A 57671-nucleotide genomic window follows, 5' to 3' on the forward strand; every position below is an offset into this window, starting at 1 on the left:
CTTCACCAATTGTTTTTCTTTCTCTATATCTGCTACATCTGTACAAAGCACCCACGTTTGTGCCTCGCTCGTATCTACCAATGGTGAATCAAGTGGCAAGCGTAGTTGACTGTCTGTGATGATCCGAACTGGATTTCTCCGATTTCTATCGGGCAAGCGAGTTGTCAATTGTGGCCGATCTTTTATAGCTGTATCCACGCCGATCATAATTCCATCGTAGATGTTCCGTAATTCATGAACATGATTCCTCGATGCCTCCCCTGTTACCCATTTGCTATCTCCTGTTGAGGTAGCGATTTTTCCATCTAGTGTCATCGCCGACTTCATTACGATAAAGGGTAGCCCTGTCTGTTTATAGTAGGAATCGGCTTCTTCTTTGAGCTTTTTTAGGTGTTTCACGATCACGATCCATCCCCCTGTTTCTGTGCGATACTATTGGTTGTATTACCCAAATGTGAGTGAAAGTCAACTTTATACAGGTATTCAAATTGCTTGCGGTTCACGGATTTAGGTATTCGTTTTACTAGCGTATTTCGTAATAAAGAAAGAAATGGATTATTCACTTGGGCTATTTTTCCTACTAATCGTGAATATCGTGAGATTGTTTCCGTTCTTAATAATCGCTTGGCTTCAAACTCAGCAAATGCTTCATGAACAGATGGATTATTTTTCAAACAATGAGCAAGGACAACCGAATCTTCGATAGCTTGACATGCACCTTGTCCTAAATTTGGGGTTATGGCATGTGCAGCATCTCCCATCAAAAGGATGCGATGAAAGGCAAATCGTTGAAGGGGTGGAATATCGATAATATCATTATGAATCATCTTGTTGTTCGCATTACCGTTCAAAATACTAGGAATCGGTTCATGATAATCTTTAAAATGTTCGAATAGATCTTTTACTTGATAGGCAGAGTGTCGCACGCTTTGATAAGGTGCATTGATTAATGCATACCAGTAGATTTGTTGATTAGGTAATGGAACTATACCGAATCTCCCTTTGAGTCCCCAGGTTTCAGTAGTATCTTCTGGAATACAATTGCCATTACTTTGAGTAATAATACCTCTCCAGCAAGTGTAACCTGCATAACGAAGTTGCGTAGAAGGTAGTAAATTTTTTCGGATAACAGAGTGTATACCATCAGTAGCAAGTAAAAAATCTCCGGTAGTCTTACTATGATCTTGAAAAAATACAGTTACCCCAGTTTCATTCTGTTCAAAGTGAACACACTTCTTTCCCATATATATTGTATTCGGTTGTATAGCCGAACTTAGTAGGAGATGTAAATCGGCTCTGTGGATGGATACTTGTTCAAATGGAGATGGAATGGTTTGCTTAGATAATTGTTTTCCTTTCTCTGTTAAAACTGTAAGTCCATGAATGGATCTGCCATGATTCTTAACTTGTTGATAAATGCCTAGATGATCTAATCCTTTTAAAGCATTGGATGCGAGCACTATCCCAGCACCAGCAGGCTTGCGCTCGGGATATTCCTCATAAATATTCACTTCTAATCCAAGCTTCTGCAAAGCAATGGCAGCGCTGAGACCCGCTATTCCACCGCCTATTATAATGACTTTTTTTTTCATGAATGAACCCCCTTCCAAATGATTTCTAGTTGATTGCGAATCATACTCTTTAGCCCTTTTTTATCAGAATTGGCTATACTCCAATTCACTAAAGAATAAAAATATATAGCCATTAACACAGAGGTAACATGCTCAGAGGATGGATTTCCTACTATTTGATTAGATTGTTTAGCTTCATCAATCAGCTTCATTAACACCGATCTAAAGTGATCAATCGTTTTCTGCTCTTCTTTCATTAGTCCAGAGGACCGGATCATCTCTGATAGGAAAACTCTTATCAGCTCTGGATGTTCCAGATAACGACTAGTGAGGTCATCAAAGAGTTTGAAGATCCTTTCTTTTATTTCTAGATGAGCATATTTGGAAATATTTTGTTGTATGAATTCCATCTGAGATGAGCCTAAATAAAGCAAAATCGACTCTTTTTGAGGAAAATAATTATAGAAAGTTCCTTTGGCAATCCCGCACGATCGGGTAATCTCCTCTATAGTTACATAATCAAATCCCTTTTCAACAAATAAGCGCATAGACTGCAAGAAAATTTTTTCTTTTAGAGCTTTTTTCTTGGCTTCTCTTAACATAGATGAATCACCACCCAAAATAATGACTATGGTCATATATGACCGCAGTCATTATTTTACTCTATTTCGGAATAAACATCAAGTTACCAAATTATCTTTACTTGTCTAAGGGAGATACAATATAATAACAATATAAATAAATACGACTGAATTTGGAGGAGCCTGTCATGCAGGGATTTTTCTGCCTATTTTTGGGTGGAAAGTTCCCTGCATGACAGGCTCTTTTTGTATATTGAGAAGAGGAGGGATGATTTGCTATGTTTATTGCCATTTTAAAAGATGATGATGTTGGATATGATGCTGTTTTTCATCGGTACTACTAAGGAGATTGTGAGGAAGGAGGTATTACATGTTATTTGTAGAGATTTTAATTATTTTGCTTGCGACGAAAATAGCGGGTGAGATTAGTATAAGGCTTGGGCAACCAGCAGTTCTTGGGAAGTTGCTGATTGGCATTATCATTGGCCCAGCGGTGTTTGGATGGATTCAAGGGTCAGATATGATTCGTCAGCTCAGTGAAATTGGAGTAATCCTGTTAATGTTTATCGCAGGATTGGAGACGGATGTTAAATCGTTACGTCAGAATCGAAATTCTTCGATTGCAGTGGCGGTGGGGGGCATTATATTTCCCCTTTTGGGAGGATATCTGGTTGGCTTAGGGATGGAATTAAGTCAGTCCCATGCTCTTTTTCTAGGCTTATTGCTATCTGCTACTTCGGTTAGTATCTCTGCGCAGACGCTTAAAGAGCTGGGACATTTAAAAAGCCGAGAGAGTGCTACTATCTTGGGTGCGGCGGTATTGGATGATATCTTAGTAGTGATCGGCTTGGCTGTCATGATGAGTTTCCTTACTACGGAAGATGTTAGCTTAGGGATGGTACTGCTTAAGAAATTGGCCTTTTTTGTCACGATCGGATTGCTTGGATGGAAAGTTGTTCCGTGGGTGATGAAGAAGTTTAGTTCTTGGAGGGTATCGGAGTCTGTGGTGAGTACAGCACTTGTTCTTTGCTTCTTTTTTGCTTATTTGGCAGAGTCTCTAGGGGTTGCTGCCATAATCGGTGCATTTGCCGCAGGAGTTTCTATTTCTCAAACTCCGTATCGACATTCGGTTGAGCAGAAGATCGAGCCGATTGCATATGCCTTTTTTGTGCCTATCTTTTTTGTAAGTATTGGCTTATCTGTTTCGTTTGCTGGTATGGGGAGCCAACTTTGGCTTATCGTGGGCCTTACTATTATTGCGGTCTTGACGAAATTAATCGGTTCGGGCCTTGGAGCTAGGCTTACCGGTTTTCGTCGTCGCTCTGCTCTGGGAATTGGTGCAGGGATGGTCTCAAGAGGGGAAGTGGCTCTTATTATTGCTGCGATAGGTTTGGAGTCCCATTTATTAAAGCAAGAGTATTTCACAGCTGTTATTACCGTAGTGATCCTGACAACTCTCATTACACCCCCTTTGTTAAAGAGAGTATTTGCGAAATTAGAAGTAGATCATGAACTGTAAAAACAGAGCTACCAACCTCCTATTATATCAGGAGTGGTAGCTCCGTTTCGTTTTCTACGATCATTTCCTACACACGTATAATGGCCTTACGCTTTAATCGTTCTTTTACCTCTTCTTTACTAACTTGATGGCGTATCGGGAATGGAGAGTAAGAACTTTGTGTGCGAAGATACAAGTCCTCCACATCTCGAATGGAGATGGCTTTTAGATTACATAACTGTTCCGCCATTCGCTTGGCATCGACCCGATTCATCCCAAATGTTGTAAAGTTGTAAAACGTATCTGATTTAGGTTTATATTCAATTCGAACTCGCGTACTCGTTTCAGACTCTGCCTGTAGTTGAATGTGTTCGCTGATCGAGTAGCGTTCGTATTGAAATTGAGAGAGGATGGATTGGTTTTTTATCTTTTCTTGAAAGTGAAGGACTTCTCGAACGATAGCAAGGCTTAGATCGACTTGATAGGAGAGGATGAGATGTCCTCCAGCTTCTGCCGTATCGTAGGCTGCATCAATGATTTTTCCTTGATTATTTGCGATTTCGCGCTCGACATCACAGAGATAATCATAAATATATTCAACAGGAGCTTGAAGGGTTGTTTCCACTACAAAAGGTTTCAACGAAAAATCCTCATTTCTTATTTTGAAAGTCTACGGGTACAACTGGGCGCATGATGACACGCCCAACAATCATATTGGCAGGTGCTGTGATAATCTGATAAACAGATTCAGCAACATCAGATGCCTGCAGGGAATAACTCTTTGGATTCGAACTAAAATCGGTCTGGATAGAGCCGGGACAGAGTGTACTTACTTTTACATAGTGTGGTTTTAATTCTTGGGTTAGGGCATCCGATAATGCCATCATCCCAAATTTAGATGCGCAATAACCGCCACCACGGGCAAATGCTTCTGTTCCTGCCACACTCGAAATGTTGACGATGTGGCCTTGTGTTTTCGTAAGATAGGGGATAGCGTATTTACAAGTTAGAAATGCTGCTTTGAGATTGACATTCATCATTTCGTCCCATTGACTTTCCGTTAGATCTTCAATGGGTGCAAAATGGGCCAAGCCTGCATTATTAATGACGAAATCAAGTCGTCCAAAGGAATCTATCACTTGTTCAACCATGTTTTTCACATGATTGCTATCTGAGATATCACCAGGGAAGCTTATAACATGATCTGGGAATTCTTCTTCGAGCTGTTCAAGCTTATCAACACTTCGAGCAGTTGCTAGGACATAAATCCCAGCGGAAGCAAAGCGTCGCACGATCTCCTTACCAAGACCTTTACTAGCCCCTGTCACAAGAGCAGCTTTAATGGGCGAATGTGTAGTCATAAGGTTCGTTCACCCTTTCTTTTCGATTTTTCTCCATTTTAGACTACAATTCTAAGATCGTCACCTTCTGAATAGAATCAACTTTTTGTAATTCTTCTTGTATGGTTTGATCGATCGCTTTATCAATATGGAGAAGCATAATCGCTTGCCCACCGATGGTTTCGCGTCCTACTTGCATGGTAGCGATATTGACTTCATAGACACCTAGCAAAGTTCCCACTTTACCGATTACCCCCGGTTGGTCTTGATGCTCGATAAAAAGAAGGTGGCCGGTAGGAGATAGATCAACCGAATAACCGTTTACTTTCGTGATACGGGCTCCGAATCCATGTAAGAGCGTTCCCCCTGCACTATAAGAGTATTGTTCAGTCTCTACATGTACACTGATTAGTTGTGTAAATCCGTGGTTGTGAGTAGATTTTTGCTCCACGATCTGAATCCCACGTTGTTTGGCGATCTCAGGAGCATTTATATAATTGACACCGGATAAATGATGTGAAAGAACCCCTTTTAGCATGGTACGCGTGAGTGGTGCTACTTCCATATTGGCCACATCACCCGCATAGGTAACCGTGATTTTTTTTAGTGCACCCTTTGAAATTTGGGCCACAAACTCACCCAATTTTTCTACCAATTTTTGATAAGGGGCAATTTTTTGTTGTAGATCAGCTGGGATTGAAGGTAGGTTTACTGCATTTTTAAATGCTTCTTCGCGTAATACTTTCAACACTTCTTCAGATACGTCGATGGCTACATTTTCTTGAGCTTCCACTGTAGATGCTCCTAAATGGGGAGTTACGATTACTTGCTCTAGGTCAAATAGAGCAGGTTGGACGGGAGGCTCAACCTCAAATACATCTAGCGCGGCTCCTGCTACTTTGCCTGATAATAGCGCTTTATATAGAGCATCTTCGTCAATAATGCCCCCGCGAGCACAGTTTAAGATGCGGGCACCGTCTTTCATCATGGAAAACTCATGATCACTTATGAGATGACGAGTTTGCTTTGTTAGAGGGGTATGGACGGAAATAAAGTCTCCTTGTGCAATCGCTTCATGAAGCGTCGCTTTTTGCACACCTAATTTCTCTGCCCGCTCTTCAGTCAGATAGGGATCAAAGGCAACTACCTGCATGCGAAATGCTTTTGCTTTCTTAGCTAATTCAGCTCCGATTCGTCCTAATCCGATGATGGACAGAGTCTTTTTATTTAGCTCTATCCCGACAAACTTTTTCCGTTTCCATTCCCCTTGGATCGTAGAGCGATAGGCTTGCGGAATGTTGCGGGCGAGGGAGATCATCATCGCAAAGGTGTGTTCAGCCGTAGAGATGGTATTCCCATCTGGTGCATTCAGAACAATAACACCATGCTTTGTAGCGGCCAAGACATCAATGTTATCTACACCGACTCCTGCCCGGCCAATCACTTTTAGCTTTTTCCCTTTCGCTATGACATCTGCTGTCACTTTTGTTTGGCTACGTACGAGTAAGGCATCAGCATCTTCGATCTCGATAAGGAGTTGTTCGGGAGTTAGATTGGTTTGGCGAATCACGTGAACATCGGTTGCTTGTAATAATTTTTCGATTCCTAGATCGCTTAATGGATCCGTAATAAGTACTTTATACATGGTTAAGGTACACCTCCTGAGCTGCTTTTACGCCAGAGCCAAGTGAAATAGGGACTCCTGCTTGGATAAGGGCGATTTCGAGTGCGCTTAAAGTGGTTAGCATATCTAGCGAATCACAATAGCCCATATGGCCGATTCGGAAAATCTGTCCCTTTAGATGTTGCTGTCCACCTGCTACTAGGACACGCAATTGTTTTAAGTGCTTTCGTACTCCCTCTGAACTCCATGCCTCAGCCCCACCGTAGATCGAAGTAACCGTAGGAGATGCGTCTTGATTGCTTGCCATGAGAGTAAGACCCATGCTTTGGACTCCTGCTCGGCACATGCTCATCAGTAGTTCGTGCCGCTGGAAGACTTGTTCTAAGCCTTCTTCTTCTAACATGCATAGTGCCTCTCTTAGACCCAAGAGAAGGGAGACGGCTGGGGTATAAGGGGTGGTGCTTTGCGATAAGCTGTTCCGATATTGAAGTAAATTCAAATAGAAGCTAGGTGTTTGATTTTGTTCGATTTGTCTCCATGCCCGGCTACTGACAGCAATAAATGCTAGTCCTGGTGGGAGCATAAGGGCCTTTTGTGAACCTGTTACGACGATATCAAGTTCCCAATCATCCATTTGACAAGGTACGGCACCTATGCAGCTAACGCCATCTACAATGAAAAGTGCTTCTGAGTGAGTGTGTACCACTTGCGATAGTTCTTGAACTGGATTTAAAACACCTGTAGACGTTTCACAATATGTGACAAAGACGGCTTTCGTTTTAGGGTGTTGCTGAAGAGCCACTTGTAACTGTTTAGGACTACACGATTTTCCCCATTCGATATCGAGACGATGTAACGTGAATCCGTAACGCTCTACGATTTTAGCAAAGCGGTCCCCAAATGATCCTGTGACGATTACTAGTGCTTCGTCCCCAGGCGATAATGTGTTGATAACAGCTGCTTCTAAGGTAGATGTACCGCTACTGGTGAACATAAGAGGATCTTGTTGTGTGCCAAAAATAGGCTTTAGCAGTTGACTACATTCGCGAATGAGTTGGGTTGCTTCTTGACTGCGATGACCAAAGATCGGTTGATTCATCGCTTGTTGAACTCGTGATGGGATAGGCGTAGGCCCAGGAATGCGCAAGTGAAACTTTTCTGAAAATGTCATGATTATCAGCCTCCTGTAAGGTAAATAAAAAAAAGACCTTCCATCCCATACTCATCCTATTATGGATGAGGGACGAAAGGTCGTGGTGCCACCCTCAGTTTGTCATATGTTCACACATATGACCTTGCTGGTCGAAATAAACGAAATCGACACATGGGATAACGGTTTCCACCGTACTAACCTACTATCTATCGAGTTCAGCTAGTCTACTCCGGAGTGCTCGATGAATGATTTCCTACCGGTTTCCACCTACCACCGGCTCTCTGAGAGTGAACGCATTCACTTGGCTCCATCAAAGTAATGTCATATTTGAAGTTTCATCTACATTAACACGAATAATATGACTAGTCAACGGGGTAAAATTCGTGTTTTTTAAGCAAATTTCATAAAAAAGAGCCGATTTGGCTCTTTTAGACGTTTTTTGTATCCTTTTATTTATTGCTTTGATAACGATCTAAGCATTCTTGATATAGATTAGCAGCGAAATCTGCATCTTTCCAACCTTCAATGACGGTGGTTTTGTTTTCAAGATCTTTGTAGACGCGGAAGAAATGTTCGATTTCTTTCTTCACATGATCGTTTACGTCATCTAGGGATTTGATATGGTTAAAACGTGGATCTTCTGTTGGTACAGCAAGTACTTTTTCATCTTGGCCTTTGTCATCTGACATGACCAATACGCCAACTACACGGCTAGAGATGACGCAACCAGGGAAGGTTGGAAAGCTTGTAAGGACTAAGATATCAAGTGGGTCGCCATCTTCAGCGAGGGTTGCATCTAAGTAGCCGTATTCGGTTGGATAATGCATAGGGGAAAATAGAACACGATCCAGACGGAACACACCATTTTCTTTGTCAAATTCATATTTGTTTTGACTTCCTGTAGGAATTTCAATAAAAGCATCTACTACTAGTTCTTTCGACATAAGGGTTCCTCCTATGTAATGCGGTATGTAATGGACGATCGTGTGGAGCTTCCTGCTACCAGTTTCGTCTATTCCCATTGTATTCAGTTTCTGGAGAGGAAGCAAATAAAAAACAATACCTAGTAAACTCCAATAGAAGTTCATTAGGTATTGTTATTGCAATCATATATCATGAATGATTGCAGTTCCAAAAAATACTAGTCTTCAACTTTGATAGAATCAGTTGGACAACCTTCTTGAGCGTCGCGAACATCATCATGTAAATTTTCAGGTACATCAGCAGTACCAGTATTGTCGTCGAGGATTACGAATGCGATACCATCTTCATCGTAATCATACACGTCTGGTGCGGTTGCTCCACATGCGCCACAAGCAATACATGTGTCTTTATCAACCCAAGTACGCATAGGTTTCAAACCCCTCTCGTTTATCAAGCAAATTATGAACAAAGTCCACTTCCAAACCTCATTTTAGAACGATTTCCTATAGATTGCAAGGGAAAACAGAAGGCACATTGTGAAAAGATCAAGATTTTTTTGTTATTTCGTAAATGGTGAAGGATGTTTGCTTGGGTTAGCTCATAGACTAGTTCCAAACATTAAAGGAGAAACATATTATGATTGTGCGAAAGATTTCGTTGTTTCTGTTTACCGCTTTTCTTGTATTTGTGACCGTAAGCTTAGATTATACTGTCACAAATAGTTGGTGGCAGTATCTAAACTATCGTTTTCTAATGGTTATGTTATTTTATATAGGTAGTGTTTTTTTGTGTATTACTAACTTTTTACGTTTCTTTGGTATATTATGGGAATTATCTCGAGAGTGTTCGCAGAATGGGTTAAATAGCGAGCTTTTTATCTGTTTAGGATACATAGTACTACTCGTATTATTAATTTGGTCCTCTCCGTGGATGACTCTTCTTTTTTGTTTGTTAATAGGTTTACAAGAGGGAAAAAGATGGGTAAAGAAACAGAAAACCACCACGTGGCTTTGAGTGACTAATGCAAAGGCTTAGTAAATCGTGTAAAATAAAAGAAGAAAGAAATGGAGACCCGAGGACGGAACGGTTCACTCTTTCTCCACATATTATATATTGTGTATTATGTGGAGGTCTCCAGTGAGGGAGGGTTAATCATGCGTGTCGAGCGTCTAGGGGGAGACAAGGTCCGTTTCTTCTTGACCTTAGACGATCTCATGGATCGCGGGATCAAGAAAGAAGACATGTGGCGTGATATCCCTAAGGTACATGAATTGTTCAACGATATGATGGAACATGCATACCAAGAGTTGGGCTTTGAGATTGCTGGACCTGTTGCAGTAGAGGTGTTTGCGATGCCTGCACAAGGTATGGTTGTGGTGGTAACTCGTGGTCGTACACCACAGGCAAGCGATGATGACTTTGATACGGATGATATGTATGAGTTAGAAGTCACTATGGAAGAGACGGATCGAGTCATTTTCCGGTTCTCTGACCTCGAATATCTGATTCAGGCAGCGATACGCATGAAGTCAATTATTCCTCAAGGTGGAAGAGTATACACTTACCAGGATGTTTACTATCTAGTGCTAGATGAAGGCCTGGAAGCGCCTAATCTGGATACACTGGTCGCAATGTTATCTGAGTATGGAGAAGCTTCTACAGTTACGGATGCAGTTCTTACTGAGTATGGCAAAGTAATTTGGGGGAATAATGCGATCCGCGAGATTAATAAATGTTTTGGTACAAGTGATCAAGGCACGTCCGGTTAGGACGTGCTTTTTGTCATCGATGAAAATTCATTTTGCACCCTATATAATTGATTCTGGAATCATAATGTAGTAGAGTGTGATAGTGATAGGGGTTCTCTTACCTAATATAATTGGTGTATACTTGGTTTGCTATTACATTTCTACAGTGTTTGGATCTTTTTCTTTTATTTGTAATTACTCTTCGAGGTGGTAATGATGGGACAACATACGATGGCCGCAGGTCAGGAGTCTCGCGAACAGGAAAATCTAGATGTACTTGTATCAACACAAACTGTTATTAAAGAAGCACTTGATAAGCTTGGGTATTCAGAAGCGATGTATGAATTGTTAAAAGAACCACAACGCGTATTAACTGTACGTATTCCAATTAAAATGGATGATGGTTCTGTACAGGTATTTACTGGATATCGTGCGCAACATAATGATGCAGTGGGTCCAACTAAAGGTGGAGTGCGTTTCCATCCAGATGTGACCGAATCAGAAGTGAAAGCGCTTTCAATTTGGATGAGTTTAAAATCGGGAATTGTCGATTTGCCATACGGCGGAGGTAAAGGTGGAATCATCTGTGATCCGCGTAAGATGTCATTTGGTGAGTTAGAGCGCATCTCCCGCGGATATGTGCGAGCCATTAGTCAGTTAGTTGGCCCTACAAAGGATATCCCCGCACCAGACGTCTTTACAAACTCGCAAGTAATGGCATGGATGATGGATGAATATAGTCGCATTCGTGAATTTGATTCTCCTGGCTTTATTACAGGTAAGCCTTTAGTACTTGGAGGATCACGAGGGCGTGAAACTGCTACAGCTAAAGGTGTTACGATCATGATTGGGGAAGCTGCTAAAAAACGTGGCCTAGAGTTAAAGGGTGCAAGAGTAGTCGTTCAAGGTTTTGGTAATGCAGGTAGCTTCCTAGCGAAGTTTATGCATGAAGCAGGCGCAAAAGTAATCGGAATTTCCGATGCACATGCGGCTTTGCATGATCCAAACGGCTTAGATATAGAATATTTGATTGAGCGTCGTGATTCTTTTGGGACCGTAACGAACCTGTTTAAAGAGACGATTACAAACCAAGAACTACTAGAGCTTGATTGTGATATTTTGGTTCCGGCTGCTGTCGAAAACCAGATTACGGCGAAAAATGCTCATAAGATCAAGGCTGGTATCGTTGTGGAAGCAGCGAATGGTCCAACAACATTAGAAGCAACGCAAATTCTTCATGAACGTGGTGTTTTGATTGTTCCAGACGTACTGGCGAGCGCGGGTGGAGTAACGGTTTCTTATTTCGAGTGGGTTCAGAACAACCAAGGGTATTACTGGACAGAGGAAGAAGTGGAAGAGAAGCTCGAAAGAGTGATGGTTAAGGGCTTTGAAAATGTTTATAACGCCGCTGAATCTCGGGGTGTGGACATGCGTTTGGCTGCCTACATGGTAGGAGTAAGAAAAATGGCCGAGGCATCACGCTTTAGAGGTTGGGTATAATAAAAATAACGATTTTGAATATGAAAACGCCCTATCAAACGGGTGTTTTTCTTTTGAAAAGGGAATGAAGTTTTTATGAAGGAAGCCATTATTATTGGTGCAGGCCCTTGTGGATTGTCCACGGCTATTGAATTAAAAAAGGTAGGGATCGAGCCACTCATCCTAGAAAAAGGATGTGCTGTTAATTCTGTCTATCACTATCCATCATCTATGACTTTTTTTAGCACTCCTGATAAGATCGAAATAGGTGGAGTTCCTTTTATCTCATCTAAAGAGAGGCCGAGTAGGGAAGAGGCACTCAAATATTTTCGTACACTAGCTCATCTGTTTCAAATTCCGATCCATACACATGAAGAAGTAATCGATGTACAGCGAATACCAGAGGGGTTTCGCATAACGAGTGAAAATAGGCAGGGGAAGCAAGTTTATGAGACTGAGAATGTCATCCTGGCTACTGGTTATTATGATAATCCTAATTTACTAAAGGTACCTGGAGAGGATTTACCCCATGTCCATCACTACTTTAAAGATGCACATCCGTACGCGCATCAAAAAGCAGTCGTGATAGGGGGGCGTAACTCTGCTATTGATACGGCGCTAGAGTTATCGTTAGCGGGAACGGATGTCACAATGGTATATCGTAAAGATGCTTTTCCATCTAGCGTGAAGGCATGGGTGCTACCTCAAATTGAGGCGGCGATTGAACATGGGCGTGTGAAGATGGTTTGGGAGGCGCAAATCCAAGAAATCACACCATATGAGGTGATAGTGGATGCAAAGGGAAAACAGATATCACTTCCTGCTGATGTGGTATTTGCCATGATTGGCTATCATCCCAATTTATCTCTTTTAGAGAAAATGGGTGTGAAGATCGATGTAGAGCGACATGTTCCCATTTTAAGCGACTCGATGGAAACAAGTATCCCAGGTGCCTATTTAGCAGGCGTAGTTGCTACAGGATTTGATTCAACTAAGATTTTTATCGAAAATGGACGTCATCATGGGAAGAAGATAACAGAAGATTTAATGCGTAAGCGGACGCTCAAATAATAAGATAAATAAATAATATAACCCCCTTTCCATTTTGATGGCGAAGGGGGTTATATATCTATTTTTACTTACTTTAAAAACAATGATATGAGAAATAGCCCTGCAATGATGAATAACACCATATTATCCTTGCGGAAATCTTTTTTGATGATCCGGACGATGGCGTAACTGATAAAGCCAAATGCCATTCCGTCTGGGATGCTTTGTGTAAAGCCGATGAAGATGATGAGCAAAAAGGCGGGGATGGCTTCGCTGAGATTATGGAACGGAATCTCTTTAACGGATTGAAACATGAGTGCTCCCACGATGACTAGAATAGGAGAGGTAGCACTGTTGGGAATCATGTTAATAAATGGCAAGAACAATAGGGTTAACGCAAATGCAAGCCCAGTTGTAATCGCGGTTAGTCCCGTTCGTCCACCTACTGCGGTTCCGGCTGCGCTTTCGGCTGCGCTAATAGTCGGGCTGGTGCCAAATAATCCGGATACCATGGCTGTAACGGAACCCGCTTTTAGAGAACGAGCAAAACGGTCTTTGTTAGGAAGTAGTCCTTGAAGTAAGCCAACATGTTCAAATACAGAAAGAAGGGTTAACGAGAAAACAGCTAACCAAAAATCTACTTTTCCCATGTCTTTGAGCGAAAATGAGCCAAAGAACGATGTATATTCACTAATTTGAAGGGACTGGGAAGTGGATAGGTTGGTAATCCCGATATAAGCAGCCAAGCTGGTGATGGAAAGAATGGTTAGTAAAAACGCTGCTTTTAGATCTAGTATAAATAGTGTGAGGGCAATCAAAAGGCCGATTAAGGTTAGGATCACTTGTGGGTCACTCAGATTTCCTAATTGAAGCCCTGTTTGCGGGTGAACCAAGACGACGCCGCCTTTTTGTAAACCGATAAAGGTGATGAGGACACCAATACCAACAGAGATGGCATGTTTAAGGGATGAAGGGATGGCCTGAGTCATTTTGACTCCTAGGCTGGTAAAAGCGACGATCATGAAGATAAGGCCAGAGATGACCACGATTCCAAGAGCCGACTGCCACGATAAACCTTGGTTTTGTACGATGGTATAGGTGAAATATGTGTTAATGCCCATGCCGGGTACGAGGACGATGGGAGCATTTGCGTATAGACCGATTAATAGGCATCCGAAGATGGAGACAAAAACAGTCGCCAAAACTGCCATCTGAAGATTAATCCCACTATCGTGGAGGATGGAACTATTTACCACAATGATATAGGCTACTGTAAAAAATGCGGTTAAGCCTGCGGTTATTTCTCGTTGAAAAGTAGTATTATTTTTTTCAAACTCAAAGAGTGTACGAAGTGGTTTCACGATTCATTCCCTCTATTTCTGGCTAAAGTAGGCTTTGACTTTGGTTACGTTAGTAGTTTGTTCTAGGATCATACTTAGGAAGATTCTTATTTTTTGACCGTTCCCTTGGGCAAGGATACAGCCGAGTTCTTCTAAATGTTTCCCTCCTCCTTCATATGCATACGTGGTACCTGTCGCGCTATAGGCACATCGTGAAGTGATGATGACAGGGATCCCTGATTGAATCGCCTCTATAATGGAAGGGAGGACAGCAGGTGGTAGATGTCCGAAGCCTAATGCCTGAATGACGATACCATCCTTTTTATTCGAAATGGCCCAATCGATATAAGAACGATCCATGCCTGCATAAGCAGTGAAGAGGACGACCTCTTTGGTTAAGTATTGAATAGGGAATTGTGGGTGGTCGAGTACTGGGACAATCCACTCGAATTCATCAGCTTTTAATCGCTTTGCTATCGGACCGACTACTAAGGATTCGAAGAAAGGCAGGCGGTCTGGGTATGTTTTTGTCATATGGATCGGACTATGCACTTCATTTTGAAACACAACCAAGACCCCGTGGGGGGCAGATTCGGGCAACGTTGCAATATGTACAGAGTGTACGAGATTTTGTAGCCCATCAAAACTAGCCTCACTTTGATTGGACATCGACCCTGTTATGATAACCGGTTTCCCTTTTGGTAAGACATGTTGTAAATAATAAGCTGTTTCCTCCATGGTATCAGTCCCGTGGGTGATGACGACTCCATCAATATCGGGTTGCTTTAGATAATGTGTTACTTTTTGTGCAAGATTTACCATATGATCTAATGTCATATGAGGGCTTGGAATATTAAGGTAGGAATCAACTTGTACGTGGGCATAAGGTGAGAATAGAGAGATGTTATCCCTGATAAATGAGAAACCAGTAGGTTTAGCTCCTTGTGCTTTGGGATCTATAGCCATCCCAATCGTGCCACCAGTTGTAATGATTTGAATTGTTTTCATCAGTATACCTGCCTTTCCGTGATGACTAACCCTAGTATTATACGATAAAGGTGTAAGAAATCAAAGAGATCGGTATTCAAAGGTCATTTCTACAGGAATAGGACCTTTGAATACCGATCGGTTAGGACGTCTTGTTATTTCCAACAAAACGTAGAGCACGACTTAACGTTGCGGCTACAACAGATAGATGATTTTCACATTCTGCGTTGTGAAAGCTCATTTGAAAGGTGTCGTGAGTCAGAGTTTGGAGCCTTTCAGACAACTTAGTAGCATCATTCACCATATGATCCAGTTCTAAGGAGCCTACTGTAAGAAATAGCCGGATTTCGGAAGAGATGGAGGAGACAAGAGAAGGGAATTGGGCCTCTCTGGTTAAAACACTACATTGATTCCACCAGATCGAAGGACTGCTGGCGATGTATCCTTGGAAAGCTTGCGGCTTGGTAAAGAGTACTTCGAGTACAAACAAACCCCCTAGAGAATGGCCGAAAAGAGTTTGTTTATTTTCATCTACTTTGTAGTTTTGAAAAATAAACGGTTTTAGTTCTGTTTCGATAAAGTGAAGAAATTGATGAGCCCCACCTGATTCAGGCCATTTCTCCCCATTTGGTTTCGGAGAAATCTCTGATTCAGATGGTGCTGTAAAATCATAAAACCTTCGCGGTAGATTAAAATCAGTGTCGCCTGGATAACCGATACCGATGACAATGGAAGGATGAACCCCTGTTTTGTCAGATCGTTTTGATTGTAAGCGGACTTGTTCCTGTATCGTCTGGAAAAAGGCATTTCCGTCTAATACATAGATTACTGGGTACCCCGTAGGTGGAGCTGGCTGTGTGGGCACAGAAATATTTAGATGGTAGGGAAGGTTTAATTCTTTGCTATGCATGATCCAACGGTCAATTTGAGGAGAAGATGATTCGATTTTTACAGTGCTATTGTTCATGTGGCGATGTTCTCCTTTTCCATCATAGGTGAGGTTTCTTCTTCTAACAGGACACTTTCATAGCCGAAACAGACAGGTGCACCATTAAACGGATCAATCATAATTCGGGCATCGATATGAAAGATCTGCTTTAAGATATCCACTGTAACCAGTTCATGAGGACTCCCAGTAGCCATAATTCTTCCGTCGCGCATTCCCACCATTTCATGCGAAAATCGGGCAGCATGGTTAATATCATGAAGTACCATGACAATGGTACATTGATGATTTTGGTTTAGATTCTCGATGATTTGTAAGACATCTAATTGATGGGCTAGATCTAGGTAAGTTGTGGGTTCATCTAGTAGTAAGACTGTTGTATCTTGCGCGAGCGCCATGGCTAACCAGACTTTTTGCCGTTGTCCCCCAGACAAGCTACCTAGCGGGCGATTACGATAAGGGAGGGTGTGAGTAATCCCTAGTGCCCATTCAATCTTTTCTTTGTCTTCTGTGGTTAGTTTGCTAATGTTTTTCCGATGCGGATATCTACCATATGAAATCAGTTCCTCTACCGCTAGTTCTCCGGGGGCTACAGGGTTTTGGGGAAGCAAAGTAAGGCGCTTTGCGATTTCCTGTGTTGGCAGGGTGTTGATATCTTGTTCTTGTAAATACACTTTTCCGATCTTCGGTTTGAGAATTCGCCCCATGGTTTTCAGTAGCGTAGACTTTCCACAGCCATTTGGGCCAATAATGGTTGTAATTTTCCCCTCTATTACATCTAGGCACAGATCTTTAAAGATTACATGCCCATCATATCTCGCTTCTGCATTTTCTACACGTAGGATACTCATAGCCATCTCTCCTAAAATCTAACTTCTAGCTTTTAATAATAAATAAAGAAAATACGGTACGCCGATGATGGAAATGACGATCCCAACTGATATTTCTGCTGGAGCAAATAGATTCTTAGCGATAAAATCGGATCCGACCACTAAGGTCATGCCGATTAAGCCACAGATGGGTATAATGTAGCGATGCTTGAGTCCAATGAGCTGTTTGGCTATATGCGGAGCCATCAGGCCAATAAAGCCGATACCGCCTGATACAGAGACACAGGCACTTACGAGCCCAATGCTACTTAATAGCAGGATTGCTTTCTCTTTCTCTAACGAGACGCCTAAACTTTTTAAGCTCGATTCTTCTAATTGAAACAAATCAAGCAAGTAGGATTTTCGATAGATCGGGATGATAAGGAGGAACCATGGTAGCATAGCGAGAATGGATTGCCAGTTTGCATTGTAAACACTCCCCGTAGTCCAGACGGTTGCCATTTCAAAGTCGGTTGCCTTCATTTTCAGCGATAGATACATTGCCAGCGCGCCAAAGCCAGAGCTGATGGCAATCCCAGTTAGAATCAGCCGTTGTGTATCGATCCGTCCATTCTTCCAAGCTAACAGATAAATGATAACGGCGGCTCCTAATCCACCCACCAATCCAAACAAAGGTTGTATGAGAACCGAAAAAGAGCCAAGCTGCTCATGAAAAAAGAATAACAATAGGACGATCGCTGCACCTGCACCCGCATTAATCCCTAAAATTCCAGGATCAGCTAATCCATTTTTTGTGATACCTTGGATGACCGCCCCAGCAATCCCGAGTCCTAGACCTACTAAACTAGCAATGACGATTCTTGGGAGTCGGAGGTCGAATAAGACAAAATCATGAGCTGAAACTGGGTTGATCCGTAAGAGAGTGCGCACGACATCGTTTATGGTAAGATCAAAAGTTCCATTGGTGAGACTAATATAAAAGAGTGTGAAGAATAGCGTGATAAGTATCAATAAGCTTATTGTGTATCGAGAGTTTGCTAATTTAGACAACATTCTTCCCCCCTTTGCTGCGAATGAGATAGAGGAAGAAGGGGACACCGATCATGGCAGTCAAAACACCAATCGGGGTTTCAAACGGATAATTAATAAATCGGCTTAGAATATCGCATATAGCGAGGAATAGCCCACCTATGATCCCTGCGCAGGGAATAACCCATCTATAGTCGATCCCTACTAGAAGTCGAGTCATATGTGGGATGATAAGTCCAACGAATCCAATTTTTCCAACTAAAGCAACTGCTGTTCCTGTTAGGAATATAACGGCTAACATGGACATTACTTTTATGTACTTGGTACGTTGCCCGAGGGTAATGGAAATTTCTTCTCCCAGTGAGAGAATCGTGATGGATTTAGATACATATAAGGAAAGGATAATGCCGAACACACCGCAAGGAATCGCTAGTTTCAGCATACTCGGATCAATTTGATGTAGTCTGGCATTGTACCAGAAGCTAACATTTTGTGATACTTGAAAGTAGGAAGCAACCGCAGCGGAAAGACTGCTTAAAAAAGTACCAATTACGGTGCCGATGATAGCGAGTCGAATGGGAGAAAGTCCATTTCGAACGAGCGAACCAAAGCCAAATACGATGATTGCACCGAGCGCGGACCCGATCATAGAGGCAAGTATCATCTGATAAGAAGAGAGGCTTGGGATGAAAACCATGCATAGTGTAATCACAAAAACAGATCCATCCGTAACACCCATAATAGAAGGGGATGCAAGATAATTTCTTGTCATCCCCTGCATGAGTGCGCCCGATATGGCTAGATATGCACCTATGAGTAATGCGCCTAGTATTCTAGGGACTCGCGAACTTTGAATAATCGCATGATCCTTATTGTCTGCTTGATAGTGAAAGATTGCATCCCAAACGGTCATGAGATCAAACGATTTTGACCCATAGAGAATGGATAGGAAAATAACCAGAATAATCAATAGTGGAGCAGTTAAAATAATGATTTTAGGTACTTGATGTTTATTTACCATATCAGTGACACACCTAACTTTGCACTAGCTTACTTGCTGTTTAATTGTTCTCCTGCTGCTTTTAAGAAAGCTATTTTACTCCAAGCAGTTCCGCCTTGGGCCATCGGATCTACAGCGTTTACAAATACTTTATTATTTTTAACAGCTTGGATGGTGTTCCAGATTGGGTTCTTTTTCAGGTCTTCTAAAGCCTGTTTCTTGTCAGCATTTTCACCTTCGGCAAATTGAACAAAAAGATAGTCTGGATTGATTTCTGCAAATTTTTCTAATGTGACCACTTCTTGAGCCTTAGCTGCTTGTATTTCTTTCGGAATGGTTAGTCCTAGATCGTTATATAAAACGGGATTGAAATAAACATTGCTTGGATAAAGATTAATGTTTCCGCCACGAATTCGGATGATAACGACCTTTTTATCTTTAAGAGGTTGAAGGGACTGCTTTAATTTAGCAGCGTCCTCTTTATATTTGCTGATAATCTGATCTGCTTTTTCTTTGTTTTTCGTTAGGGCCGCCATCATCTTGAGATTTGTTTCCCAGTTCGTAGAGATGTGGGAGACAGGGATCATCGGAGCGATTTTGTTTAATTTTTCTACTACGTCTGGCTGAAACTTCGACGTGCCCAAAATGACATCAGGCTTTAAAGTGAGGAGCGCTTCGAAATTAGGTTGTTGCTTTTCTCCAATTGACTTGGCGCCATCTAAATCTTTAGCAAGGTAGCTAGGAAGTTTTCCTCCTATAGTAATGGCACCTACTGGTTTTACGCCTAATACAGCGGCATCTTCCATCGCTTCAAGGCTAGCGGTTGCTATGTTTTTCACTTGAGCAGGGACTTTGTACTCTTTATCGAGATAAGAAAGAGTTTCTGTTTTGTTTCCGTTTTCACTGGAAACGGTTTCGGTTTTGTTGTTACAAGCTACGAGTACGAATAACAATATAAAAACGGCTACTAGATTAAGTTTGACCAAATTCTTTTTCACTATATTTTCCCCTTTTATGTAAACAAATAAGTTACAATAGTATTGATAATCATTATCAATATAGCCTTGATTCTAACTTGAGTCAATACTAAAAACACAAAAAAGATAAGGTATATAACAATTCCACTACAAAATTCATCCTTTTATATATAAAAAATAATGTTAAAACTAGATTGAAATTTATTGACTATTAAAGTGATAATGGTTATCATTTACTTGCACGAATGATACTGAGAATCATTTTCGTTTGCTATTCATTTTATAGATATGTTTTGTGCGGAAGGAATGAGGTTGGATAGTGGAGGAGCTAAATCGTCGGGTGGCGATCGTAACAGGTGCTGCTGGAGGAATTGGCAGGACAGTTGCTCGGGAGCTAGCTAAGAGTGGGATGTTTGTAGCGGCTTTTGATTGTGATGAACAGGGAATTTATCAGTTGGAGTCTGAGCTGAAAGAGGATGGATCGGATGGTGCTGTATTTCAAGTGGATATCCGAAATCGGACAAAAGTTGAGAGTGTAATTGATCAGATTGAAGCGGGGATTGGTCCGATTGAAGTTTTGGTGAATGTAGCAGGCGTATTGCGAATGGGGAATGTCAATAATCTGACAGACGAAGATTGGGAGCAAACTTTTGCTGTTAATTCGACAGGTGTTTTTTATCTTTCACGTAGTGTGAGTCGGCGGATGATTTCACGCAGAAGGGGTTCGATTGTAACGGTTGGATCGAATGCAGCAAGTACACCGAGAATGTCGTTTTCTGCTTATGCATCTTCGAAAGCAGCAGCGGTGATGTTTACAAAGTGTCTTGGCCTTGAGCTAGCGCAATATAACATTCGTTGCAATATCGTATCTCCGGGATCAACAGAGACGGACATGCTTAAATTGCTGTGGGAAGATGATGAACGTAGCAAAGACCGATGCATTAACGGGGTAAGCGAAGACTATCGACTCGGAATTCCGCTTAGGAAGATAGCCAGACCGATTGATATAGCGGAAACGGTACTATTCTTGGTTTCGGATCGATCGTCCCACATTACGATGCAAAATATTTGTATCGATGGTGGAGCCACGTTAGGTGTTTAGCTGAGGAGGAGATGGAATAGTGAATCGAATGGTTCAGGAGGAAGTGAAGGAGGAGTCTTTGCTCGATGACTACGTTGCAGGGGATTTTTATTTTGCTTCCCCGAGGAATGTTGTACACGGAACAGGTGTTTTTGAGCGAATAGTAAATGGCGGTGAAGTGGCGCATTTGGTGAAGCAAGCGTTGTCAAATGCGCGTGGGCAAGGACATGAACATCCAGTAGTAGTCGGAGCCATTCCGTTTGATCGTCAAAATGAGCTGCAATTGGTTATTCCTGAGAAATGTGTGTTTTCAGATCCGTACCAATATGAGAAGGGATTAGGCGAAGAATTCTCCCCATTGCTCCAATATGAAACTGAGCCGGTTCCAGCGCCAGAAATGTATCTAGCTGGTGTAGATAAGGGACTCTCTGGGATTGCGAAAGGGGATTTCGATAAGGTCGTTCTGTCTCGATCGGTACGAGTTCATACGACGGAACCCATTGATCCAAAAGGGATTATGCAAAAGTTAGCACATTATAATCCACAAGGATTTACCTTTGCCGTCGATGTAAAAAGCAAAGAGACAGCGGAAGGGAAGCAGAAAACCTTTTTGGGAGCCAGCCCTGAACTTTTAGTCTCCAAGTTACGTCATACGGTGATCGCGAATCCACTGGCAGGATCTAGGCCACGAAGTGAAGATCCTATAGAAGATGAGAGACGGGCACAGGAATTACTTCGATCGGAAAAAGATCTTCATGAGCATCGAATTGTGGTCGAAGCTGTGAAGGTAGCATTGCAACCTTTGTGCCGTAATCTAGAGGTTCCGGGTAGACCGACGCTGATTCAGACAGAAACCATGTGGCATCTTTCAACGGTTGTAAAAGGAGAGGTATTAGATGATTCGATCTCTTCCTTGGATCTAGCACTTGCACTTCATCCGACACCAGCTGTTTGTGGTTATCCGACAGAGCGAGCTTTTCAGGCGATTCAAGAAATCGAGCCGTTTGATCGAGGGTATTTTACGGGTATGGTGGGATGGTGTGATGAGAGTGGTGACGGAGAGTGGGCTGTTGCGATTCGGTGTGCTGAATTAGAAGGATCTTCGATGTCTTTATATGCAGGGGCGGGAGTCGTAGCGGGTTCGAAACCGGAGGATGAATTAGCGGAGACATCGGCTAAGATGCGGACGATGCTTTATGCGATGGGGATCGGAACAAAAGCCTTATAATTCAGAATGATTGGAGGGGCATGATGTTATCGGGTTGTTCAACTTGGCCAAGTGATTTTGTTAAAAAATACAAGGATTCCCAGTGTTGGCGGGGAGAAACGTTTGGCGAGATTTTGCGAGAGCGTGCTAGCTTGTACGGGGAACGCATTGCTGTTACGGCAGGGGATCTGCAGATTAGCTACTTGGAGCTAGATCATAGAGTGGATCAACTGGCGTCAGGATTGCAAAAGATGGGGATTCAAAAAGGAGATCGGGTGGTGGTTCAGCTTCCTAATACGATCGAATTCTTTGAAGTTTGTTTTGCGTTGTTTCGCTTGGGAGCGGTTCCAGTATTAGCCCTTCCGACTCATCGATATAGTGAGATTTCCTACTTCTGCGGGTTTACAGAAGCAGTTGCTTACATCATCTCGGGGAACCATGCTGGATTTGATTATGTTTCTCTGGCTACAAAAGTTCAAGAAGAAACGGCTTCTTTGAAACATGTATTTGTGACGGGAGAAGAAAACGGGAGCAGATTCGCCTCATTAGCTGATTTGTATGACCCGTCTCCGATGATAAGTGTACAAATAAAAGGTGAAGATGTCGCTCTTTTCCAATTATCGGGAGGGAGCACAGGGCTGCCTAAGTTTATCCCGCGCACTCATAATGATTATATTTATAGCCTTCGTATGAGTAATGAGGTATGTCAGATGGATGTGGATAGTGTCTATCTAGCGGTATTGCCCGTTGCTCATAACTTTCCGCTTAGTTCGCCTGGCGTACTCGGTACTTTGTATGCTGGGGGAAGAGTGGTCTTATCTCCTGGATCAAGTCCAGATGAGGCTTTTCCACTCATTGAGAAAGAACAAGTAACGATTACCGCGATGGTTCCGCCGATTGCGCTGATCTGGCTCGAGGGAGTTAAAACACGTACGTTGGATTTTTCTAGTTTGAAAGTGATGCAAGTTGGAGGAGCTAAGTTTAGTGCGGAGATGGCGAAGCGAGTAAAGCCTGCATTCGGATGTACGCTTCAACAAGTGTTTGGAATGGCAGAAGGCTTGGTTAATTATACGAGACTGGATGATCCAGATGATTTGATTCATGAAACACAAGGAAGGCCAATGTCGCTGTATGATGAGCTTCGAATTGTGGATGAAGATGATCAGGCAGTGCCACAGGGAGAAGCAGGAGAGTTGTTAACCCGCGGACCGTATACGATAAGAGGTTATTACAAAGCGGGGGAACATAACGCTCGTTCGTTTACCGCGGATGGATTTTATCGGACAGGGGACATTGTGCGACTAAATAAGGAAGGCTATATCATCGTTGAGGGAAGAAACAAAGATCAAATTAATCGCGGTGGGGAGAAGATCGCCGCTGAGGAAGTAGAGAATCATTTGTTGGCTCATCCGGACCTACTAGATGTATCCATCGTGTCGATGCCAGATTCGTTTCTCGGAGAGAGATCGTGTGCGTTTATGATTCCAAGAGAGAATTGCCCTACTCCATCAGAGATTAGACGCTTTCTGCAAGACAGGGGACTTGCTGCATATAAAATTCCCGATCGGATTGAGTTTGTAGATCAATTTCCGAAGACTCCACTAGGAAAAGTGAGTAAAAAAATGTTGCGCCAGATGATTGCGGAGAAGATGACTCTTAAAAAAGTGTAAAAAGGAAGTGAACTTGTGGGGATTCCATTGATTACGCCCTATGCGATGCCAACAGCGATCGATTTACCTAAAAATAAAGTTGCTTGGGAGGCGGATCCAGAGCGTGCTGTATTGTTGATTCACGACATGCAAAAGTACTTTATGCAACCGTATCAAGTGGGTCAGTCGCCTATTGTGGAACTGATGAAGCACATCGGATCTCTGAAAGAAGCATGTAAGGAATTCGGAATTCCCGTTGTATATTCAGCTCAACCAGGGGATCAAAGTCCAGAAGATCGCGCTTTACTAATTGATTTTTGGGGGCCAGGGATGGCTGAGGATCCTTTGCAGACGCGGATCGTGGACGAGCTCTCGCCTGAAATGAATGACCGGATCCTAACAAAATGGCGTTATAGTGCTTTTCAGAGAACAGATCTACTAGAGTACATGAAAGAGCAGGGGCGTGACCAGCTCATTATTTGCGGAGTGTATGCTCATATTGGGTGCCTACTTACAGCTTGTGATGCATTTATGAAAGATATTCAATCGTTTTTCGTGGCAGATGCAGTCGCTGATTTCTCCCTTCCGGATCATCAAATGGCCGTGCATTATGCAGCTTCCCGTTGTGCTTACACCATTACGACAGATCAGATCGTTGAGCAATTGAAAAAGGAGCAGTATTCCTATGACGTTTGAGACACTTTGTAAACATGTAGCTTATTTATTAGATGAGCCAGAAGGTACGATTTCGGAAACAGAGAATTTACTTGATAGAGGACTTGATTCGATTCGGATAATGAGTTTGGTAGAGAGCTGGAGGCAAGATGGCGTGGAGATTGACTTTATTACTCTAGCAGAGAACCCAACCCTTTCTCATTGGTGGGAACTATTATCTTCTGCGAAACGACACGTTTAATTCTTCACACCAACTTGTTTAGAGGTGGAAAAATACATGTTGCATACAAAAACGAATCGGAGACCCCTCACTCGAGCTCAATCTGGGATCTGGTATGCTCAGAAGTTAGATCCAGAAAATCCGATTTATAATACGGGTGAATATGTTGAAATAGAAGGAAATGTTGAATTTGAATTATTGATCCAAGCTATTAAAATGGTGATGGTAGAAGCAGAATCGCTACATGTTCAGTTTCATGAGGATGAGGGTGAGCTATGGCAGGAGATTCGTAGTGATCAGAAATGCAGCGTTCTGGTCATCGATATGAGTAAAGAAAGCAACCCCTATGATTCCGCGATGAAGTGGATGAAAGAGGATTTGGCTAAACCCATCGACTTGCTTCATGAGGCACTTTATAAGCAAGTCTTGTTAAAGCTTGGGGATTATCGTACGCTTTGGTATCAGAAGATACACCATATCGCGATTGACGGTTTTGGATTTTCCCTCTTGTCGAATCAGGTTGCGAAAGTGTATACCGATTTGGTAGAAGGCACTTCTTGTGAAGGAGGCTTTTTCGGCTCATTTGGGCGGGTGATCGAAGAGGATATCACATACAAGAACTCAGAGAAATATCAGACTGACCGTCAATTCTGGATCGAGCGATATCAGAATCAAACCGATATTGTAAGCTTAGCGGATCGTGCCGTTTTGTTATCAGGGAATACGAATGTATCTACTTGTTTTTTACATTCTGATGACTTTGATATGCTAAAAAAATGGGCTCGAGATTGTGGGACGAGCTGGCAAGAGTGCATGATTGCCGCTATGGCTATCTATCTACATGGTTTGACGGGATCAAAGGAGATTGTGTTAAGTTTACCAATGATGGGGCGCATGGGCTCTGCTTCGTTAAAGGTGCCAGCCATGGTAATGAATGTCGTGCCGCTTTGGTTAGACATGCATCCAAGTCTTTCATTACAAGAGCTGTTGAAACAAATTCGCCAGTCGATGAACCAGACACGGAATCACCAGCGCTATCGTCATGAAGAAATACGTCGTGATTGTAAATTATTAGGTGATAATAATCGCCTATTTGGGCCGCAGATCAATATTATGCCATTTGAATATGGACTTCGTTTTGCCGAGGCTTGTGGCATTGTTCACAAACTAGCTACGGGACCTGTTGAAGATCTCTCCCTCCAGCTCTATGAGCAAAAAGAGGGTCGAGGATTACGCATGGATCTTGCGGCAAACTCGGATCTGTATCATGCAGAGGAAGTATATCGCCATCTTCGCCGCGTCCAGTCTATCATCAAACAGATGATCCAAACTGAGGGTTCTTATTCTTTCAGTTCCTTCGACCTTTTGTTGTCTGACGAGAGAAGGAATGTTGTAGAGGTTTGGAATCAAACAGAGCACCGGCTTGCCGCAAGCAGTATGTTGGAGCTGTTCGAACAACAAGTAGCGGTATGTAAAGAAGCCCCTGCTGTGATCTGTGCAGATACGATCCTTTCCTATCAGGGATTAAATGAACGAAGTAATCGTCTAGCGAATTTACTTGCTTCGCGTGGTGTGGGTCCAGAGCAATTTGTTGCGATTCTGTTGCCTCGTGGTGTGGATATGGTCATCACGATGTTAGCCGTTCTAAAGACGGGGGCTGGCTATCTTCCGATTGACCCAGAATATCCGCTGGGCCGTATTTCGTACATGTTAGAGGATGCCAATCCTGCTTACATCATTACGTCAAGGGGGTTAGAAGGTCACCTATCGGAAGCAGCTCAGGTTGCCAAGTTACTTTTAGATGATACGCAGTTAAGTAGGGATCTGGATACATGTAGTCCTGACGAGTTTGTACCTAATAGCTCGATCTCACCGCTACATCCAGCGTATATGATCTATACTTCAGGTTCTACAGGGAAACCAAAAGGGGTGGTCATACATCGGCAAAGTCTCGTAAACTTTCTATTGGCGATGCAAGATCCATTTCCGATGGGGAATGAAGATCGTCTACTAGCTGTTACCACGATTGCTTTCGATATCTCCGTTCTGGAGATCTTTCTTTCTTTGATTAGTGGGGCAGTTTGCCTGATAGCTCAGAAAGAAGCGATTCAAACACCATCTGTTTTGGTCAAGATGATTCAAGAAAATGGTATTACACATATGCAGGCAACACCGACACTTTGGCAAACGATTGTTTCTTATGATGGAGCTTCACTTGAGGGGCTACACGTGCTGGTAGGAGGAGAGGCGCTCCCGAGTCATTTGGCATCTGCGCTGGTTGATCTGGGATGTGAGGTAACCAATCTCTACGGACCAACAGAAACCACAATTTGGTCCACATCATGTACTCTTTCGAAGTCGCAGTTGTTATCCCCCCCGATTGGTCGGCCGCTGTGGAATACACAAGTATATATCCTTGATGCTAGCTTAAGGCTACTGCCCCCAGGTGTCCCGGGAGATTTATATATAGCGGGAATGGGATTATCGAGAGGATACTTTGGCCGTCCAGATCTTACAGCAGAACGATTTATTGCAAATCCATATGGGCCTGCGGGTTCACGCATGTATCGAACAGGCGATATTGCCCGTTGGCGCTTAGATGGAACATTAGAGTATGTAAGTCGAGCAGATCATCAGTTCAAAATCAGAGGGTATCGGATTGAATTAGGTGAAGTGGAAGCAGTGATTGCCAGTCATTCACTAGTTCATCAAGTTGCTGTCATCGTGAGAGAGGATAGGCCGGGAGACAAACGATTGGTCGCTTATATCGTTCCGCAGGCGGGTGTTTCCTTAAACCTGACAGAGCTCCGGCAGTTTGTAAGTGAGAGTGTACCTGCTTATATGATCCCATCTTCTTTTGTCATATTAGAAGAACTACCTCTCACCCCAAATGGAAAACTAGATCGGAAGCGACTCCCTGCGCCTGATTTCGAGTCGATTACTTCCAAGCGAGTGCCAAGAACGCCACAAGAGGAAATCTTATGTGATCTGTTCGCTGAGGTATTAGGCTTATCCCGAGTGGGGATAGATGATAACTTTTTCCATTTAGGAGGGCACTCACTACTAGCAGGGAATTTGATGAATCGGATTCGCGCCGTTTTTGATGTGGAACTAGGTATTGGAAAAATATTTGAAACGCCTACTGTAGCTGGATTAGTAAGTCAACTGGATCATGGAAAGCCTGTTCGCCCGCCGATCGTGAGGGTGGAGGGAACCGCAGAGGCTCCATTGTCATTTTCCCAGAAGCGGTTATGGTTTCTTCATCAGTTAGAGGGACCAAGTCCTACTTATAATATTCCTCTTATGATCCAGTTTCAGGGGGATATGAACAAAGTGGCGCTTGCGGAAGCGCTTGCCGATGTAGTGAAGCGTCATGAAGTTCTTCGTACGATTTTCCCAGATCAAAAAGGTAGTACCTGCCAGTTGATTTTAAGAGCGGACCAGGCTGTGCCAAGGCTGCATGTTACCCCGTGCAGGGCAGAAGAACTTTCAAAGCTTCAACATCAGGCAGTACGATATAGCTTTAATTTATCAAAAGAACCTGCCATTCGTGCCGAGCTATTTGAGTTTTCAGCCGATACGGGTGTGCTAGTACTATTGTTACATCATATCGTGGGAGATGGTTGGTCGCTTGCGCCTCTTATCAAAGATCTGGAGTTTGCGTACCGAGAAAGAGTAAGAGGAGAAACATCTTCTTTTGCTGAGTTACCTGTTCAATATGCGGATTATGCGATTTGGCAGGAGGGTTTGCTTGATCAAGTCAGTAATCAAAACGGCTTCATTGCTCAGCAAATCGACTACTGGAAGGGAGTTCTCTCTCACCTCCCAGATCAATTAGAGTTACAAACAGACTACCCGCGCCCAATCGAATCGAGCTATCAAGGAGAAAGCCTCACCTTTGAGATACCTTCTGAGCTTCATAGCCGACTAACGGAGATCGCCCGCGAAAGTGGGGCCAGCCTCTTTATGGTACTACAAGCTGGGTTTGCCGCTTTATTAACTCGGATGGGAGCTGGGACGGATATTCCGCTCGGCAGCCCGATCGCAGGCCGAAATGATGATCAGATTAGCGATCTTGTAGGTCTGTTTGTGAACACGCTAGTACTACGGGTAGATACATCCGGTGAACCCAGCTTTCGTGAACTAATTGAACGAGTGAAGAAAGTAAATATCGGTGCATATGAACATCAGGATGTTCCGTTTGAAAAACTGGTAGAGGTGCTAAATCCAACTCGTTCCCGTTCCAAACATCCGCTATTTCAGATTATGATTGCCATGCAAAACACACCTGATCTGAAGTGGAATGTGCCTGAACTACAAGCTCATTTTCATCTCAGTAATACGGGTACGGCTAAATTTGACCTTACGCTAGAGTTCCGAGAGTCTTTTGATGCAGAGGGAAATGGAAACGGATTACACGGCTTCCTAGAGTATAGTACTGATTTATTTGAACGGAATACGATTGAGCTTTTGATTGAGAGATTGCTCAGGTTATTGGAGGGTGTATCACACGACTCCAATCAACTCATTGGCCGTTTTGAAATCTTGAGCGAAGAGGAACGGACAAAATTAGTCCGGGATGTGGAAGAGAACCTCGAAGTGAAGGATACGATTGTTTCTATTTTTGAACGACAAGCTACTCTTTATCCGGATAAGGCAGCTCTCGTTTACGAGAATACAAGAGTAAGCTATGAGGAGCTAAATGCAAAAGCGAATCGGATTGCGTACTCATTAATGGAACGAGGAGTTGGCCCTGAGCAGTTTGTTGCCCTTGCTCTGCCGAGGTCTGCTCAGATGATGGTAGCATTGCTGGGGATTCTGAAGACGGGTGCAGGGTACTTACCTCTTGACCCAGCTTATCCAGCAGGGCGAATTTCATTTATGCTGGGTGATGCGCAGCCTTCGTACATGATTACAGATGAAAAGACGGTTCTGTCGTTACCGCAAGATCACTCGATTCCAATTATGTTGCTTGAGGACGTGAACCAAGGTGAAGATTCTCTACCCAATCCGGTAGATGCAGATCGAAACCAGTCATTAAACCCACAGCATCCTGCCTATATTATTTATACTTCTGGGTCGACTGGGCTTCCGAAAGGTGTCGTCACCCCGCATCAAAATGTGATTCGCCTCTTTCAATCAACGGATTCATGGTTCCAGTTTCGGTCAGATGACACGTGGACCTTATTTCATTCCTATGCATTTGACTTTTCGGTATGGGAGATGTGGGGGGCACTACTGTATGGTGGCCGTCTAGTGATTGTTCCTTATGATACGAGCCGCTCTCCGGTCGATTTCTTAACGTTATTGGTAGAGGAAAAGGTAACAGTATTAAACCAGACTCCTTCTGCATTCTACCAATTGGTTCAATCGGATCAGGAGCACTCTGACATAGGGAGTAAGCTCTCTTTGCGTTATATCGTATTTGGTGGAGAGGCTTTAGAGCTTAGTAGATTACGAGATTGGTATACCCGACATTCAGATCAAAAACCAAAATTGATTAATATGTACGGGACTACAGAGACAACCGTGCATGTAAGTTATTGTCCACTCAATCAAGCAAGTGTAGAGGTCTCGGCCAGTAGTTTGATTGGGAGAGGAATACCCGATTTAGGAGTCTACATTCTTGACCAATGGTTACAACCAGTTCCACCCGGAGTTAGAGGAGAGCTTTATATTTCCGGTGATGGATTAGCCAGAGGGTACTTAAATCGCCCGGGATTGACAGCTGAACGATTTATCGCCAATCCATTTGGTAAGCCGGGTTCAAGGATGTATCGTACAGGTGATTTGGCTTGCTTTAGAAAAGATGGAACGTTAGATTATTTAGGACGAGCAGATCAGCAGATTAAGATTCGTGGTTTTCGAATTGAATTAGGTGAGGTCGAAGCAGTTTTAAACGAACATCCAGATGTGAAACAGGTAGCGGTTGTCGTGCGAGAGGATCAGCCTGGGAATCAGAGACTGGTTGCCTATGTCGTTATGATCTCTGGATCTCAGGACGAGCTTTCCTCTCTCCGCCTACATGCGGCAAGTCAATTACCAGATTATATGGTTCCATCTGCAATGGTACGAATGGATCTGCTACCCCTCACACCAAATGGCAAATTAGATCAGAAATCGTTGCCAGCACCAGACTTTTCGACTCAGGCATCAGGGAGATTACCGCGTACGCCTCAAGAAGAGATTTTATGTGATCTCTTTATGGAAGTCTTAGATTTACCACGTGTAGGAATGGATGATAGCTTTTTTGAACTTGGAGGACATTCATTACTTGCAGTTCGCTTGATGACCCGGATTCGTGAATCACTAGGCATCGAAATCAATATTGGTCATCTGTTTACAGCTCCGACGGTAGCTGGGCTTGCTGAAAGCCTCGCGATGGGGAGTAGTCATAATCCATTGGAAGTGCTTCTACCACTTCGAGAAAATGGAACTCGTCATCCTCTATTCTGTGTTCATCCTGCTGGAGGTCTCAGCTGGTGTTATGCGGGTCTCATGACGACATTGGGTATGGATTATCCAATCTATGGCTTGCAGGCACGGGGAATTGCTAGGAAAGATGTGATGCCGAGATCGATTGAGGAGATGGCGGCGGATTACATCCAGCATATGAAAGAAATTCAACCAGAAGGTCCGTACTATTTACTAGGTTGGTCACTAGGCGGAAATGTGATTCATGCCATGGCTACGCAACTCCAACGACAAGGAGATGAGGTTGCTCTTGTAGCGATGCTAGATGCGTATCCAAGCCATTTTCTTCCGATCAAAAATACGCCAAGTGATGATGAGGCACTCATTGCCCTACTAGCACTAGGTGGATATGATCCTGAGGGATTAGGTGATAAGCCGCTTGATTTAGAGGGAGCGATCGAGATTTTGAGTAGGGATGGTAGTGCTCTAGCAAGCTTAGAGAAAGAAACGATCTTGAATTTGCGAAGTGCCTATGTAAATTCAGTAGACATTTTACGAAAATATGTACCTGCTCCTTTTAAAGGGAATCTTCTTTTCTTCCGCTCAACGTTAATTCCAGATTGGTTCACTCCTCTGTTCGCTGATTCATGGGAAGCGTATGTGGATGGAGAGATTGAGGTGCATGAGATTGCATGCCGACACAAAGATATGTGTCAACCAGAACCATTGAAGGAGATTGGTCAAATCCTAGGGGAGAAATTAAAAGAACTAGCAGAGATAGTTTATTTGTAGGGGGAGGATAGAACATGATCAACCCATTTGATGATCAAACAGGTACCTTTTTCGTTCTATTAAATGAAGAAGGGCAATATTCATTGTGGCCAAGCTGGATCGAAGTACCTGCGGGATGGAGAGTAGCTTTCGGCAAAGATCAGAAAGAAAGCTGTCTTGCTTATATTAATGCAGAATGGAAGAGTTTAGTCCCAACACAGCTTACCAAAGCAGTAGAAATCAATCCTGTTACGTGACGAGGCGATTCGAGTGAGTAAAAGAAAAGTCGTTGTATTGGTATATGTGTTAGCCATGTTTATGGCGGCGATGGATGCGACGATTACCAATGTAGCTTTACCTGCGATAGGAGCAGCGTTTCAAATTCCACTTTCGGCAACCAGCGCAATCAATGTAGGGTATTTGGTAGGGGTGGCGATGCTCCTACCAATTGCCGGCTGGTTAGGAGATCGCTTTGGAACGAAACGAGTGTTTTTGCTATCACTTAGTATTTTTACAGTATCCTCGCTTTTTTGTGGAATGGCTGAGAGCTTGATCACGCTGAATATGGCTCGAATCATTCAAGGTGCGGCAGGCGGACTGTTGACACCAGTAGGAATGGCGATCCTCTTTCGAACCTTTTCACCCGAAGAGCGGCCTAGATTGTCACGTATGATTGTATTTCCGATTGCCGTCGCACCTGCTCTAGGTCCGATTATCGGTGGGTTTTTAGTAGATCATCTTTCATGGCGGTGGATTTTCTATATTAATATCCCATTTGGGATTTTAGCAGTTATCGTAGGGATGTTGTTTCTGGAAGAATATCGAAAAGAGACCCGAGAACGTTTTGATGGGAAAGGATTTTTGCTCTCCGTTTTTGGATTCTCGATGTTCATGTATGCCTTGACTCAAGGGCCATCTCAAGGGTGGACTTCACCTGAGATATGGACCACAGGTGTTTTAGGACTTTCGTTTATGTTGGCTCTTATTTTCGTAGAGTGTAGAGCAAAAGATCCTTTATTAGATCTAAAGTTGTTGAACGAGCCATTATTTCGAATCATGAGCATCATCTCAGCATGTTCGGCTGCGGCCTTGTTCGGAATGCTGTATATTTTCCCGCTCATGTATCAAAATGCGCTCCATGTCTCTGCGCTCCATACAGGACTTACTGTATTTCCTGAAGCGATCGGGTTGATGATTTCATCTCAACTTCTACCGACATCCTTAAAAAAACTAGGCGTAAAGCGATTAATGATTCTTTCGTTAACAGGTTCAGTCGTAGTCTTTGCGTTAATTGCGTTCTTGTCGGCATCGGTTACCCCTTGGACGGTGAGAGTACTTATGTTTAGTGTAGGGATTTTCCTTGGTCATTCGGTAGGAGTCTTACGAGCCACTGCTTTTAACCACATCTCACATGGCTCTATGGCGAGGGCAACGACCTTATTTCAAGTTCAATATCGCCTTGGCTCTGTCTTAGGCGTTGCGATCTTAGCTAGTGTGATTGGATTCGCAGACGTAATCGGTGGTAGTCAGACGAGCCCGATTATCTACCAATGTGCATTATTTGGTTCTGCTATCTTTTTAATCTTATCCCTTATCTTTGCTATTCAACTAAAAAACACAGAAAAAATAAGCGAGGCACCACCGCAAAAAGCTCGTGCTTCGTAATTTCGATATAACGTTATCTATCATCCAAGGAGATGATTTCATTGTCAACCGTAACCGATTTGCGCGGGACGATTCAGGATCTCGATGAGGAGATTTTGAATCTAATGAGTCGAAGGCAGGAGCTTGTACAGGATGCAAAAGAAAATCATGGCTTTATGATGAATTTTCCTTTTCAACAAGCGATTCGATACATGGATCAACAGGAAGTAGAAATGGTAGCAACCCTGCTTCAAGAACGTATCCAAACCCGGGCAAAAGACACAGCTAAAAAAGTGATGTATTATTCAAGGGAATATCAGCAAGAAGATACCATTATCATGATCAACGGAGAAAGAATCGGAGATGGGAATCCGCACTTTATCATGGGACCGTGTGCTGTAGAGAGTTATGATCAAACCAGTATCGTAGCAGAGAGAATGGTACAAAAAGGGGTTCGTTTGTTACGAGGAGGTGCTTTTAAACCACGCACTTCCCCCTATGACTTCCAAGGTCTTGGTGTAGAAGGATTACAGATTTTATCACGAGTGGCACGAGAGTTAGGGATGGCAGTCATTACCGAGATCTTGTCCGTGGACCAACTAGATGAAGCACTTCCCTTCGTGGATGTGGTGCAAGTAGGTTCGCGTAATATGCATCATTCCCCCCTTCTAAAAGCATTAGGGAAAACCAACAAGCCTATTTTGCTAAAAAGAGGTTTGTCAGCTACGATCGAAGAGTTCAAATTGGCAGCAGAATACATCTTGGCAGAGGGGAATAAAAACGTGATCCTCTGCGAAAGAGGAATTCGAACCTACGAGACAGCGACTCGAAATACGCTTGATATCTCAGCGGTTCCGATCCTCAAACAGGAGACACACCTACCTGTCATCGTAGACGTTACCCACTCAGCGGGAAGAAAAGATATCTTAACGGCGATGGCGAAAGCGGTCCTAGCAGTTGGCGCCGACGGTGTTATGGCAGAAGTACATCCAAATCCAGCCAAGGCACTATCTGATTCAAAACAACAGATGGATTTATATGAATTTGATTGCTTTATGGATGCGATTCGTAAGGTAGTTAGATAGCAAAACCCTCTCTTGTCACATGGGATAAGAGAGGGTTTTGCTGATCTTTGTAGGCTCTATAAGGAATGGGAGGGAAACAGTCAATTGGATGAAGGGCTTCCTTTCGTGGATGTGGTCGTGTTTTGAACGCATTACTTATGAATTTGATTGCTTTATGATGCGATTCGTAAGGTAGTTAGATAGCAAAAATCCCCTCTTGTCACACAGGACGATAGGGGATTTTTGTGATGTTCTCTTGATCTTCAAAACTACTTTTTGTATGTCTGTATCGAATTGGTTTTTCAATAAATTCCCAAGAAAAGGTTGCTATGATGATAATGATAGAGACTTGGATCACTGCACGAACGATGGCGAATTCCTCACCTCCCAGTATAGTAGGGAGAGGAAGGGCTAGTATTGGAAAATGCCACAAATAAATCCCGTAGGAGCGAATTCCTAGCCATCTTAACGGAGCCCATTCCCAAATCCGATGAAACCACTTTGCTGAGGGATAAACGATTGCCATCATGAGAGCCACAGTTGCTAAGCATTGAAGGACCATGCCTCCTTTATAAAGAAAAGGGTCAACTTCGTTTGTAAACAAAATCATCCATAATAAAGTGATGAATCCTGCTACTCCTAGTAAGGTGACGATTACTCTTACGCGACGGAAAGTAGCGATTTTCTCTGGAATCGTTTGTAGGGGGCAGTAAAAAGCGAGTGCTGCACCCATAAGTAGAGCGAATGCGCGAGTATCGGTTCCGTAATAGATTCTGCTTTGATCAAGCAATCCGGGTTGATATAGAAGTGCCATAGCAAGCGCCGAGATAAATGCCCCTAAGAGGATGAACATAACCATCCATTTCCGTTTCCTAATCACACCAAGCCCTAATGCTAGTAGAAACGGCCAAATGAGATAAAATTGCTCTTCTACTGCTAGAGACCATAGGTGTAGTAGAGGAGAGGGGGTACTGAAATGGGAAAAGTAGGATGCATCGCTGACAATGAACCACCAATTTGTTATATATAACAGGGATGCAAGGAGGTCACCCCATAAATTTACTAATCGGGAAGGGTTGGATATGGTTATCCCGATCACAACAACGATTAATAAGAAGAGTAGTCCGGGTAGCAATCGTCTAGCTCGTTTTATCCAGAAATCATGTAGGTTCATTTTTCCATGATTTCTCCATTGTGTAAGGAGTATATCGGTGATGAGATACCCTGATAGAACGAAGAAAATTCCTACTCCAATAAGTCCCCCTGGTGCAAAATGATTTAGTTTTAAATGATACATAACAACTGCTAGAACAGCAAATGCTCTTAATCCATCTAATCCAGGAACATATCTATTACGTAACGGAAGAGATTGTGTCTCCTTCGTCTTGATGCTATGCATGTAGGTCTGTCCCTTCATTATTGTTTCATTTTTTCGAGTAATATTGGATAAAATTCTTTTTTGAAATGAATGCCGTCATCACCATATAGTTCTGGTTTTTCCTTTAATAAAGGGGATAAATCAACATACTGGACATTTTCCTTTTTAGTAAGTTCTTCTAACTTTTTATTTAATGTAGGGATATTTTTATATTGAGGATTCTGTTTTAATGCCTCGGATGTTCCAGACGGAAGGGATAGCACATGAATCTTCATCTGAGGTGCTTTTTCTTTTAGTTGGTTTATTAGTTTTTCGTATTCATCCAATTCTTTTTTTACTGGATCTTTAACTGGAAAAGATAAATCGTTCAAACCTAGTAATAAATAGAGATTCTCAGGCTTTTTATCTAAGATTTCTTTCATATTTTGTTCAATGACGAATTGGACAGTGGTTCCTGCAATAGAAATTACATTTTCTTTACCAGCAAACTCCGCTAGACCCTCGAATAAAGAATCCCCGACAAATAAATCAGTCCCTTTTTCTTGGGTTGTCTTTTCTGTCCCAGTCGTGGACTGTGTGTTTGTCTTCCCTCCACAAGCTACTACCGATATGGCTAAAAGACCAACGAATATAGATAACAATATTTTTTTCATTTTTCTAGTTCCTCCTACTATGTTTATTTGTACAGTAGGACTATAAAACAGAGAACTAAAGATGAGATAAAGATGAAATCAATTTTATATAAAAATTTGTCGAGTGGATTTCACTGTTTTTTACATTCCATGCATAAAGAAAAATTCAGGCGCTCAAACTAGAGACAAATATTTCAAGTTTTAAAGATAGGAGCGTCATGATGAATAGTAAATTTCAAAAGTGGATCGTGGGTAGCGTGGCAGCCTTTCTACTGATGTCCCTTGTTGGTAGCTCCGAAACAACTCCCGCCCAAGCAGCGAATGCAGGTAAAAGTTATAAGGGATTTTCCAGCAATGATGTTACATTGTTAGCTCGAACGGTTCATGGGGAAGCCCGAGGAGAACCTTATGAAGGACAAGTAGCAGTAGCAGCAGTCATATTAAATCGTTTGGACAGCACACAGTTTCCTAATACGATCTCCGGGGTGATCTTCCAGCCACAAGCTTTTACTTGTGTGGCTGATGGACAGATTTGGCTGGAGCCAAACGAATCAGCATACAAAGCAGCTAGAGATGCGATTGGAGGTTGGGATCCAGCAGTTGGATGTAACTATTATTTTAATCCTGTTACCGCTACATCCAAATGGATCTGGTCTCGCCCGCAAGTGAAAAAGATCGGCAAACATATATTTTGTCGCTAAGGAGGAAGAAATGTTATGTCTACGTATGGTAAAATAGCTCGCGTTTTCCTTCCTATTACACTCGTAGTGCTCCTTGGTACGGGAGCTTGGGCATATAAAGAATACCAAGAGAAAAGTTCGATTCTGATTAAAGCCGAGAACCAGTATCAAAGAGCCTTTCATGAATTAAATAACCATATGGATTCCTTGCAAGGGGAGATTGGAAAAGTGCTAGCGGTTAACTCGCAAAAGCACCTCTCTGATTCCCTGACTAATGTATGGAGGCTTACTTATGCGGCTCAAAGTGATGTGGCCCAGCTCCCTCTTAGTTTGATGCCTTTTCACGATACACAAAAGTTTTTAGGTAGAATGGGGACGTTCTCCTATCATGCTGGTGTGAGGGATTTCGATAAAGAACCCCTTTCGGAAAAGGAGTACCAAACATTAAATACGCTTTATCAAAATGCAACTGATATTAAAGGGAAGCTAAATGACGTGCAATCACAGGTTCTCTCTAAAAATTTGCGTTGGATGGATGTAGAGTTGGCCATTGCTACGGAGGATAAGAAGCTGGACCATACGATTATTGATGGTTTTAAAGCAGTAAATAATATGGTTGTGCAATTTCCGGAAGTGGATTGGGGTCCGACGGTTAACAACTTAGAAGTTCGTAAGAAAGAGAAATTTACGACTTTAAAAGGGCGTAATATCTCCGAAGAAGAAGCGAAAGAGAAAGTAGCCAAGCTTCTGGATCGTTCTACAGAAGGGATGAAAGTCACATTTGCTGAAAAGGGTGATTTCCCCGTTTACAGTATTAGCTTTGAAGGGAAAAATGGACCTTGTAATCTGGATTTAACCCGTACCGAGGGGCACGTTACTTGGATGTTATATAATCGTCCCGTCAAAGAGACCAAGTTAAATCGTGAGCAGGCGTTAGAAAAGGCACAGTTCTTCTTAAAGAAGATGGGATATGAGGGAATGGTGCCGATTTCGCACATTGAAGATGATCACGTTCTTACCCTTAGTATGGTACATAAGGAAGGGAACATCCTCATCTATCCAGAGGCTTTAGCTCTCAAAATTGCATTGGATAACGGTGAAATTATTGGAATCCAGGCAGATGAATATGTATTTAATCGCAAAGAACGCGTATTCGAAAAGCCGACTTTGACTCATGAACAGGCTCGTAAACAAGTAAATCCCCATCTGAAAGTAACGGGTACCAACCAAGCTTATATCTATGGCGAAGATGGAAAAGAAGCACTCTGTTATGAATTCCTAGGCACATTAAAGGATAATCAGTATCGAATCTTTATTAATGGTGATACAGGCGAAGAAGAGTTTGTTGAGAAAATAGAAAAAGAAGAGCCAGAAAAGACCTGATGAGACTCTAATCAAAAAAACGAACTAGAAAGCCAGTGTTTTTTATCTGGCTTCTGGTTCGTTTTCATTGCAAAGAATAATACTCTGTGCTATTCTAAAATAAAGTAAAAGTATCATTTTTAGAAATTGTGGTCAGAAATTTTTGTCTAGTTTCTGATTCATAAAGAAAGAAGTACATACTGCTTGATCATGAGTGGATGTCGACTCATGGAACTAGGTCAATTGTCGATCTGGATTGCCATTGACGGGCAGGGAGACCTGCTCTTTTTCATGTAGTCCGCTCTGCAAGTTAGGGAGGATTCGTTGTCGTAATGAACAGTCACTTATTAGTTGCTATTGATGGTCCAGCAGGAGCTGGAAAAAGTACAGTAGCCAGAAGAGTAGCCAAGCGATTGGAGATCCCATATGTAGATACAGGTTCGATGTACCGAACGATAGCTTGGTTGGCTCTAATGGAGCGCTTAACTGCTGATCAGGAAGCGGAAATTTCGGAGTTGGCTCTTTCAACCCCTATGACATTGGTCGAAGGCGGAGTGAAGGTTCGTGATATAGTGCTAAAAGATGAACTTCGGACCTCAGAGATATCAAACTTCGCTTCTACGATTGCGGCGATGCCTAAGGTTAGGGAAGCTTTGGTTCGAAAGCAACAAGAGATTGCTCAGTTGCAAAGTGTGGTAATGGATGGTCGTGATATTGGCACGCATGTCTTACCGCAAGCACATGTGAAAGTCTTCCTTACGGCATCGATTGAGGAACGGGCGCGTCGTCGATTTGAGGAGTTGAAAGGGAAGAATCAATCCCCTGATTATGAAAAGTTGCTACAAGAAATTAGGCGACGTGATGAAAATGATCGAAACCGTGTTTTTTCCCCACTAAGACAGGCGGAAGATGCGATCTTAATTGATTCTACAGATCAAACGATCGAAGAAATGGTGGAGACGATCTTGGAACTATGTTGCACCAAAATGGGCGGTGCGGAGTAATATGTGGTTGTATAAACTTCTTCGATTCCTCATCACTCTGATTTATCGGATTTTCTTTCCCTACGAAGTAATAGGTGTAGAAACATTTCCTAAATCAGGTGGAGCGGTTGTATCGCCTAATCATATTAGCAACTTAGATCCACCCCTACTCGGAATTAGTTTACCTAGGCAAGTACATTTCATGGCTAAAGAGGAAATGTTTCGAGTATCGATCATCAAAAAAGCGCTCTACATAGTCGGTACGTTTCCTGTCAAACGGGGAGGTGGAGATTCACAAGCCTTAAAGGCGTCCATTCGAATCCTACGAGAAGGAAAAGTACTCGGGATTTTCCCTCAAGGAACCCGTGATAAGTCAGGTGAGATTCGTAAGGTACATGTGGGAGCGGCTATGTTTGCTCTTCGGACGAATTCTCCACTTGTTCCAGTAGCGATTATTGGACCTTATCGTCTGTTTCGTAAGGTTCGGATCGTTTATGGGAAGCCTATTTTACCTGCAGAGTATCTGGTGGACGGCAAGTCGACATCAGATGGTGTAGACCGTTTGAGTGCTCGTTGGAAGAAAGAAGTAGAATCATTACTTCATCAATATCGGTAATGGGATCAAATGCAAGGGTTTATGCCCTTGTTGCTTGATCTTTCTCTATATAAATAATGAGTTGTCATTTGATTTGAGGAGGAGTAGTCATGACGGAAGAAATGAAAAGCTTGCAGGTTGGGGATGTTATTCAAGGGAAAGTGGTAAAGGTAGAAAACAGTCAAGCTCTTGTTGATATTGGTTGGAAAAGTGAAGCCATTCTTCCTATCTCTGAGTTGGCTGGTGTACATGTAAGTCAAGTCTCCGATGTACTAGCGGACGGTCAAGAAGTAGAGGTAAAGATTATTCGCCACAATGAAGAAGAGGATCAATTTATTGTTTCGAAAAAATCCGTTGAAGCAGAAAAAGCTTGGACTGAGCTAGAGGAAAAGTTAGAGTCTGGGGAAACCTTACAAGCGACTGTACATGAAGTGGTAAACGGTGGTTTAGTTGTAAATGTTGGTGTTCGTGGATTTATCCCGGCATCATTAGTAGATATAAAGTTTATCGAGGACTTTAGTGGTTTTGTGGGTGAAAAAGTGACATTAAAGGTCATCGAGTTAGACCGTGAGAAAAACAAATGTATTCTTTCTCGCAAGGCGGTTTTGGCAGAGGAATTGGAAAAGACAAAGAAATCAGCTCTCGAGAAAATCGAAGCTGGCGATGTGTTAGAAGGTACGGTGCAACGTCTAACTGACTTCGGTGCGTTTGTTGATCTCGGTGGCGTGGATGGTTTGGTTCACGTATCGGAGATTGCATGGTATCGTGTAGAGCATCCAGCAGATGCCTTAACAGAAGGGGATCAGGTGAAAGTAAAGGTTCTCAAAATCGATCGTGAGCAAGAGCGGATTAGCTTAAGCATCAAAGAAACGCTTCAAGGTCCTTGGGAGAAAGTAGCTGCCCACTTGAATAATGGGGATATCATCACAGGAATCGTGAGACGTTTGGTAACATTTGGTGCTTTTGTAGAAGTGGCTCCGGGCGTAGAAGGTTTGGTACACATTTCTCAAATCTCACATGATCACATCGGTACGCCGGGTGAGGTTCTGACAGAAGGGCAAGAAGTGCAAGTGAAAGTACTGGATATCCTTCCAGAACAGAAGCGAATTAGCTTAAGCATGAAGGAAGCTGAGCCAAAACCAGAACCCGTAACATTGGAAAATCAGCAAGTAGAAGAAATGAATGTAACATTGGGGGATGTATTCCCAGATCTAAAAAATTTTAAATAAGATACAGTAACCAGCCCTACGGAAGAATGGGCTGGTTATTTTTGTTTAGACTAACGATAAGCGTAAAAGGCTAGTGACTTTAGTAAAGGAGTTTATCGTTATGAATCTAGATCATTTGATGATGGCGGTTATTGTTAGCGGATTAGCTGGTATTTGTACACGGATTTATCTGTTGCAAACGGATTACAGGCAATACCCCACTTATCCGCATGGATATATTATTCATCTGGCGTTAGGAATTATTGCTGCGGGATTGGGGTCTGTTGCGATCCCTGCATTAATAAAGAAGGATTTCACAGCGTTTACCTTCTTAGCATTAGCGGCGCAACAGTTTCGGGATGTGCGAAATATGGAGAGAACGATGTTATCGAAGATCGACGGAATGGAGTTGGTTCCACGCGGTGTTAGTTATATAGAAGGAATCGCCATGGTATTTGAAGGACGTAATTACTTGACAATTGCTTCAGCGCTTATTACTTCGTTTACCGTGATCACCTGGAATGTAACATTGGGGGTAATAGTAGGGATAGTATGTGTCGTCTGTAGTCGGTTTTTTATGTCTGGTAAGATGATGAGTAGCATCGTAGAAATTCGAGAGGCAAAGCTACGATTAGATGGAGCTAGTTTATACGCAGAAGATATCTATCTGATGAACGTAGGGCTATCAAGCGATAAAAAAGCAATTATGGAAAATGGAATTGGCATGATACTAACGCCTAAAGACGCGAGTAGCCGAATTACGCTGTCTAATGTCGGTCAAAGACAAGCCATTTTGCATGATGTATCGACTGTATTAGGTGTATATCGGGATACAGGGGAGCCAGCCCTCACGCCTCTCGGGAAGCTCGACTTAAAGGATGGACGGCTTGGACTTCTTCTCCTGCCACAAGATCGAAATGTGAAGCGTGCCATTGATATCATTGGAAAAGTGCCTGTTTTAGAGAGTGCGATGAAGAAGCCACTACAAGCAAATGCAACAAGGGGTGGAACGTCATGAGTGATCAAAAAATTTTAGCCATTGTGACCCTCGAAAAAGAGAGAGTTGCCGGCGGATCGCCTATTTTCGTGGTAGACAACAGGGAAGAGCTGGAGAGACAAGCTTTTACTCTAGAGAAGATCCTCGACGCAATGGTGCACGAAGTGGCTCCCACGACCTTCATACTGGTGCGCCACTCTGATTGAGGTTGATAAAACCCTAGTTTCTCGTTAAGATTAGGTATGTTAGTAAGAGATAACGAAATGAATACATAGTAAGAAATGAGGATATAAGTCATGAGTTTACCCGTAGTAGCGATTGTTGGCCGACCTAATGTGGGCAAATCCACTATTTTTAATCGTCTGGCTGGCGAACGAATCGCGATTGTGGAAGATCGGCCGGGGATTACACGTGACCGAATTTACTGTAAAAGTGAATGGAACGGACGCGAATTCCATCTGATTGATACAGGTGGTCTAGAGTTTGGAGAACAAGATGAAATTTTAGATCATATTAAAAACCAGGCAGAACTTGCTATCGAAGAAGCAGATGTCATTTTACTCGTGACAGATGGACGGGATGGTGTAACGGGTAATGATGAAGAGGTTGCACGTCTCTTGCATCGTTCGAAAAAGCCAGTGGTGATTGCTGTAAACAAGCTGGATGATATTAAGCACGAGGATCTGATGTACGAGTTTTACTCGCTTGGTTTCGGCGAGGTAATTGGAATCTCATCCCTGCATGGTTCAGGTACAGGGGATATGCTAGATGCTGTGGTCAGTCATTTCAAAGAAGGAACAGATGAAGAATACGATGAAGAGACGATTCGTATCTCCCTAATCGGCCGTCCTAATGTAGGGAAATCTTCACTTGTCAACGCGATTTTAGGAGAAACACGAGTGATTGTAAGTCCTGTGGCTGGAACGACTCGTGATGCGATTGATACCCCGTTTGAGCATGAGGGACAAGAGTATGTATTGATCGATACAGCTGGGTTACGTAAACGTGGCAAAGTTTATGAATCGATTGAGAAGTTTAGTGTGATCCGAGCGATGCGCGCGATTGAGCGATCTGATGTTTGTTTGATCGTATTAGATGGTGAACGAGGAATCGCAGAGCAGGATAAAAAGATTGCAGGTTATGCACATGAAGCAGGTCGTGCCTCCATCTTCGTGGTAAATAAATGGGACGCTGTCGAAAAAGATGATAAGACAATGAATTATTTCCGGAAGTTAATCCGTGAAGAGTTTCAATTTATGTCTTATGCCCCGATTCTGTTTGTCTCAGCGAAGTCAAAACAACGTGTTCAGCAAATTCTTCCAGCGGCTCAAGAGGTTGCAGAGCAACATGCTCTTCGCATCTCTACCTCTGTGATTAACCAAGTGATCCACGATGCGATTATGGCTGTACCGCCTCCTTCTGATAAAGGAAAGCGTTTACGGATTCACTATGCGACACAAGTTTCGGTCAAGCCACCTACCATTGTGTTGTTTGTAAACGACCCAGAGCTATCTCATTTTAGCTATATTCGTTATCTAGATAATCAGATTCGTCAAGCATTTGAATTTAAAGGTACTCCAGTTAACATCTATCTGCGCAAGAAAAATTGATTGATCGATACAGGGAGAGGAATAGATATGATTCATTGGGTAGTGCCCATTGTAGTTGCGTATCTGCTAGGATCTATCAGTTTTAGTTATGTAGTCGGAAAGATAACCCGTGGAATCGATATTCGTGAACATGGAAGTGGAAATGCAGGAGCAACCAATACGCTTCGAACCTTAGGGAAAACAGCGGCAATTGTGGTGGCTGCTCTTGATTTGTCTAAGGGGATTGGCTCTGTCTTGATTGCAGGATGGTTAAGTGTAAATGATCCCATTGTCTTAATGATTTCGGGGCTTGCCGCAGTGGCAGGGCATAACTGGCCGATTTATCTCGGTTTCCGTGGAGGGAAGGGAATTGCGACTACAGTGGGTGTCTTTTTAGCCCTTATGTTTCAGGCCACCCTCATAGCAGGTGTGATTGCGATTCTTGTTATTTTGATTACACGTTATGTTTCTCTGGGATCACTCATATTTACTGTGACGTTACCCATCGCGATTTATTTTGTCGGCACTTATCCGAGCGTTTATTTTTGGACAAGCTTGTTGTTTACCTTATTTGCATTTTGGAGCCATCGTTCGAATTTGAGCAACCTGTTTAAAGGTGTCGAGAGAAAAATTTAGTACGTAGGGAGTGAACACCAACATGAAGAATGTGGCGGTTCTAGGTGCAGGGAGTTGGGGAACGGCCCTAGCGTCTGTGTTGGCTGAAAACGGAAATAAAACCAGACTGTATGCGAGGCGTGTATCAGCTGTTCAGGAGATTAATATCCATCATACAAATGAACGCTATCTTCCCAAGGCCTCTCTAGCGCCCTCTCTGCAAGCTTCTTCTGATCAAGCGGAAGTGATTCGGCCGAGTGATGTGGTAGTGTTTGTCGTACCCTCACAATCGCTAAGAGAGACAGCACGACAAGTTCGTCCATACTTAAAGCCTCATGCGGTAATTGTTCATGCCTCCAAGGGATTGGAAGTTCGCACCTTCAAGCGCATGTCTCAAGTATTAGCGGAAGAGTTACCTGAGCATGCGAATCAGATCGTTGCTTTAACAGGTCCTAGCCATGCAGAAGAAGTGATTCAGAAGCTTCCTACGGCGGTTGTAGTGGCCTCTAAAGACCTCTACGCAGCTGAGATTGCACAGTCCTGTTTTATGAATTCCTATTTTCGGGTTTATACGAATACAGATGTGATCGGCTGTGAAATAGGAGGGGCACTAAAAAATGTGATTGCTCTGGCTACAGGCTTATGTAGTGGCATGGAGTTTGGAGATAATGGGATAGCCGCATTGCTCACACGTGGATTAGCAGAAATGGCGCGACTTGGATCTGCGATGGGCGCACAGCCGAATACATTTGTGGGATTGGCGGGTGTAGGTGACTTAATTGCTACTTGTACAAGTCCGCATAGTCGGAATTGGCGAGCTGGGAATATGATTAGTCAAGGAAAAAAGCTGGATCAAGTATTATCAGAGATGGGGATGGTAGTGGAAGGCATTCAGACAACAGAAGCTACTTATACGATGGCGAAGCATTATCAGGTTGAAATGCCGATTATCGAACAGTTGTATGAAGTGCTTTTTGCAGACAAATGTCCTAGAGAAGCCCTAATGGATCTGATGAGTCGTGATAAAACACACGAATTACAAGACTATGTACAGGGTTGGTAATGAAATAGGCAAAAACCTTGTGCCACATCGAGGTGCACTAACATATTTTGTAGTAGGTTATGAAACCATACATTCAGAGCATAGAGCATAGAGGGTACAGGGACCAGTGCTTTGCTCATTGCTGAATGTAGCTTGTCAGCGTGTAGCCAGTCTTGAAAAAGACTGGCTACACGTGTGGGTATGAACAAAAAAAGAAAGGGTATTGCCGAGTGGCAACCCCTTTATCTTCTTCGTTTTGGCTGATGATGCATGTCAGAAGTTTGAGCGGTGACACCCCGTGAGAGGAAACTAGACATCAGTTTCTGCACAAAAGGTGACTGCATGAACGACATAATTTGATTGAGATCCATCCGCTTTAGTAATTTACCAATGAGCGGATTTGGCGTCGTGTTCATGTTTTTCGGAAGATTAATAACGGGAATTTCATCATCTAGTAGTATATCTCCAGGATCGGATGCTTGTTCGGGATTTGGAAAGAGATTTTTTTGATTTTGAACAGAACCTTTCTTCTTACCTACATATTGTTGGGCCAGATTGAAAAATTGGTAGGTATTATCCATAATGGAAGCAACTTTTGTTAACGATGTGCTTAAATCTTGTACAGTTGAACGGCATGTAAGGAATCCAGATAACATCTGTGCTAAACTAATCGATGATAGGGGCGATTTGGCTTCTTGGACGGGTGGATTGGCAGGGAGTGTTGCTCTTGCCCCCGTAGGTTTTTTTACACGTCTTTTGTGGCGGTTGCTTGAAGCAGGACGCCTTCTTTGTTTCATAGTACCTCCTCCATTCAAGGGCTGTTGTCCATTTATAGTATGCAATGATTCGGTAGACGCTCTGGACGCTTACCCTGTAATGTGGATAGGCACTAGCGGAAATATAGTTGAGCTGATAAAAAAGAGGTGTATCTTTATGAAAGAATGGAACTGGATGTATGCAGTTGGATTGTTTCTCCTTACGAATTTTATCGTAGTATGGTCAGGCTCATTAAAAAGTAAGGTATTGCGAATCCTATTAAAGATCGTGGCAGTTATTACGCTCCTTATGGCCTTATTATTTGGTTTACGTTCGATGAGTTAAGTGAAGAGGTGAGCAAAGATGAAGCTTCGTTTATTATCCATACTTTGTGGAATGATGTTTTACCTATCTGGATGTACATACCCAAATGAATTAAATCAGCAGGTTGAGGATTTACCTATACACATTGAGAGAGTTCAATCGGCTGTGGCTTCCTATCAACAAGAGAAAAAAGTCTTACCTTATAAATATAAAGAGGAAGAACGGATTTTTACTTCCAAGTATCTAGTAGATTTTCAAGCTATATCAGGACGAACAGAGATTCCTCCTACTGCATTTGAAAGAGGGGGGAGTTATCTATATGTGTTAACGGACGTAGAGAAGAAGGCAACCGTTCGCGTGTTTGATCTCAGATTAAACGACAAGGTAAAAACGTTTGCGGAGCGTGTGGGACTTTACTATCAACAGAATCATGCGTATCCGCTTGGAACCAGAGTTTCACCTTCACTGTATGAGATAGATTTTAAGAAATTAGGTGGAGAGGTTTCTAAAATCAGAAGCCCTTATCACTCGAATATCGAGTTATCCTATTTAATCAGTGATAAAGGAGTTTTATACCTCGACTACCGTATGGATTACATGCAATTCATTCAATCAGCGCAAGAAAAGCCAGCAGTCGGAACAGACCTTAGACAATGGATCAGTCCGCTTTCTTTGCAAGTACCAGCCTATTCCCCTGTAGTAAAATGGGATGGGAAAGAGCCTACCTTACCATAGGTAACAAACCAAACAAGTGATGAAAAGCTTGTTTGGTTTGTTTTTTTGTGACATATAGGAACTTATCCGTACATAAAATGACCGCAAGAAGAGAGAGTCGAAAGGGTGTGACAGGATGGAAATGATCTTGCTTCACCTCATTGCAATTCCTGGTATTTTCCTCTTGGGACGCCTTTCTAGCTCTGTGAGAATGACTGGTTTTAATGCGAAATCGGTCAAGGTGAAGAAGTCCTCAGACGACAATTCATAGTTTGTTTCTCTTTCTTCGTAGGAATATATAGATTCTACACTCATATATTAGTAGTGTCCTAAGGAGTGGGAAAACCGGAGAAGGGAGGATTTTGCCTTTCGCACCGGCGACAAATCCAGTAGTACGGATACCTTGAAGGAGGTTCATGCATGGAGAAAGTAGATATCTTAAAAGACATTGCAGAGCGCACAGGCGGTGACATCTATCTTGGTGTGGTTGGTGCGGTGCGCACAGGGAAATCCACCTTTATCAAACGGTTTATGGAACAAGTGGTGATCCCGAGTATTCGTGATGATTCCGAAAGATCGAGAGCAACGGATGAACTCCCACATAGTGGTGCAGGAAGAATGATCACGACGATTGAACCAAAATTTGTACCAAACCAAGCAATTAATGTAAGTGTAGATGAAGGTTTAAAAGTAAATGTACGCCTAGTAGATTGTGTAGGATATGTTGTCGAAGGTGCCAAAGGATACCAAGATGAAAATGGTCCTCGAATGATTAATACTCCTTGGTTTGATGAGCCAGTCCCATTTCAAGAAGCGGCTGAGGTTGGTACGAGAAAAGTCATTCAAGAGCATTCTACCTTGGGTATTGTTGTAACAACAGACGGAAGTATCGCTGACATCCCTCGATATTCCTACGAAGACGTAGAAGAGCGAATTGTAAATGAGTTAAAAGAAGTGGGAAAACCATTTATCATGCTATTAAACTCCACTCGTCCGTACAGTGAGTCCGTACAAGCGCTTCGGGCTGAGCTAGTTGAGAAGTATGACATTCCTGTAGTGGCACTCTCTGTAGCGACGATGGGAGAGGACGATATTTTAGGTGTTTTACGTGAAGTATTGTATGAATTCCCAGTTCATGAAGTAAACGTAAATCTTCCCAGCTGGGTTATGGTCCTAGATGATGAGCACTGGTTGCGTCGTGATTTCGAAGATTCAGTCAGAGAAACCGTCAAAGATATTAAACGGCTTCGCGATGTAGATCGAGTGGTAGGTCACTTTTACAATTTTGAGTTTATCCAGAAAGCAGCACTGTCAGGCATGCAAATGGGGCAAGGAATCGCCGAAATCGATCTCTATGCACCAGATGAGTTGTATGATCATGTTTTAGCAGAAGTCGTGGGTGTCGAAATCCGAGGCAAGGATCATCTGCTTGAGATGATGCAAGAGTTCTCACTAGCGAAGCGAGAGTATGATAAAGTGGCTGAAGCACTTAAGATGGTGCGGACCACTGGTTACGGAGTAGCTTCTCCTTCGCTAGAGGAAATGAGTCTAGATGAGCCAGAATTAATTAAACAAGGCCCTCGCTTCGGAGTTAGACTGAAAGCGACCGCTCCTTCGATTCACATGATTCGGGTAAATGTACACTCTGAATTTGCTCCGATCATTGGTAGTGAGAGACAGTCTGAAGAGTTGGTAAACTACCTGATGAGAGATTTTGAGACAGACCCACTACGTATCTGGGAGTCGGATATCTTCGGACGTTCGCTCAATTCCATCGTTCGAGAAGGAATTCAAGCAAAATTATCCATGATGCCAGAAAATGCCCGTTACAAGCTGCAAGAAACGTTAGAGCGTATAATTAATGAAGGATCTGGTGGACTTATTGCCATTATCCTGTAAAGCAAAAAGGTCTAGATGTAACCGTCTAGGCCTTTTTTGGTGTCTTTTTTGAGCAATCCTTAGGAAATTCAAGGATTTGTCTTGCAAAGGGGATCAGCGCTGTATTAGTATAGGATTGTCCCAATCAGTTCTAGATTTCATCTGGAATTGGCTTGGATCTAATCAGGAGGTGCTTTATGAATAAAACCGACTTGATCAATCAAGTAGCAGATGCTACCCAAATGACAAAAAAAGATGCTTCGGAAGCAGTTGAAGCAGTATTACGTACAATCTCTGAGTCTTTATCTCAAGGTGAGAAAGTACAATTGATTGGATTTGGCAATTTCGAAGTACGCGATCGTCAAGCTCGTAAGGGCCGTAATCCACAAACAGGTGAAGAAATCGATATTCCTGCAACCAAGGTTCCGGCTTTTACAGCGGGTAAGAAACTAAAGGATATAGTCAACCAGTAATACAGATAAGTATATTTCTGATTGGATGTCAGGAAACTACATATACTGAGCAAAAGTCCCTTTTGAAGAAAGGGGCTTTTTGCTAACACCTAGTTTTTATCTTACATACTTATATTCGACTGAAGTATAATGTAATTTGTTTTATGAACTAGAGAATGAGATGGAGGACATCATCTTGAAAAAAGTTGATCATGATAAAATTGAACAAGCAGTACGGATGATTTTGGAGGCTGTAGGTGAAGATCCGCAGCGGGAGGGCTTGTTAGATACACCGGCTCGTGTTGCTAGAATGTATGCGGAGGTGTTCCAAGGATTAGATCAAAATCCTAAGGATCATTTCTCTGTTGTATTTGGTGAAGACCATGAAGAGGTTGTCTTAGTAAAAGATATTCCGTTTTTCTCAACCTGTGAGCACCACTTAGTGCCATTCTTTGGACATGCTCATATAGCCTATATCCCACGTGGGGGAAGGGTAACAGGCTTATCTAAATTAGCCCGTGCGGTAGATTCTGTCACGAAGCGCCCTCAGCTTCAGGAGCGGATTACAAGTACGATTGCTGATTCGATGATGGAGACACTCGATCCACATGGCGTATTTGTAGTATTAGAAGCAGAACACATGTGCATGACGATGAGAGGGGTAAAGAAACCTGGCTCGAAAACGGTAACCACCGTAGCTCGTGGTATCTATGCTGAAGATACGGTAAAGCGGGATGAAGTGTTTAAAATGATTCGAATGGGATCATTAACCTAATTTATTGGGTCTTGACGTTCCATCAGCCCGATCTTATAATGAAATGGTAAGATTTACTGTTTATTTAGATCGGGCTATGGCGCAGCTTGGTAGCGCGCTTGCATGGGGTGCAAGAGGTCGTCAGTTCAAATCTGGTTAGCCCGACCAACAAACTCTTCCAGGGATGGAGGAGTCTTTTTTATTTTGAAATTCGTATGATTATCTTGTTTTGTGGTACACTTTGGATTGCATAGTGAGAGGAGGCTGACTCTTATGTCGAATCATTCTGGAGAGTATTTTATTATCAAAGCAAAAGAAAATGGCGTAAATGTAATTGGACTTACAAGAGGAAAAGATACAAGATTCCATCATTCAGAGAAATTAGATCAGGGTGAGATTATGATTGCCCAATTTACTGAACATACATCGGCTATAAAAGTACGAGGGAAAGCAACGATCATTACACCATTTAGTACAATTGAATCGGATGAATAATCAAGCAAAAAAGGTCAAGCATAGCATGTTTCTGCTCTGAGTGCGTAAACTGGTGAAAAAGCCTACGGAGGATTACATGAAATGAGGACCTTTTTTCGTTATTGGTCATGGGGTATGGTTGGCGCTATTTGTTTAGCAGTAGGACTTTCGCTGTTTGTACGATATTCAGAAGAGCAAGTGGGACCAGCTAAAGAAGTGATGTTGCAGGATGAAAATGCATGGGTTTCGTTTGTTGTGGATCTGAATCGAAAATGGAAAGTTGGAAGGATCGATCAAAAACAAGGAGTTCTCTTTATTGAGTTCAAGGAAGTGGCGACTGAATGGGAAGAATTGGCGCAAGATGTAATTACGGAATCCTTTATCAAATTGAAACAAGTAGAGGTGCTTCGTCTTCGTTTGGTGAATAAAGAGCCCGAATCAGCCCGAGTGATTTGTATCAAGAGATCGGATTGGCAAGAGAGAGTGAAAAAATCGAAGTGGTCAACAGAAAGTATTCAAGACTTCAATTTGTCAAATGACAAAAAACAACAGATTGATTGTGCTGGTTTTCACGAAAGTATGGTATACTAGCAAGGAAATTATCTATTCTCATTTGGTATTTTTAGGGGGCGTGTAGATGACGTCCATATCTACAGATCAAAATAAAATTCTTATGGATCTAGAAAGACTTGTTGTGAATTCGGACTTATATCTAAATCTAGGTGAACCACCCATCCCAACGCGATTTATTCGTTTACTGGATCTCTTGTTAACGGCTTGTGAGGTGCCAGGAGAACGTAAAAAGATTTTTATCCAGGCGGCTGCATGTCTACATATGGCGCTTACGACGCACGAGCAAATTCCTCTGCAGACGATCGAAAATGAGGGGTTACATCGCGTTCGTCAGTTGACAGTACTCGCAGGAGATTTTTATAGTAGTCTGTTTTATCAACAATTAGCTATGGCTGGAGAAATCGATGGAATTGTGTGTCTCTCCCAAGCTACCAGCCGTACAAACGAGCGAAAAATGAAAATGTATTGTGGAGAAGAACCTGTCTCCTCTTCTATACGAAAGATCGAATCGGTGGAAATCTTAACTGCTATCGCCGGTTTTTTTCTTGTCGAACATCATATAGGAAAAGAATGGATGACTGTTTTTTTGCCATTATTACTATTGGACGAGCTAATAGAGCATCCTAGATGGCAAGATCGCTTTCACGATGCAGTTTATCAGGCAGGGGAAATATGGAAACAACCTCGTTTTCCAGTATGGCTGAGACATGAATTAGAACAATGGATCGAGCAAGAGCGCAGGAATCTCTAACAGAAAGAGGTAGCAGAGATGGAGAAGCGGACTGGAGCTGAGAAAGAAAAATTCGTTCACGGTGTGTTTCAAAGTATCGCCAAAGATTATGATCGGATGAATACACTGCTTAGTTTCCGCCGTCATAAAGCATGGCGTAAATTTGCGATGAAAAAGATGAACGTTCAGCCGGGGCAGACGGCGTTAGACATATGTTGCGGAACCTGCGATTGGACCCTAGCGTTGGCCGAAGCATCTGGGAATGGAAAGGTAGTCGGATTAGATTTTAGCTCCAATATGCTAGAAATCGGGCGACAAAAAGTACAAGACAGCGGGCGTGTCGATCAGATAGAGCTGATACAGGGAAATGCGATGAGTCTTCCGTTTGAGGATTCCAGTTTTGACTATGTGACGATTGGCTTTGCACTGCGTAATGTCCCTGACTATGTGCAAGTATTAAAAGAGATGAAACGGGTTGTGAAACCAGGTGGTCTTGTCGTGTCGCTTGAATTATCCAAGCCGACTTGGAAACCATTTCGTAAACTGTACTACTTTTATTTTCAACGCCTATTACCGCTACTTGGGAAGCTGTTTGCGAATCGATACGAGCAATATAGCTGGTTACCTGAGTCACTCATCGCCTTTCCTGACTATGTAGAGTTAGCTAGTGTGATGAAAAATGAGGTGGGTTTAGAGGTGGATGTGTATCCCCTCTCAGCTGGAATTACCGCATTACATGTAGGGAGAAAGCGTGCCGAGTAAGGATGGTGTAGGACTACTATGAAATTTTTTCACAAGATTATACTCATACTTGACATGATTAAGTTCGAACACTCGATTTTTGCATTGCCATTTGCGTATCTGGGTGCGATTTTAGGTAGCTTGGAGGTCTTAGGGAATTTTCCTACTTGGGCGCAGATCGGATGGATTACGCTCGCGATGGTGGGTGCGAGGAGTGCGGCTATGGCACTTAATCGTATTATCGATCGAAAAATCGACGCCCGAAATCCGCGTACGGCTACAAGGCATATCCCTGCAGGCCTTATTTCGGAGATGTATGCGTGGGGATTTGTTGTCGTTTCCTTTGTTGTGCTGTTTATCTCTGCGTTTCAGTTGAATATGCTAGCTGTCAAGCTATTGCCGGTTGCTGTGTTTTTTCTTGTACTTTATTCATATACAAAGCGTTTTACATGGCTTTGTCATGTTGTGTTGGGAGTCGCGACTGCGCTGGGGCCGTTGGGTGGTTGGGTGGCTACAACGGGTCAAATTGACCTGAAGTCCCTCATTTTATTTACTACGGTGGCTCTATGGATTGGTGGTTTTGACGTGATCTATGCTTGCCAAGATGTAGAGTTTGATAAGCGAGAAGGCTTGCATTCGATTCCGTCTCGATTTGGAGTACGAGTTGCACTTCTCATTTCAAGCTGGATGCACGTGGGAACTGCGATTGGACTGGTTGCACTTGCTTTTTTCACCCAATTAAGCTGGGTTTATGTACTCGGTGTCGTGATTGCTGTCATGATTCTCGTTTATGAACATGCGATTGTTTCGGCAGATGATTTATCTCGTCTAAACATGGCCTTTTTTACCATGAATGGAGTATTAAGTATAATCGTGTTTGTCTTTAGCCTTGTGGATGTGTTGATGATATGAAACGTTTTATTGTGGCGATGAGTGGTGCAAGTGGAGCACCTTATGCCTTATCCGTTATGGAAGAGCTCCTACGTCAGGGTCATGAAGTTCATGTGATCGTGACGGATGCTGCTTGGAGAGTATTATTAGAGGAACATGATTGGGAAGTGGTAAGGAGAGAGCAAAATTTTACCGAGCGATTTGGCCATCTCTCTGGAAAGTTAATCTATCATCCCATTCGGGATATTGGTGCTTCGATTGCCTCGGGGTCTTTTCAAGTAGATGGAATGGTTGTGGTTCCGTGTACCATGGGGACACTTGCGAAGATCGCTTCGGGTATTTCGTCTAATTTATTAGAACGAGCGGCCGATGTCATGATAAAAGAGCGCTATCCTCTTATTCTCGTACCCCGTGAGACTCCACTTAGCTCGATTCACCTAGAAAATATGCTAAAGTTAAGTAGACTAGGTGTACAAATCGTTCCTCCTATGCCGGGCTTTTACCATCGTCCATCTAGTTTAGATGAGATGGTTCGTTTTGTATCGGGTAAGGTTTTAGACCAGCTAAGGGTTGCTCATCAATTATATATGAGATGGGAGGGTGGCAAATGAAACCAATCCGAATCGGTGAGATTTCCTACACAAATGTTCTACCTGTTTTTCATTTTTTTGATTCAAGGGGCTTACCGATCGAGTGGGTGAATCATGTCCCAGCTACTTTGAATCAAGCGATGTCGAAGGGCGAGATCGATTTAGGTGCCATCTCTTCGTTTGCCTTTGCGGAACACTCAGATCGCTACTATCTCTTTCCTAATCTATCAGTGAGCGCATATGGTCCAGTGGGTTCTATTTTTTTATTTACAAAGGGGAAATCGCTACAAGAGCTAGATCAAGCATCGATCGCTCTGACAAATGCATCCGCTTCTTCGGTTAATTTACTGCGTGTGATACTTGAGAGGTTTACAGGTGTAAATCCTTCCTATCAAGTGATGGAGCCGAACCTAGAGCAGATGATGCAAGTGTCCGACGCGGCTTTACTAATCGGAGATGATGCTATCCGAGCGGCTTGGAGTAAACCACACTATCGTGTATATGATCTCGGTGAGCTATGGTTTCAGCAAACAGGTCTCCCTATGGTCTTTGCTGTATGGGCGGTTCGAAAAGAGATAGCTCAGATGCGTCCAGAGTTAATGATGGAGATTTATGATCGGTTTATGAAAAGTAAGGAGAGCGGAAATCAAGAACCAATGGCTATTATAAGGGCGGCGCAACAAAAAGTGGGCGGAGAGGTTCCGTATTGGAGAGAGTACTTTGCAGGTCTGTCTCACGATTTGGGAAAACGTGAACTGGAAGGGTTACAGTTGTTTTATCGCCATGCGGCGGAACTCGGAACGCTTCCACCAGAAATCGCTATCCAGATGTTCCAATTGTCCTTTTCTAAGAGCTAGAGAAACTAGGGTGAAGAGATGCTTCTAACAGATATATATCAAAGTTTAAAAAGGGATTTAAAACAAATTGAATATCGATTAGCGGAAACCATTCACACAGATGAGAAGGAGCTACTCCATTCGTCTCGTCACTTGCTTGATGCAGGTGGTAAACGGATGAGACCATTATTTGTTTTATTGGCAGGTCACTTTGGAGAGTATCGTTTGTCAGAATTAGAAAAAGTGGCGACCTCTCTAGAATTAATTCATATGGCTACGTTGGTTCACGATGACGTGATCGATGATGCGGAGACCCGTCGTGGGCGAAAAACAGTGAAGGCAGAGTGGGATAACCAAGTTGCCATGTATACAGGTGATTTTATCTTTGCTCGTGCATTGACTGAAGTAGCAGGTCTTTCGGATCCTCGTGTTCACCAGATTTTAGCTAAGGCATTGGTTTTCCTCGTTCGTGGAGAGATCGATCAAATTCACGATCTGTATCAACCTGATCAGTCCTTACGGCGTTATTTGCATCGAATTAAGCGAAAAACGGCTTTGTTGATGGCAATTAGTTGTCAATTAGGTGGAGTTGTGAGTGGAGCCCCTGAGTCGATTGTGAGAGCTCTATATCAATATGGGTATTCTGTAGGCATGGCTTTTCAAATGACAGATGATGTTCTCGATTTAACTGGGGACGAAAAAGTGTTAGGAAAGCCAGCGGGGAGCGATTTACTACAAGGGAATGTAACGTTGCCGGTTATTCATACTTTGGAGCACGGTAAGCCTGAAGAGCAACAAATGATCCGCCGTTATCTAGAGTCACGAGGGACCGAAGGGAATTTATCTCAGATCCTAAAGATGGTTTGCCAATCGGAGGGTATTCCGTATACGCTAGAGCTTTCTAAGCGATATTTAAATCGGGCATTAGCAGCTTTGGAAAAATTGCCGAATACACATGAGCGGGAGTCCTTGCGTTTTATTGGGGAGTTTATTGTAACTCGGTCGTTTTAAATGGAGGGACAAATGTGTCTGACTGGGGAAGAGCCTTAAATCAGAACCTGTTAAGCTATCTTTTTAAAATATAAAGCCCATTTCAGAATTGTAATCTCGAACTTGTACACACTAAAACATAGTTTTATATGGGGGGTTTTAGTGTGGAGCCATTTATTCCTCAGTTGGTGTATTTTGAACCGAATGCGTTAAAGTATCCTCTTGGACGAGAGCTATATGAGAAATTTAAAAAATTAGATGTTGAAATACGCGAAACGACTTCTCATAATCAAATCCGTGACCTGCCAGGGGGAAATGACTCGCAAAAATATCGAATTGCGAAATCTACGCTCGTCGTAGGGATCAGAAAAACATTAAAGTTTGATACATCGAAGCCCTCAGCTGAATATGCAATTCCACTGGCGACTGGGTGTATGGCGCATTGTCATTATTGCTACTTACAAACAACACTTGGACAGAAACCATATATTCGAACCTATGTAAATCTGGATGAAATTTTTGATCAAGCTCAGAAATATATGGACGAGAGAGAACCAGAATTGACTCGGTTTGAAGCTTCTTGTACCTCTGATATTGTAGGGATAGATCATCTAACTCATTCCCTATTTAAAGCTATTGAATTTATTGGGAGAACGACTTATGGAAGATTGCGATTTACAACCAAATTCCACCATGTAGATCATTTGCTCCATGCTAAGCATAACGGGAATACTCGTTTTCGATTTAGTATTAACTCAGATTATGTGATCAAAAACTTTGAATTAAAAACGTCTTCCCTTAAGCAAAGAATTGAGGCTGCTGTAAAAGTAGCCGAGGCGGGTTATCCTCTTGGTTTTGTAGTGGCACCTCTTTATATGCATGAAGGATGGGAAGAGGAGTATCTGAAGCTTTTTCAAATGCTTTCCGATAAAATACCAAAAGAATTACCCGAACATATTACCTTTGAATTGATACAACACCGATTTACAAAACCCGCAAAACGAGTGATTGAAAAAAACTATCCGAAGACTAAGTTGGAAATGAATGAAGAGGAACGGAAAGTAAAATGGGGAAGATATGGTATT

Annotated in this window: 54 protein-coding genes, 1 tRNA gene, 2 pseudogenes and 1 other annotated feature (2 of these 58 cut by a window edge); of the genes and pseudogenes, 38 read left to right on the plus strand and 19 right to left on the minus strand. The window is 42.7% G+C overall.

Annotated elements, in window-relative coordinates:
* The 3 genes in view from ribD to BLU58_RS11555 are tightly spaced (each overlapping or abutting the next) and all read right to left on the minus strand, a layout consistent with a single transcriptional unit that may run on beyond the window.
* Nucleotides 1–405, minus strand: partial view of a bifunctional diaminohydroxyphosphoribosylaminopyrimidine deaminase/5-amino-6-(5-phosphoribosylamino)uracil reductase RibD gene (ribD, locus tag BLU58_RS11545; RefSeq protein ID WP_093292365.1) — the 5' portion only. Its footprint begins 321 nt before the window's first position; the window shows 405 of its 726 coding nt (coding positions 1–405); it begins with the start codon at nt 403–405; its stop codon lies beyond the left edge, outside the window.
* Nucleotides 402–1592, minus strand: coding sequence for an FAD-dependent monooxygenase (locus BLU58_RS11550; RefSeq protein ID WP_093292366.1), 1191 nt, complete (start codon nt 1590–1592; stop codon nt 402–404). Before BLU58_RS11550 ends, ribD begins: the two co-directional genes overlap by 4 nt.
* The gene (locus BLU58_RS11555) at nt 1589–2173 is read right to left on the minus strand and encodes a TetR/AcrR family transcriptional regulator (RefSeq protein ID WP_176786634.1); all 585 of its coding nucleotides are present in this window, start codon (nt 2171–2173) and stop codon (nt 1589–1591) included. The genes BLU58_RS11550 and BLU58_RS11555 overlap by 4 nt, the downstream gene beginning before the upstream one ends.
* 349 nt (nt 2174–2522) lie before the next feature.
* On the opposite strand from BLU58_RS11555, the gene BLU58_RS11560 reads away from it, so the two are divergent.
* Nucleotides 2523–3671, plus strand: a complete 1149-nt coding sequence (locus tag BLU58_RS11560; protein WP_093292368.1) for a cation:proton antiporter — start codon at nt 2523–2525, stop codon at nt 3669–3671.
* Nucleotides 3672–3738: 67 nt separating this feature from the next.
* Here BLU58_RS11560 and BLU58_RS11565 read toward each other — a convergent pair whose 3' ends face one another.
* The 6 genes from BLU58_RS11565 to BLU58_RS11590 form a co-directional block, all read right to left on the minus strand.
* Nucleotides 3739–4290: a hypothetical protein gene (locus tag BLU58_RS11565; RefSeq protein ID WP_093292369.1), complete on the minus strand. Its 552-nt coding sequence runs from the start codon at nt 4288–4290 to the stop codon at nt 3739–3741.
* 10 nt (nt 4291–4300) lie between these two features.
* Nucleotides 4301–5011 (minus strand): SDR family oxidoreductase, encoded by a 711-nt coding sequence (locus tag BLU58_RS11570; protein ID WP_093292370.1) that lies wholly within the window; start codon nt 5009–5011, stop codon nt 4301–4303.
* Between the two features lie 43 nt (nt 5012–5054).
* A complete protein-coding gene (serA, locus tag BLU58_RS11575) occupies nt 5055–6635 on the minus strand; it encodes a phosphoglycerate dehydrogenase (protein ID WP_093292371.1) in 1581 nt (526 codons plus the stop codon).
* Nucleotides 6628–7785, minus strand: a complete 1158-nt coding sequence (locus BLU58_RS11580; RefSeq protein ID WP_093292372.1) for a pyridoxal-phosphate-dependent aminotransferase family protein — start codon at nt 7783–7785, stop codon at nt 6628–6630. The genes serA and BLU58_RS11580 overlap by 8 nt, the downstream gene beginning before the upstream one ends.
* Before the next feature lie 65 nt (nt 7786–7850).
* Nucleotides 7851–8090: a binding site (T-box leader), on the minus strand.
* A gap of 126 nt (nt 8091–8216) precedes the next feature.
* Nucleotides 8217–8711 (minus strand): inorganic diphosphatase, encoded by a 495-nt coding sequence (locus BLU58_RS11585; protein ID WP_093292373.1) that lies wholly within the window; start codon nt 8709–8711, stop codon nt 8217–8219.
* A gap of 197 nt (nt 8712–8908) precedes the next feature.
* On the minus strand, nt 8909–9118 hold the full coding sequence (locus BLU58_RS11590) for a ferredoxin (RefSeq protein WP_093292374.1): 210 nt from the start codon (nt 9116–9118) through the stop codon (nt 8909–8911).
* 727 nt (nt 9119–9845) lie between these two features.
* Here BLU58_RS11590 and BLU58_RS11600 point away from each other — a divergent pair.
* From BLU58_RS11600 to BLU58_RS11610, 3 genes are all read left to right on the plus strand, one after another.
* Complete coding sequence (locus tag BLU58_RS11600) at nt 9846–10460, plus strand: genetic competence negative regulator (protein ID WP_072330019.1); 615 nt, start codon at nt 9846–9848, stop codon at nt 10458–10460.
* Nucleotides 10461–10655: 195 nt separating this feature from the next.
* A complete protein-coding gene (locus BLU58_RS11605; RefSeq protein WP_369813758.1) occupies nt 10656–11939 on the plus strand; it encodes a Glu/Leu/Phe/Val family dehydrogenase in 1284 nt (427 codons plus the stop codon).
* 75 nt (nt 11940–12014) lie between these two features.
* A complete protein-coding gene (locus BLU58_RS11610; protein WP_093292376.1) occupies nt 12015–12989 on the plus strand; it encodes a YpdA family putative bacillithiol disulfide reductase in 975 nt (324 codons plus the stop codon).
* Nucleotides 12990–13057: 68 nt separating this feature from the next.
* Here BLU58_RS11610 and BLU58_RS11615 read toward each other — a convergent pair whose 3' ends face one another.
* The 7 genes from BLU58_RS11615 to BLU58_RS11645 all read right to left on the minus strand — a co-directional run bounded on the left by BLU58_RS11615 (nt 13058) and on the right by BLU58_RS11645 (nt 20098).
* Nucleotides 13058–14329 carry an NCS2 family permease gene (locus BLU58_RS11615; RefSeq protein WP_176786635.1) on the minus strand — a complete coding sequence of 424 codons (1272 nt, stop codon included), beginning with the start codon at nt 14327–14329 and terminating at the stop codon, nt 13058–13060.
* Nucleotides 14330–14341: 12 nt separating this feature from the next.
* On the minus strand, nt 14342–15316 hold the full coding sequence (locus BLU58_RS11620; protein WP_093292378.1) for an asparaginase: 975 nt from the start codon (nt 15314–15316) through the stop codon (nt 14342–14344).
* Nucleotides 15317–15437: 121 nt separating this feature from the next.
* Entirely contained in the window at nt 15438–16262 is an 825-nt protein-coding gene (locus tag BLU58_RS11625) for an alpha/beta hydrolase (RefSeq protein WP_093292379.1), read from the minus strand.
* On the minus strand, nt 16259–17092 hold the full coding sequence (locus tag BLU58_RS11630) for an ABC transporter ATP-binding protein (protein ID WP_093292380.1): 834 nt from the start codon (nt 17090–17092) through the stop codon (nt 16259–16261). Before BLU58_RS11630 ends, BLU58_RS11625 begins: the two co-directional genes overlap by 4 nt.
* An 18-nt stretch (nt 17093–17110) precedes the next feature.
* Nucleotides 17111–18091 carry a FecCD family ABC transporter permease gene (locus BLU58_RS11635; protein WP_369813759.1) on the minus strand — a complete coding sequence of 327 codons (981 nt, stop codon included), beginning with the start codon at nt 18089–18091 and terminating at the stop codon, nt 17111–17113.
* A gap of 22 nt (nt 18092–18113) precedes the next feature.
* Complete coding sequence (locus BLU58_RS11640; RefSeq protein ID WP_093292382.1) at nt 18114–19121, minus strand: FecCD family ABC transporter permease; 1008 nt, start codon at nt 19119–19121, stop codon at nt 18114–18116.
* A 29-nt stretch (nt 19122–19150) separates the two neighbouring features.
* Complete coding sequence (locus tag BLU58_RS11645; protein WP_093292383.1) at nt 19151–20098, minus strand: ABC transporter substrate-binding protein; 948 nt, start codon at nt 20096–20098, stop codon at nt 19151–19153.
* Nucleotides 20099–20396: 298 nt separating this feature from the next.
* Between BLU58_RS11645 and BLU58_RS11650 the strand changes: the two genes are divergently transcribed.
* From BLU58_RS11650 to BLU58_RS11685, 8 genes and pseudogenes are all read left to right on the plus strand, one after another.
* A complete protein-coding gene (locus BLU58_RS11650; RefSeq protein WP_093292384.1) occupies nt 20397–21179 on the plus strand; it encodes a 2,3-dihydro-2,3-dihydroxybenzoate dehydrogenase in 783 nt (260 codons plus the stop codon).
* 16 nt (nt 21180–21195) lie between these two features.
* Entirely contained in the window at nt 21196–22386 is a 1191-nt protein-coding gene (dhbC, locus tag BLU58_RS11655; RefSeq protein ID WP_093292385.1) for an isochorismate synthase DhbC, read from the plus strand.
* A 23-nt stretch (nt 22387–22409) separates the two neighbouring features.
* Nucleotides 22410–24035 carry a (2,3-dihydroxybenzoyl)adenylate synthase gene (locus BLU58_RS11660; protein ID WP_093292386.1) on the plus strand — a complete coding sequence of 542 codons (1626 nt, stop codon included), beginning with the start codon at nt 22410–22412 and terminating at the stop codon, nt 24033–24035.
* Between the two features lie 15 nt (nt 24036–24050).
* Nucleotides 24051–24930, plus strand: a pseudogene (locus tag BLU58_RS11665) (isochorismatase family protein).
* Nucleotides 24931–24966: 36 nt separating this feature from the next.
* Nucleotides 24967–32115: an amino acid adenylation domain-containing protein gene (locus BLU58_RS11670; RefSeq protein WP_093292387.1), complete on the plus strand. Its 7149-nt coding sequence runs from the start codon at nt 24967–24969 to the stop codon at nt 32113–32115.
* A gap of 14 nt (nt 32116–32129) precedes the next feature.
* A complete protein-coding gene (locus BLU58_RS11675; RefSeq protein ID WP_093292388.1) occupies nt 32130–32351 on the plus strand; it encodes an MbtH family protein in 222 nt (73 codons plus the stop codon).
* A 7-nt stretch (nt 32352–32358) separates the two neighbouring features.
* A complete protein-coding gene (locus BLU58_RS11680; protein ID WP_255404693.1) occupies nt 32359–33759 on the plus strand; it encodes a DHA2 family efflux MFS transporter permease subunit in 1401 nt (466 codons plus the stop codon).
* A gap of 35 nt (nt 33760–33794) precedes the next feature.
* A complete protein-coding gene (locus tag BLU58_RS11685) occupies nt 33795–34823 on the plus strand; it encodes a bifunctional 3-deoxy-7-phosphoheptulonate synthase/chorismate mutase (RefSeq protein WP_369813760.1) in 1029 nt (342 codons plus the stop codon).
* Nucleotides 34824–35022: 199 nt separating this feature from the next.
* On the opposite strand, the gene BLU58_RS11690 is transcribed toward BLU58_RS11685, so the two are convergent.
* Together BLU58_RS11690 and BLU58_RS11695 are read right to left on the minus strand one after the other, a co-directional pair.
* A complete protein-coding gene (locus BLU58_RS11690; protein ID WP_176786636.1) occupies nt 35023–36201 on the minus strand; it encodes an acyltransferase family protein in 1179 nt (392 codons plus the stop codon).
* A gap of 17 nt (nt 36202–36218) precedes the next feature.
* Nucleotides 36219–36833, minus strand: coding sequence for a GDSL-type esterase/lipase family protein (locus tag BLU58_RS11695; protein ID WP_093292391.1), 615 nt, complete (start codon nt 36831–36833; stop codon nt 36219–36221).
* Nucleotides 36834–37150: 317 nt separating this feature from the next.
* On the opposite strand from BLU58_RS11695, the pseudogene BLU58_RS11700 reads away from it, so the two are divergent.
* The 10 genes and pseudogenes from BLU58_RS11700 to BLU58_RS11745 all read left to right on the plus strand — a co-directional run.
* Nucleotides 37151–37513 (plus strand): annotated as a pseudogene (locus tag BLU58_RS11700) (cell wall hydrolase); the annotation flags it as partial.
* A gap of 15 nt (nt 37514–37528) precedes the next feature.
* Nucleotides 37529–38875 carry a germination protein YpeB gene (gene ypeB, locus BLU58_RS11705; protein ID WP_093292393.1) on the plus strand — a complete coding sequence of 449 codons (1347 nt, stop codon included), beginning with the start codon at nt 37529–37531 and terminating at the stop codon, nt 38873–38875.
* Between the two features lie 311 nt (nt 38876–39186).
* Nucleotides 39187–39858, plus strand: a complete 672-nt coding sequence (gene cmk, locus BLU58_RS11710; RefSeq protein WP_093292394.1) for a (d)CMP kinase — start codon at nt 39187–39189, stop codon at nt 39856–39858.
* Between the two features lie 7 nt (nt 39859–39865).
* A complete protein-coding gene (locus BLU58_RS11715) occupies nt 39866–40453 on the plus strand; it encodes a lysophospholipid acyltransferase family protein (protein WP_176786637.1) in 588 nt (195 codons plus the stop codon).
* Nucleotides 40454–40542: 89 nt separating this feature from the next.
* On the plus strand, nt 40543–41661 hold the full coding sequence (gene rpsA, locus BLU58_RS11720) for a 30S ribosomal protein S1 (RefSeq protein WP_093292396.1): 1119 nt from the start codon (nt 40543–40545) through the stop codon (nt 41659–41661).
* A gap of 100 nt (nt 41662–41761) precedes the next feature.
* On the plus strand, nt 41762–42658 hold the full coding sequence (locus BLU58_RS11725; protein WP_093292397.1) for a YIEGIA family protein: 897 nt from the start codon (nt 41762–41764) through the stop codon (nt 42656–42658).
* Nucleotides 42655–42843: a capping complex subunit for YIEGIA gene (locus BLU58_RS11730; protein ID WP_093292398.1), complete on the plus strand. Its 189-nt coding sequence runs from the start codon at nt 42655–42657 to the stop codon at nt 42841–42843. Before BLU58_RS11725 ends, BLU58_RS11730 begins: the two co-directional genes overlap by 4 nt.
* A gap of 90 nt (nt 42844–42933) precedes the next feature.
* Entirely contained in the window at nt 42934–44247 is a 1314-nt protein-coding gene (gene der / locus BLU58_RS11735) for a ribosome biogenesis GTPase Der (protein WP_093292399.1), read from the plus strand.
* Nucleotides 44248–44274: 27 nt separating this feature from the next.
* Complete coding sequence (plsY, locus tag BLU58_RS11740) at nt 44275–44862, plus strand: glycerol-3-phosphate 1-O-acyltransferase PlsY (RefSeq protein WP_093292400.1); 588 nt, start codon at nt 44275–44277, stop codon at nt 44860–44862.
* A 22-nt stretch (nt 44863–44884) separates the two neighbouring features.
* Nucleotides 44885–45904, plus strand: coding sequence for an NAD(P)H-dependent glycerol-3-phosphate dehydrogenase (locus tag BLU58_RS11745; protein WP_093292401.1), 1020 nt, complete (start codon nt 44885–44887; stop codon nt 45902–45904).
* A 221-nt stretch (nt 45905–46125) separates the two neighbouring features.
* Here the strand turns inward: BLU58_RS11745 and BLU58_RS11750 are convergent, their stop codons facing one another.
* Nucleotides 46126–46680: a hypothetical protein gene (locus BLU58_RS11750; RefSeq protein ID WP_093292402.1), complete on the minus strand. Its 555-nt coding sequence runs from the start codon at nt 46678–46680 to the stop codon at nt 46126–46128.
* Between the two features lie 136 nt (nt 46681–46816).
* On the opposite strand from BLU58_RS11750, the gene BLU58_RS16480 reads away from it, so the two are divergent.
* The 16 genes from BLU58_RS16480 to splB form a co-directional block, all read left to right on the plus strand.
* The gene (locus BLU58_RS16480; RefSeq protein ID WP_176786638.1) at nt 46817–46984 is read left to right on the plus strand and encodes a hypothetical protein; all 168 of its coding nucleotides are present in this window, start codon (nt 46817–46819) and stop codon (nt 46982–46984) included.
* Between the two features lie 18 nt (nt 46985–47002).
* A complete protein-coding gene (locus BLU58_RS11755; protein WP_093292403.1) occupies nt 47003–47698 on the plus strand; it encodes a hypothetical protein in 696 nt (231 codons plus the stop codon).
* A 115-nt stretch (nt 47699–47813) separates the two neighbouring features.
* Nucleotides 47814–47948 (plus strand): hypothetical protein, encoded by a 135-nt coding sequence (locus tag BLU58_RS16940; protein ID WP_255404692.1) that lies wholly within the window; start codon nt 47814–47816, stop codon nt 47946–47948.
* Between the two features lie 149 nt (nt 47949–48097).
* Nucleotides 48098–49576, plus strand: a complete 1479-nt coding sequence (gene spoIVA, locus BLU58_RS11760; RefSeq protein ID WP_093292404.1) for a stage IV sporulation protein A — start codon at nt 48098–48100, stop codon at nt 49574–49576.
* Nucleotides 49577–49752: 176 nt separating this feature from the next.
* Nucleotides 49753–50028, plus strand: a complete 276-nt coding sequence (locus BLU58_RS11765; protein ID WP_093292405.1) for an HU family DNA-binding protein — start codon at nt 49753–49755, stop codon at nt 50026–50028.
* 175 nt (nt 50029–50203) lie between these two features.
* Nucleotides 50204–50782 carry a GTP cyclohydrolase I FolE gene (gene folE, locus BLU58_RS11770; RefSeq protein ID WP_176786639.1) on the plus strand — a complete coding sequence of 193 codons (579 nt, stop codon included), beginning with the start codon at nt 50204–50206 and terminating at the stop codon, nt 50780–50782.
* Between the two features lie 70 nt (nt 50783–50852).
* Nucleotides 50853–50929 (plus strand) — tRNA-Pro (locus BLU58_RS11775).
* A gap of 105 nt (nt 50930–51034) precedes the next feature.
* Nucleotides 51035–51256 (plus strand): trp RNA-binding attenuation protein MtrB, encoded by a 222-nt coding sequence (mtrB, locus tag BLU58_RS11780; RefSeq protein ID WP_072329954.1) that lies wholly within the window; start codon nt 51035–51037, stop codon nt 51254–51256.
* 81 nt (nt 51257–51337) lie between these two features.
* On the plus strand, nt 51338–51826 hold the full coding sequence (locus BLU58_RS11785) for a hypothetical protein (protein WP_093292406.1): 489 nt from the start codon (nt 51338–51340) through the stop codon (nt 51824–51826).
* Between the two features lie 46 nt (nt 51827–51872).
* On the plus strand, nt 51873–52559 hold the full coding sequence (locus tag BLU58_RS11790) for a heptaprenyl diphosphate synthase component 1 (RefSeq protein ID WP_093292407.1): 687 nt from the start codon (nt 51873–51875) through the stop codon (nt 52557–52559).
* Between the two features lie 18 nt (nt 52560–52577).
* A complete protein-coding gene (locus tag BLU58_RS11795; RefSeq protein ID WP_093292408.1) occupies nt 52578–53300 on the plus strand; it encodes a demethylmenaquinone methyltransferase in 723 nt (240 codons plus the stop codon).
* Nucleotides 53301–53318: 18 nt separating this feature from the next.
* Nucleotides 53319–54191, plus strand: coding sequence for a UbiA-like polyprenyltransferase (locus BLU58_RS11800; protein WP_093292409.1), 873 nt, complete (start codon nt 53319–53321; stop codon nt 54189–54191).
* Complete coding sequence (locus tag BLU58_RS11805) at nt 54188–54781, plus strand: UbiX family flavin prenyltransferase (RefSeq protein ID WP_093292410.1); 594 nt, start codon at nt 54188–54190, stop codon at nt 54779–54781. Before BLU58_RS11800 ends, BLU58_RS11805 begins: the two co-directional genes overlap by 4 nt.
* A complete protein-coding gene (locus tag BLU58_RS11810) occupies nt 54778–55617 on the plus strand; it encodes a menaquinone biosynthesis protein (RefSeq protein WP_093292411.1) in 840 nt (279 codons plus the stop codon). Before BLU58_RS11805 ends, BLU58_RS11810 begins: the two co-directional genes overlap by 4 nt.
* Nucleotides 55618–55635: 18 nt before the next feature.
* Nucleotides 55636–56607 (plus strand): polyprenyl synthetase family protein, encoded by a 972-nt coding sequence (locus BLU58_RS11815; RefSeq protein ID WP_093292412.1) that lies wholly within the window; start codon nt 55636–55638, stop codon nt 56605–56607.
* Nucleotides 56608–56735: 128 nt separating this feature from the next.
* A protein-coding gene (gene splB / locus BLU58_RS11820; protein WP_093292413.1) for a spore photoproduct lyase crosses the window boundary here: on the plus strand, nt 56736–57671 show its 5' portion. Its footprint extends 105 nt past the window's final position; only the first 936 of its 1041 coding nucleotides appear in the window; the start codon lies at nt 56736–56738; the stop codon falls past the right edge of the window.

Source organism: Thermoactinomyces sp. DSM 45892 (assembly GCF_900107305.1).
Classification (GTDB): Bacteria; Bacillota; Bacilli; order Thermoactinomycetales; family Thermoactinomycetaceae; genus Baia.

Excerpts from the sequence above, each read along its gene's own strand:
- BLU58_RS11550 (WP_093292366.1), bottom strand. The coding sequence starts at position 1,592 with ATGAAAAAAAAAGTCATTATAATAGGCGGTGGAATAGCGGGTCTCAGC.
- BLU58_RS11555 (WP_176786634.1), bottom strand. The coding sequence starts at position 2,173 with ATGTTAAGAGAAGCCAAGAAAAAAGCTCTAAAAGAAAAAATTTTCTTG.
- BLU58_RS11560 (WP_093292368.1), top strand. The coding sequence starts at position 2,523 with ATGTTATTTGTAGAGATTTTAATTATTTTGCTTGCGACGAAAATAGCG.
- BLU58_RS11570 (WP_093292370.1), bottom strand. The coding sequence starts at position 5,011 with ATGACTACACATTCGCCCATTAAAGCTGCTCTTGTGACAGGGGCTAGT.
- serA (WP_093292371.1), bottom strand. The coding sequence starts at position 6,635 with ATGTATAAAGTACTTATTACGGATCCATTAAGCGATCTAGGAATCGAA.
- BLU58_RS11580 (WP_093292372.1), bottom strand. The coding sequence starts at position 7,785 with ATGACATTTTCAGAAAAGTTTCACTTGCGCATTCCTGGGCCTACGCCT.
- BLU58_RS11585 (WP_093292373.1), bottom strand. The coding sequence starts at position 8,711 with ATGTCGAAAGAACTAGTAGTAGATGCTTTTATTGAAATTCCTACAGGA.
- BLU58_RS11590 (WP_093292374.1), bottom strand. The coding sequence starts at position 9,118 with ATGCGTACTTGGGTTGATAAAGACACATGTATTGCTTGTGGCGCATGT.
- BLU58_RS11600 (WP_072330019.1), top strand. The coding sequence starts at position 9,846 with ATGCGTGTCGAGCGTCTAGGGGGAGACAAGGTCCGTTTCTTCTTGACC.
- BLU58_RS11605 (WP_369813758.1), top strand. The coding sequence starts at position 10,656 with ATGGGACAACATACGATGGCCGCAGGTCAGGAGTCTCGCGAACAGGAA.
- BLU58_RS11610 (WP_093292376.1), top strand. The coding sequence starts at position 12,015 with ATGAAGGAAGCCATTATTATTGGTGCAGGCCCTTGTGGATTGTCCACG.
- BLU58_RS11620 (WP_093292378.1), bottom strand. The coding sequence starts at position 15,316 with ATGAAAACAATTCAAATCATTACAACTGGTGGCACGATTGGGATGGCT.
- BLU58_RS11625 (WP_093292379.1), bottom strand. The coding sequence starts at position 16,262 with ATGAACAATAGCACTGTAAAAATCGAATCATCTTCTCCTCAAATTGAC.
- BLU58_RS11630 (WP_093292380.1), bottom strand. The coding sequence starts at position 17,092 with ATGAGTATCCTACGTGTAGAAAATGCAGAAGCGAGATATGATGGGCAT.
- BLU58_RS11640 (WP_093292382.1), bottom strand. The coding sequence starts at position 19,121 with ATGGTAAATAAACATCAAGTACCTAAAATCATTATTTTAACTGCTCCA.
- BLU58_RS11660 (WP_093292386.1), top strand. The coding sequence starts at position 22,410 with ATGTTATCGGGTTGTTCAACTTGGCCAAGTGATTTTGTTAAAAAATAC.
- BLU58_RS11670 (WP_093292387.1), top strand. The coding sequence starts at position 24,967 with ATGTTGCATACAAAAACGAATCGGAGACCCCTCACTCGAGCTCAATCT.
- BLU58_RS11675 (WP_093292388.1), top strand. The coding sequence starts at position 32,130 with ATGATCAACCCATTTGATGATCAAACAGGTACCTTTTTCGTTCTATTA.
- BLU58_RS11690 (WP_176786636.1), bottom strand. The coding sequence starts at position 36,201 with ATGCATAGCATCAAGACGAAGGAGACACAATCTCTTCCGTTACGTAAT.
- BLU58_RS11695 (WP_093292391.1), bottom strand. The coding sequence starts at position 36,833 with ATGAAAAAAATATTGTTATCTATATTCGTTGGTCTTTTAGCCATATCG.
- ypeB (WP_093292393.1), top strand. The coding sequence starts at position 37,529 with ATGTCTACGTATGGTAAAATAGCTCGCGTTTTCCTTCCTATTACACTC.
- cmk (WP_093292394.1), top strand. The coding sequence starts at position 39,187 with ATGAACAGTCACTTATTAGTTGCTATTGATGGTCCAGCAGGAGCTGGA.
- rpsA (WP_093292396.1), top strand. The coding sequence starts at position 40,543 with ATGACGGAAGAAATGAAAAGCTTGCAGGTTGGGGATGTTATTCAAGGG.
- BLU58_RS11725 (WP_093292397.1), top strand. The coding sequence starts at position 41,762 with ATGAATCTAGATCATTTGATGATGGCGGTTATTGTTAGCGGATTAGCT.
- BLU58_RS11730 (WP_093292398.1), top strand. The coding sequence starts at position 42,655 with ATGAGTGATCAAAAAATTTTAGCCATTGTGACCCTCGAAAAAGAGAGA.
- der (WP_093292399.1), top strand. The coding sequence starts at position 42,934 with ATGAGTTTACCCGTAGTAGCGATTGTTGGCCGACCTAATGTGGGCAAA.
- plsY (WP_093292400.1), top strand. The coding sequence starts at position 44,275 with ATGATTCATTGGGTAGTGCCCATTGTAGTTGCGTATCTGCTAGGATCT.
- BLU58_RS11745 (WP_093292401.1), top strand. The coding sequence starts at position 44,885 with ATGAAGAATGTGGCGGTTCTAGGTGCAGGGAGTTGGGGAACGGCCCTA.
- BLU58_RS11750 (WP_093292402.1), bottom strand. The coding sequence starts at position 46,680 with ATGAAACAAAGAAGGCGTCCTGCTTCAAGCAACCGCCACAAAAGACGT.
- BLU58_RS16480 (WP_176786638.1), top strand. The coding sequence starts at position 46,817 with ATGAAAGAATGGAACTGGATGTATGCAGTTGGATTGTTTCTCCTTACG.
- BLU58_RS11755 (WP_093292403.1), top strand. The coding sequence starts at position 47,003 with ATGAAGCTTCGTTTATTATCCATACTTTGTGGAATGATGTTTTACCTA.
- BLU58_RS16940 (WP_255404692.1), top strand. The coding sequence starts at position 47,814 with ATGGAAATGATCTTGCTTCACCTCATTGCAATTCCTGGTATTTTCCTC.
- spoIVA (WP_093292404.1), top strand. The coding sequence starts at position 48,098 with ATGGAGAAAGTAGATATCTTAAAAGACATTGCAGAGCGCACAGGCGGT.
- BLU58_RS11765 (WP_093292405.1), top strand. The coding sequence starts at position 49,753 with ATGAATAAAACCGACTTGATCAATCAAGTAGCAGATGCTACCCAAATG.
- mtrB (WP_072329954.1), top strand. The coding sequence starts at position 51,035 with ATGTCGAATCATTCTGGAGAGTATTTTATTATCAAAGCAAAAGAAAAT.
- BLU58_RS11785 (WP_093292406.1), top strand. The coding sequence starts at position 51,338 with ATGAGGACCTTTTTTCGTTATTGGTCATGGGGTATGGTTGGCGCTATT.
- BLU58_RS11790 (WP_093292407.1), top strand. The coding sequence starts at position 51,873 with ATGACGTCCATATCTACAGATCAAAATAAAATTCTTATGGATCTAGAA.
- BLU58_RS11795 (WP_093292408.1), top strand. The coding sequence starts at position 52,578 with ATGGAGAAGCGGACTGGAGCTGAGAAAGAAAAATTCGTTCACGGTGTG.
- BLU58_RS11800 (WP_093292409.1), top strand. The coding sequence starts at position 53,319 with ATGAAATTTTTTCACAAGATTATACTCATACTTGACATGATTAAGTTC.
- BLU58_RS11805 (WP_093292410.1), top strand. The coding sequence starts at position 54,188 with ATGAAACGTTTTATTGTGGCGATGAGTGGTGCAAGTGGAGCACCTTAT.
- BLU58_RS11810 (WP_093292411.1), top strand. The coding sequence starts at position 54,778 with ATGAAACCAATCCGAATCGGTGAGATTTCCTACACAAATGTTCTACCT.
- BLU58_RS11815 (WP_093292412.1), top strand. The coding sequence starts at position 55,636 with ATGCTTCTAACAGATATATATCAAAGTTTAAAAAGGGATTTAAAACAA.